Source organism: Streptomyces phaeofaciens (genome assembly GCF_014648915.1).
Classification (GTDB): domain Bacteria; phylum Actinomycetota; class Actinomycetes; order Streptomycetales; family Streptomycetaceae; genus Streptomyces; species Streptomyces phaeofaciens.
This window is the reverse complement of sequence record NZ_BMSA01000004.1, coordinates 115343-173013: the sequence shown is the minus strand read 5'-3', so window position 1 is coordinate 173013 and position 57671 is coordinate 115343. Positions and strand designations below refer to the sequence as shown.

Sequence of the window (57671 nt, the reverse complement as noted above, 5' to 3'; positions counted from 1 at the left end):
GAGGACGTAGCCGGAGGCGCCGGCCATGATCGCGTCGAGCAGGGCCTCCTCGTCGTCGAAGGAGGTCAGCATCAGGCAGGCCAGCTCCGGCATCTGGCTGCGCAGCTCCCGGCAGACCGAGATGCCGTCACCGTCCGGCAGACGGACGTCGAGGACGGCGACATCGGGGCGGAGCGCGGGGCCTCGTGCGAGGGCGTGGTCGACGGTGCCGGCGTCGCCGATCACCGAGATGTCGGGCTCGGAGTCCAGCAGGTCGGCCAGACCGCGGCGGACGACCTCGTGGTCGTCCAGCAGAAACACCCGGATCGGGTTCTGCTCGGTGAATGTGCGTGGCTCCGGCATGGTGACCCCTCGTTCCCCGGCGGAGGACAGACTGTGGGCTGTTCCTCATCTCGATCATCACTCGGCCGGGCCGAATGCACCAGGGCCGACCGGCCCTACTCTCGGCGTGCAGCGTGGAGTGTCGTCGGTCCGGGGCGATTCACCTAGACGGTGCTGCCGGCGCCGTACGGGGCGTACAGGTCCAGGAGGCGGGTCCTGGTCGAGCGGAGGCGGTGGGCGAGGATCTGGCCCACCCACTGGCTGATGTCCTGGCCCAGAGCCGGATCGTCCTGGCACATCGACCGGACGGCCGTGGCGTCGAACTCGTAGGCCCGGACCGGTGTGGTCGCCTCGGCGCCCAGGTGCCAGACGTGCGGTGTGAACAGCCAGGACCAGCCGACCATCTCGTTGTGCCCGAGGTTCTCGATGACGGCGGCCCGGCGGCCCGGGACCCGCATGTCCAGTTCGATCCTGCCGGTGTGGATGATCCAGAAGCGGTCGGCGCGTGCGCCTTCCTCGAACAGGCGGGTTCCCTGGGGGATGGACACCTCCCGCGCGACGCGCATGAGTCGCCCGCGGTGCTCCGCGGAGAGCGAGCGCAGCAGGCTGGGAGTGGGGGAAATGTTCATGGCATGTCTCCCTGGGCGGGGGTCCGAACCTTCAGGGCCAGCGTCCGCCCGGCCGGCGAGGTGGTCCATGGGCCACCCGGTCCCCGCACCGACCCGGTCGGCCCCCTGTTCGACACCGCCCCGCGGGGGACCGGTCGGGCCCGATCAGGGACCAGTGGCCCCTGCGCTACGACGCCCTCGATCGCGACGCTGGAATCGGATCCCTTGTCCCAGGAGGTGGAGACCATGCCCCGCACCGTCACCGTGGGCCTCGACGGTTCACGCGAGAGTCGGGCCGCCGCGGAATGGGCGGCTCGCGAAGCCGACCTGCGCGACCTGCCCCTGAAGATCGTCCATGTCTGGGAGCCGGTCCCGGAGCCGATGGCCCAGGCGCCGCTCCTCGGCGCCGAGACGCGGCAGCACTGGACCGAACGCCTTCCTCGTGAGGCCGCCGAGGGCATCAGCCTGCGGCACCCGCGCGTCGAGGTGATCAGCGAGCATGTGTCCGGCCACCCGGCCGACGTCCTCGCGGAGGCGGCGAAGAACGCCGAACTCCTGGTCCTCGGCTCGCGCGGTCTCGGCGGGATCGGCGGGTTCATGGTGGGCTCGGTGAGTCTGTCCGTCGTCGCGCACGCCGAGCGCCCCGTGGTGCTGGTGCGTGCGCTGGAGCAGGCCGCCGACGAGCACGAGAGGGACCCGGCGGGTGTTCCGTCCGCCGCGACTCCGTTCCGGCCCGTGGTGCTCGGCCTCGACATCGAGCGCCCCGACCCGGCACTGATCGAGTTCGCCTTCGACGCCGCCGTACGCCGGAACACGTCCCTGAGGGTCGTCCACGGCTGGAACCCGCCGCCCTACTACGCGCTCGGCATGCCGGCCGACCCCGCGTTGTACGAAGGCCTGGAACGCGGCCGGTCCGAGGCCCTGGCCGAGGTACTGCGGCCCTGGCGGCAGAAGTTCCCGGACGTGGCGGTCGTCGAGGAGTCCTGTCACGGCAGCGCGGGCGTCCATGTCGTGGACGCCGCCCGCGAGGCGTCCCTCGTCGTCGTGGGCCGGCGGATCCGCCGCAATCCGTTCGGTGCGCACATCGGCCACGTCACGCACGCCGTCGTGCATCACTCCACCGCCCCCGTCGTCGTTGTCCCTCACGGCTGAACCACTTCCGGGCCCCCGGGGTCCCGGACTCTCGAGGAGAAGAGATCCATGAAGGCAGCGGTCGTACGAGCGTTCGGGGAACCCCTGGTCATCGAGGAGCGCCCCGACCCGGAGCCCGGCCCCGGCCAGGTCCGCGTCCGGGTGGAGGCGTCCGGGCTGTGCCACACCGACATCCACGCGGCGCACGGCGACTGGCCGGTCAAGCCGAGCCCGCCGTTCGTCCCCGGGCACGAGGGCGTCGGCCTCGTCGAGAAGCTCGGTGAGGGCGTCACCCACCTGTCCGTCGGGCAGCGGGTCGCCGTGCCCTGGCTCGGCTGGGCGTGCGGGCGGTGCGAGCACTGTCTGTCCGGCTGGGAGACGCTCTGTGAGCAGCAGATCAACACCGGTTACGGCTGCGACGGCGGGTACGCCGAGAAGATGCTGGCCTGGGCCGACTTCGCCCAGCCCGTGCCCGAGGGGATCACGGCCCTGGACGCCGCCCCGCTGACCTGCGCGGGCGTGACGACGTACAAGGCGCTCAAGGTCGCCGACGTCCGGCCCAGCCAGCTCGTCGCGATCTCCGGCGTCGGTGGGCTCGGCCACCTGGCCGTGCAGTACGCGAAGATCGCCGGAGCCACCGTCGCGGCGATCGACGTCACCGACGAGAAGCTCGAACTCGCCGCGGAACTGGGCGCCGATCTCCTCGTCGACGCCCGCAAGCAGGACGTGGGCGAGGAGCTCAAGCGGCACGGCGGCGCGCACGCGGCCCTCGCGCTCGCGGTGAACGACGCGGCCTTCGAGGCCGTCAACGCAGGGCTGCGCCGGGGCGGCAAACTGGTCATGGTGGCCCTGCCGGCCCACGGCACGGTCCGGGTGCCCGTCTTCGACACCGTACTGAACGGGACGAGCGTGATCGGCTCGATCGTCGGCACCCGGCAGGACCTCGCCGAGGTCTTCCAGCTGCACGCGGCTGGGCGCACCAAGGTCGTCCACGAGGCCCGCCCCCTCGCCTCCGTCAACGACTCCATCGCCGAGGTGCTGCGCGGCGAGGTCAAGGCCCGCATCGTCTTCGACCTGAGCGGCGGCGAGGACCGGCCGGCGGGGGAGGGGGACGGTGAGGAGGGCCGTACGGCCCAAGCGGATTAGCCGATTACCGGACAAGCTGGATGTGTAGGGCAGTCTCGGCACGCGCACAGAGGGATGGTGAGGAGCGTCATGAAAGGCTTCGTCTTCCACGGCCCCGGGCAGTCCGCATGGGAAGAGGTCCCGGACCCTGCCGTCAAGGATCCCACCGACGCCATCGTGCGGGTCGACGCCGTCACCATCTGCGGCACGGACCTGCACATCCTCAAGGGCGACGTCCCCGAGGTGCGCCCGGGCACCGTTCTGGGCCACGAGGCCGTCGGCGAGATCATGGAGGTCGGCGGCGACGTCAGGACCGTACGCCCGGGGGACCGCGTGCTGGTCTCCTGCATCAGCGCCTGCGGCCGCTGCCGCTACTGCCGTGAGGCCGCCTACGGCCAGTGCCGGGGCGGCGGCGGCTGGATCCTCGGCCATCTCATCGACGGCACCCAGGCGGAGTACGTCCGTGTCCCCTACGCCGACCTGTCCGTGCACGCCCTGCCCGGCGCGGTCGAGAGCAAGGACGCCGTCCTGCTCGCGGACATCTTCCCGACCGCCTACGAGGTCGGCGTCCTCAACGGGCGCGTACGCCCCGGAGACACCGTCGCCGTCGTCGGCGCCGGCCCCATCGGCCTCGCCGCGATCGCCACGGCGCGCCTCTTCGGCCCCGAGCGGATCGTCGCCGTCGACCTGGCCGCGTCCCGGCTGGAGGCCGCCCGGCGGCTCGGCGCCGACGCCGTCGCCGACGCCCGGGAGACGCCCGAGCAACTGATCGCCGACCTCACCGACGGACTCGGCGCGGACGTCGTCATCGAGGCGGTCGGTGTGCCGGAGAGCTTCGAGCAGTGCACACGCATGGTGCGGCCCGGCGGGCATGTGGCCAACGTCGGCGTCCACGGCAAGCCGGCCACGCTGCACCTGGAAGACCTGTGGATCAAGAACGTGACCATCACCACGGGCCTCGTGGACACCCACTCCACGCCCACCCTCCTGCGGATGGCCGCGGCCGGCCGGCTGCCCACCGCGCAACTGGTCACCCACACCTTCCCGCTGGACCACATGGAGGAGGCGTACGACGTCTTCGCCCGGGCCGCCGACACCGGCGCGCTCAAGGTGGTCCTCGGCGAGCAGCCGCACGACGAGGTCGCCGTCCGGGCGACCTGACCATCCGGGCGACCTGACGAGAGGACGTGACGGGCCATGCCCGAACAGACACAGGGGAACGCGACGAAGGGCGCGCCCTCGGGCGACCTGGGCCGCCGGCTCGCCGCACGCCGCGTCCAGCTCGGGCTGACGCGGGAGGAGACGGCGGCCCGCGCGGGCATGGCCACCGGCTATCTGCGGCACCTGGAGGAGCATGCCGGCGCCGCGCCCAGCCAGGGCCCGCTGCTCAGGCTGGCGGGAGCCCTGCGGACCACCATCTCGGCGCTCACCGGCGGCGATGCCGATCTGCCTCCCGGTCCTGGAGAGGCCGGTCGTGATCCCGAGTTCACCGAACTGACCAGGACCGAGTGCGCCGACCTGCTGTCGACGCACGGTGTGGGCAGGCTCGCGGTGGGCACGGCTCTCGGACCGGTGATCGTCCCCGTCAACTACAGCGTCGTCGACGAGACGGTCGTCTTCAGGACCGCCCACGGCGCCACGCCGTCCCTGGCGTCCGGCTCCGCGGTCGCCTTCGAGGTCGACCGCATCGACGACACGTTCAGCGAGGGCTGGAGCGTGTTGCTGCGCGGACACGCCCGCACGGTGACGGACATCGGCGAGGAGCGCCGGCTCGCCGAGCAGGCCCACAGCACGCCCTGGGCCGGAGGCCGACGCGACGTGTGGGTGCGCATCGAACCGTACGCCGTCACGGGACGCCGGATCTCGGTCTGAACCGGGGTCCTGCCCGGGAGACCGTGCTCAGGGAGCCGGGTGGGAGACGAGAAGGCAGATGTACACCGACGACGGATTCCGCGAACTCGGCCGGCAGGAGTGCGCGCGCCTGCTGGCCAAGGTGCCGGTGGGGCGCATCGTGTACACACGGCAGGCGCTGCCCGCCGTGCTGCCGGTCAACTTCGCCCTGGACCAGGACGGCGCGGTCCTGGTGCGCACGTCGGCCACCTCGCAGCTGGTCAGCGCGATCGGCGGCGCGGTGGTCGCCTTCGAGGCCGACGAGGTCGACGCGGCCACGCGGTCCGGCTGGAGCGTCGTGGTCACCGGAGCGGCCACCGTGGTGACCGACCCCACCGAGCACGCACGGCTCCTGCGCACCGGGCCGCGGTCCTGGGTACCGGTACCCCAGGAGGTCTTCGTACGCATCGAGCCGGAGCTGATCACCGGACGCGAACTCGTCGGCGGACGCGCCCAGGACGGCGTGCGCTTCCGGCTCTGAACGGCTGAACGGCCCTTGCGGCAAGGGCCGTTCGGTGTCCGGTCAGGCGTTCGCCCAGGCATCCCCCAGGCGTCCCGCCGCGTGTTCGCGTGCGACCGGCCGTGAGCGGTGCTCGACGTCCCTACGCCGGCGTCCCGGCGTGCAGCACGGCGAACACCCCACGGGCACGGGTGCCGGCCGGCAGCTGCCAGGAGCCGGTGACGTGGCCGATCGCTCCCCGCGGGGAGAGCGACGCGCCGTCCGGGGCGGGCGACAGGACCCGGTGCAGCCGGAGGGTCGTGCCGTGCGGCATGGTCAGTTCGGTGCCTTCACGGTCGTCGTCGGCCGTGAAGTCCGTGGAGAGGGGGCCCTCGACGGTGCAGGAGGCGATGACCTCCCGGTCGGGGGCGTCGCTGATGTTCTGGTCCTGCGCCCGCACCCGGCCCTCGATCAGGGCCACCAACTGGGCGACCGACACGGGGTCGTGGCAGCCGTCGTAGGCCCAGCGCCGTCCCAGCACCCCGTGCTCCATGGTGCCGACGAGAGCGTGCTCCGCCCCTTCCAGCGGGGCACCGCGGTAGGTGAGGGGCAGCAGGTAGGCGATCGGGTGAGGGCCGGAGGCATCGGTGACCACCATGAACTCGATCCCGACGTCGCCGCGCGGGTCGTCCAGCCGGAAGCCGCCGGCCTTCGCCAACCGCGGTGCACCGCCGCCGCCTCGGTACCACGGCCGGGACGGCAGCCAGGAGGTGAGCAGTTCGAGCTTGGACGGCGTGAGGACGGTGCGGTGGATGACGGCCATGCCGGAGGATCTCTTTCCCTGAGCGGACGCGAGCCCGCTCACCCTCGCATCCGGGCGGCGCCGGCAGCGACGGATTTCCGGCATACAAGATCCGCGAGCCAGAAGCCACGAGCCGGGAGCCCAGCCGTGAGGCAGGAGGCAGGCTCCGGTGGTCGTCAGGCGGACAGGGAGGGATCGTGGGCCGTCAGGCGGACCCCGGTGACCAGATCGGGGTGGATGCGGACGGCGTGATCCATCCGTTGCGTGCCCCAGGGGCGCAACAGGGCCCGGTAGTCGGCCAGTTCCCGTGGATCCGTGACCAGCCGCGCATAGCCCGTGACCACCACGCTCCAGCCGAGGTGGGTGTCCGGGTCGATGTCGTCGGCCTCGTAGGCGACGACGGCTCCCTCACTCCCGGTCCGGCGCGTGTACCGGGTCAGCGCGGCGTCACCGTGGGTGCGGATGACGATGTCGCCGTCGACCAGGACATGGTTGACCGGGCGGACGGTCGGCAGCGCGTGCCGGGTGAAGACGATCCGGCCCAGGGACACGCCGCCCAGGAGCCGCAACGCCTCCGCGCCCTCCAACTCGACACTCCAGTGCGGTTCCGAAGGGTTCGACGGGTTCGACGGGTTCGACGGGTCGTCGTCGCCGGCCGTGGCGGGCGTCCGCATCGTTGAGTCACTCACCGTTCTCCGCCTCCCGCAGCCATGCCTGGGCCCGACCCGGCCATTCGAACGGCACGGGACGCCTCGGCGCCAGGGCCGCTCGGCCCCGGTCGGCGTCCGGTGGTCCCTCGCCTCACGCGGGTGACCGCGCGGCCGCACGGGCGGAGCGACACCGCGGGGGATCGGTGCCGCTCCTGGTGCCACTCTGCCCCGGACGCCGCCGTCCCGCCAGATGCCGATGGTCCCCTTCCCCGGGGCCGGAGGTCCCTCGTGCGCGGACGGCGACCCCGGCGATCCGGCCCGGCAACCCCGACGATCCGGCCCGATCCGGTCGCCCCCCGGCCGGGCCCGCCCCGGCGCGCTACCGCGTCCCCCGGCCGCGCACTACCGTGGCACATGATCGGACCGGTGGTCGTCCGTACGTCGAGGGAGCTGGAGGAGTGCGGGTGGGAAGCCGCGAGGAGGCCCGGGTACGGCTGCCTCAGCTGAGGCTGGACGAGCTGCTGGAGGAGCTTCAGGCGCGGCTGGACGCGGCCCGCGGCACCCGCGACCGGGTGCACAGCCTGCTGGAGGCGGTGCTGTCGGTCGGCCGGGAGCTGGATCTGGAGCAGGCCCTGCGCAGCATCGTGGAGGCCGCCGCGTTGCTCGTCGACGCGCAGTACGCGGCGCTGGGTGTGATCGGCCCGGACGGCAGGCGGCTGTCGGCCTTCCACACGGTCGGGGTCAGCGAGGAGGAGGTCGCCCGGATCGGTCCGTATCCGGAGGGCCACGGCATCCTGGGCGAGCTGATCCGTCATCCCGAGCCGCTGCGCCTGTCCAAGATCTCGGAGCACCCGTCCTCGTACGGCTTCCCGCCCCACCACCCGCCGATGAACACCTTCCTCGGCGTCCCGATCAGGGTGCGCGACCAGGTCTTCGGCAACCTGTACCTGACCGAGAAGCGGGGTGGCGCGCAGTTCGACGAGGAGGACGTCTCGGTCACGCTCACGCTGGCCGTGGCGGCCGGAGTCGCGATCGACAACGCCCGGCTGTACGCCGAGTCCCGGCTGCGTGAGCGCTGGCTGCGGGCGAACGCCGAGATCACCCACAGCCTGATGTCCGGCGGGGCGCGTACCGACGTCCTCGGTCTGATCGCCGAGCGGGCCGGTGAGATCACCGGCTCGGCCCTGGCGGCGGTCGCGGTGCCCATGGAGGACACGGGTTCGCTCGCCGTGGAGATCGCCGTCGGGATGGACGCCGACGCGCACCGCGGTCTCGTCCTGTCCATGGACCGGAGCCTGATGGGACTGGCCTTCTCCGGCGCGGCGCCGGTGACCAGCGAGGACGCCGCCCACGACGGAAGGATCTCGCTGGAGCCGCCGCGCTTCGGCGGGCTCGGCCCGGCCGTGGCCGTGCCCATCGGCACGGGCGAGGCGGGTCCCCGAGGCGTGGTCCTGCTGGCGCGAGAAGTCGGTCGGCCGGCGTTCTCGGCGACGGAGACCGAGACGTTGCAGGCGTTCGCCGCCCAGGCCGCCGTCGCGATGGAGCTGGCGGAACGCCGTCAGGACGCGCAGCAGATCGCGGTGCTCGAGGACCGCGACCGGATCGCCCGTGACCTGCACGATCTGGCGATCCAGCGGTTGTTCGCCACCGGGATGACCTTGCAGAGCGCGGGCCGTTTCATCGAGCACGCGGAGGCCTCCGAGCGCGTGGCGCGTGCGGTGGACGATCTCGACGAGACCATCAAGATCATCAGGTCGACGATCTTCGGCCTGCGCACCCGTGAGGGCGCCGGCGAGGCGGGGCTGCGAGCCCGCGCCGTACGCGTGGTCGGGGACGCGGCGCCCGTCCTGGGCTTCGCCCCCAGCGTGCGGATGGAAGGCCTGCTGGACACCGATGTGCCCAAGGAGACCGCCGACGACGTGGTGGCCGTGCTCTCCGAGGCCCTGACCAACATCGCCCGGCACGCCCGTGCCCGACGGGCCGAGGTGGTCCTGGCCACGGACGGACGGGAGGTACGCCTGTCGGTCACCGACGACGGCGTGGGCATTCCGGCCGGCGGCCGCCGCAGCGGGCTGCGCAACATGGCGGAACGGGCCGAGCGGTCGGGCGGCCGGCTGGAGCTGGGGGAGCCCGAGGGCGGCGGCACCACGCTGCTGTGGCGGGTGCCGTTGCGCAAGGCGTAGCGGGGGAGGCGTCCCGGGGCGGCCCCGGAGCGGCCCCGGAGCGGCGGCCCCGGGGCGTACGAGCCGCAGGCGCCGGAGGGCTGTCCGGTGGCGGTCGTCCCGGGGACGGTGTGACCGTTGTAGTCACCGGCACTCGAACGCGGTCGCCGGCAGTCACCCGCAGTCGCCCACAGCCGAATGCAGTCACCCGCACTCCGAGGAGGAGCGATGACGGCCGCCCGGTCCCGTGACGTGCTCACCCCCGCGCTCAGGGGCCTCGGCGCAGTCGTGTTCGACACCGACGGGGTGATCACCGACTCGGCGCGCGTGCACGCGGCCGCCTGGAAGACCGCCTTCGACGCGTTCCTGGCCGAGCACCCGCCCCAGCAGCCGCCCGAGCGTGCGTCCAAGGCCCCGCCCGGGGCGCCGCCCGAGGCCCCCAGCCCACCGCGGCCCTTCGACGCCGACGACTACCTGCGGTACGTGGACGGCAGGTCCCGGCTCGACGGTGCCGCCGCGTTCCTGGCATCGCGCGGGTTCGAACCGGCACCGGCGACCGTGAGCGCCGTGGCGGACCACAAGGAGCGACTGTTCACCGAGCGGCTCCGCGAGCGGGGCGTCGACGCGTATCCGGGCACGCTGCGTCTGGTGCGCGCCCTGCGCGGCGCGGGGATCGCGGTCGCGGCGGCCTCCGCGTCGCGGCACGCCGCCGAGCTGCTCACCGGGGCGGGCGCGCTGGACCTCTTCGACGCCCTGGTCGACGGCGGCGAGGCGGCCCGCCTGGGGCTCGGCGGCAAGCCGCGGCCCGACCTCTTCCTCGAAGCCGCCCGTCGGCTCGGCGTTCCGCCCGCCCGGGCCGCCGTCGTGGAGGACGCCCTGGCGGGCGTCGAAGCGGGCCGCAGCGGCGGATTCGCCCTCGTCGTCGGCGTGGACCGGACCGCTGGCCCGGACACCCGGCCGAGACTTCTCCGGCACGGCGCCGACATCGTCGTCACGGATCTCGCGGAGCTGCTCGACGACGGGACACGGCGGTGACGGGCCGGACGGACGAGAGGACACGCCGGTGACGGGCTGGACGTGGGAGTACGACGGCTACGAGCCCGCCGACGAGCGGCTGCGCGAGTCGCTGTGCACGCTGGGCAACGGCTACTTCGCCACCCGCGGGGCGTTGCCGGAGTGCGCCGCCGACGAGGTGCACTACCCCGGCACGTACGCGGCCGGCTGCTACGACCGGCTCACCACGGACGTCGCGGGGCGCCGGGTGGAGAACGAGGACCTGGTCAACCTGCCGAACTGGCTGCCGCTGCGGTTCCGTCCCGCCGACGGGCAGTGGCTGACCCCCGACACCGCGCGGGTGGCGGAACACGGCCAGGCGCTGCACCTGGACTCGGGGCTGCTGGAGCGCCGGACGCGGTACACCCTCGGCGCGGACCGGGTGCTGTCCGTGCGGCAGCAGCGCCTGGTGCACATGGCCGAACCCCATCTGGCGGCCCTGCGCACCGAGTTCACGGCCGAGGGCTTCACCGGGGACCTCGACGTCGAGGCCGCGCTGGACGGCGGGGTCACCAACGCCGGCGTACCGCGCTACCGGGACCTCGACGGCCGCCACCTCACCCGGATGCACACCGGAACGGTCGAGCCGGGCACGGTGTGGCTGCGCTGCCGGACCCGCACCTCCGACATCCGCATCGGCATGGCGGCCCGGCTGACCGCCGACGCGCCGGTCACCACCTGGCGCGAGGCGTCGCGGGCCGGCCAGCGGGTGCGCCTGCGGCTGCCGCCCGGCCGTACCGTCACCGTCGACAAGACCGTCGCCCTGCACACCTCCCGCGATCCCGCCATCAGCGACCCGCTGGACGCCGCGATCGACCGGGTCGGCGCGGCGCCCGCCTTCGACGAACTGCTCGACTCGCACCTGACGGCCTGGGACCAGCTGTGGCGGCGGGCCGAACTGGACGTCCCCGGGGAGGCGGGCCGCATCCTGCGCCTGCACCTCTTCCACGTCCTGCAGACGCTCTCCCCGCACACGGCGGACCTCGACGTCGGCGTCCCGGCCCGGGGCCTGCACGGTGAGGCGTACCGCGGCCATGTCTTCTGGGACGAGCTGTTCGTGCTGCCGTACCTCGACCTGCACTTCCCGGAGGTGTCCCGCGCGCTGCTCCGCTACCGGCACCGCCGCCTCGACCAGGCCCGTGCCACGGCCCGCGCGGTCGGCCGGCGCGGCGCGCTGTACCCGTGGCAGAGCGGCAGCGACGGACGCGAGGAGTCGCAGGAGGTGCATCTCAATCCGCGCTCGGGCCGTTGGCTGCCGGACCACTCGCGGCTCCAGCGGCACGTCGGCTCCGCGGTGGCGTACAACGTGTGGCAGTACTGCGAGGCGAGCGGGGACACCGAGTTCCTGCACACCAGGGGCGCCGAGATGCTGCTCCAGATCGCCCGCTTCTGGGCGGACTCGGCCACCTGGGACGAGGGACTGGGCCGGCACCGCATCCGGGGCGTGATGGGCCCCGACGAGTATCACGACGCGTATCCGGACGCGCCACACCCCGGACTCGACGACAACGCGTACACCAATGTCACCGCCGCCTGGGTGCTCGCCCGCGCCCTGGACGTGCTGCGGACCCTGCCGGAACCCCGGCGGCGCGAACTCGCCGAGCGCACCGGACTGGACGACGGCGAACTCGAACAGTGGGAGGACGTCTCGCGCACGCTCCACGTGCCCTTCCACGACGGCGTCATCAGCCAGTTCGAGGGCTACGGCGACCTCGCCGAGCTGGACTGGGAGGGGCACCGGCGGCAGTACGGCGACATCCGGCGGCTGGACCGGATCCTGGAGGCCGAGGGCGACACGGTCAACCGCTACAAGGCGTCCAAACAGGCCGACGTCCTGATGCTCGGCTACCTCTTCTCACCCGCCGAACTCCAGGACCTCTTCGGCAGGCTGGGCCACCGGCTCGACGACGAGCTCTGGCTGCGCACCGTCGACCACTACCTGCACCGCACCAGCCACGGCTCGACCCTCAGCGGCCTGGTCCACGGCTGGGTGCTGGCCCGGGCCCGCCGCGCCGAGGCGTGGACGTACTGCCAGGAAGCCCTGCGCGGCGACATCGCGGACCTCCAGGGCGGCACCACGGGCGAGGGCGTCCACCTGGGCGCCATGGCCGGCACACTCGACCTCGTCCAGCGCGGCCTGACGGGACTGGAGACCCGGGACGGCGCGCTGTGGCTCGATCCGGTGCCGCTGCCGGAGCTGTCGTCCTACGGCTTCTCGCTGCGCTACCAGGGGCACTGGGGTGTCCGGCTGCGGCTGGAGCCCGGACGGCTGGAGGTCACGGTGCCGCCGTCCGACCGTTCACCGATCGACATCCGGCTGCCCGACCGCGCGGTCCGCGTCGAGCCGGGCGAGACCTGCCGGCTCGTTCTCCCGGGGTGAGGAGACCGAGGTCCTCGCGCGACCGGCGACCCGACCGCCCCGGTCTGCCGCCGCGCCGTGGGCTCAGCGGTGCAGGGCGGTCTCCCGCTCCATGTGCGACAGCTTCTCGGGGTTGCGCACGGCGTAGAGCCCGGTGATGAGGCCGTCGTCGACGCGCACCGCGACGACGGTGTCGATCTCGCCGTCGACGCGGAGGACCAGCGCCGGCCACCCATTGACCTGTGCCGCTCGCAACGGTGTCTCGGCGGCCACGGCGCCCAGCCGGGAGGCGGCCAGCAGGGAGGCCACCGTGGCGGCTCCCACGACGGGCGCAGGCGTCGCTTCCACGACCCCGCCGCCGTCGCCCAGGAGGACGACGTCCGGCGCGAGGATGTCGAGCAGGGTCTGAAGATCACCCGTTTCGACCGCGCGCCGGAACGCCTCGAGCGCGGCGCGGGTCTCGGCCGGGGAGACGCCCGCGCGCGGGCGGCGGGCGGCGACGTGGGACCGTGCCCGGTGGGCGATCTGGCGGACCGCCGCCGGGCTCTTGTCGACGGCCTCGGCGATCTCGTCGTAGCCGACCTCGAAGACCTCGCGCAGGACGAACACCGCCCGCTCGGTCGGCGTGAGCGTCTCCAGCACCAGCAGCATCGCCATCGAGACGCTGTCGGCCAGCTCGACGTCCTCGGCCACGTCGGGCGCGGTCAGCAGCGGCTCCGGCAGCCACGGGCCGACGTAGGACTCCCTGCGGCGCCCGAGCGTACGCAGCCGGATCAGCGCCTGGCGGGTGGTGATCCGGATCAGGTACGCGCGCCGGTTCAGTACGGCGTCCAGGTCGACCTCCGCCCAGCGCAGCCAGGTCTCCTGGAGGACGTCCTCGGCGTCGGTGACGGACCCGAGCATCTCGTAGGCGACGGTGAACAGCAGGTTGCGGTGGGCGACGAACGCCTCGGTGGCGGGGTCCGGGCGCCTGCCCCGGCTCCTGCTCCCGCCGCGGCCCTCGGGTGCGGTGTCCGCTGCGCCGGTCATGGGTGATTCCTCCGCGCTCTCGACGGTGTCGCCCACAGGACACCGGCCGCGGACGTTCTGTGACGTCGAGTCGTTGTGCCGCTCGTCACATGGCCGGCCCTGTCACAGGGACCGGGGCGCCGGCATCTCGTGGTCGTCAGGACGCCGCACGGACGATCCGCGCGGCACACAGGACCACGAGTGAGGACGAAGACATGGAACCCCGTTTCGACCTGATCGCCAACGAGTTCGGCACCAAGATCGCCAAGCGGACCTACGCCGTCAGCCTGGTGATCGAGCAGTCGTCGCTGCCCAAGACCACCCAGGAGCTGGTCAGCCTCCGCGCCAGCCAGATCAACGGCTGCGGCTTCTGTGTCGACATCCACACCAAGGAGGCCGCGAGGGCCGGCGAGACCTCGGCCCGGCTCCACCTGGTCGCCGCCTGGCGCCATTCGACCGTGTTCACCGAGGCCGAGCGGGCCGCACTGGCGCTCACCGAGGAGGGCACCCGGCTGGCCGACGCCCACGACGGCGTGTCCGACGAGACCTGGGCCCAGGTGCGCAAGCACTACGACGACGACCAGATAGCCGCGCTGGTCTCCGTGGTCGCCATGATCAACGCGTCGAACCGGTTCGGCGTGATCCTGAACAACCCCGGAGGTGGCTACGAGCCCGGGATGTTCACCGGCATGACGGACTGACCGGCACGCGAAGCCCGGCCGGGTCGGGGCCGCTCAACCATGCCGCCCGGGTCGGTGAAGATCTGCGGGAACTCCTCGGCCGGCCGCCCGCCGGTTCGGCGCCGCCGCCCGGACCCGTCGGTCCGCCGATCCCGGGTGAGGGCACGATCGGGACGATGTTAGATAGAGGCATGGACCGGTTGCCGGGGCGTGCGCGGTCCTGGTCGGGGCTGCGCACGGTCGCCGGCCAGGTGTTCATCCTCCAGGTCTTCATCGCCCTGGTCCTCGTGGTGGCCGCGGTCGTGGCCCTGCTGCTCCAGTCCCGGACCGACGCCGACCGTGAGGCCCGCAACCGCTCACTCGCGGTGGCCACGGCCGTCGCCTCGTCGCCCTCGGTCAAGCAGGCGCTGACCGAGGCGGATCCCACCGTCGTGCTGCAGCCGCAGGCCGAGGAGACCCGGCAGCGCTCCCGGGTGGATTTCGTCGTGGTGATGAGCCCGCAGGGCATCCGCTACACCCATCCGAACCCCGCCCAGATCGGCCGGCACTACATCGGCAGCATCGCGGCGGCACAGCGCGGTGGCATCGTCACCGAGACGACCACGGGCACGCTGGGCCGCTCCGTGCGGGCCGTCGTCCCCGTCATCGGTACGGACGGCAAGGTCGTCGGGCTGGTCGCCGCGGGCATCACGGTCAAGCAGGTCAGCGTGGCGGCCGAACGGCAACTGCCGCTCGTGCTGGCGGCGGCCGGGCTGGTCCTCGCGGCCGCCACCGGGGGAACCGCCTGGATCAGCGGACGCCTGCGCCGTCAGACGCACGGCCTCGGCCCGGCGCAGATGACGCGCATGTACGAGCACCACGACGCCGTTCTGCACTCGGTGCGTGAAGGCGTGCTCGTCATCGACGCCCAGGGCCGGCTGCTCCTGGCCAACGACGAAGCACGGCGCCTGCTCCGGCTCGGGGCCGACGCGGAGGGCCGTACCGTCGGCAGTCTGGGACTCGAACCGCAGGCCGAGACGCTGCTGCTGTCCGGCACGGAGGCCACGGACCAGGTGGTCAAGGTCGGTGACCGGCTGCTGGCCGTCAGCCACCGCCCCATGACACGGCAGGCCGGACCGGGCGGCACGGTCGCCACCCTCCGCGACACCACGGAACTCAGTGTGCTCATGGGGCGCGTCGAGGTCGTCCAGGAACGCCTCAAGCTGCTGTACGACGCCGGAGTGCGCATCGGCACCACGCTCGACGTGACCCGCACGGCCGAGGAACTGGCCGAGTTCGCCGTCCCGCGGTTCGCCGACTACGTCACCGTCGACCTGGCCGACGCCGTGCTGCAAGGTGACGAACCGAACCTGCTGAGCGTGACGGAACTGCGGCGCGTCGCCCTGCACGGCGTCCGCGAGAGCCCGCTGTATCCCCCCGGTGCGCTGATCCACTTCGTCCCGTCTACTCCGCAGGCCGCCGGATTCGGAACCGGGAAGCTGGTGCTGGAATCCGACATGGCCGCGTTCTCCGGCTGGCAGGCACAGGACCCCGACCGGGCGCGCAGACTGGTGTCCTACGGCATCCACTCCATGATCGCGGCTCCGCTCCGGGCCCGCGGGGTGACGCTCGGTGTGGTGACCTTCTGGCGCTCGCGAGAGCCCGAGCCCTTCACGACGGAGGACCTCTCCGTCGCGGAGGAACTCGTCGCCCGCTCCGCCGTCAGCATCGACAACGCCCGCCGCTTCACCCGCGAGCACACCATGGCCGTGGCCCTCCAGCGCAGCCTGCTGCCACATGTGCTTCCCGGCCAGAGCGCGGTGGAGGTGGCTCACCGCTACCTGCCGGCGGAGGCGGGGCTCGGCGGTGTCGGTGGCGACTGGTTCGACGTCATCCCCCTGCCGGGCGCCCGCGTCGCCATCGTCGTCGGCGATGTCGTCGGGCACGGCCTGCGCGCGGCCGCCACCATGGGGCAGCTGCGGACCGCCGTCCACAACTTCTCCGCCCTCGACCTGCCCCCCGACGAACTGCTCTGGTACCTGGACGAACTCGTCAGCCGCATCGACCAGGACCTGGAGGACAGCGGCGAAGCCCCGACCGTCACGGGCGCCACCTGCGTCTACGCCGTCTACGACCCGGTCTCGCGCCTGTGCACCATGGCCCGGGCCGGCCACCTGGAACCCCTCGTCGTGTACCCGGACGGCCGCGCGGAGCCGGCCGGGGTACCCACCGGCCCGCCGCTGGGACTCGGGGGGCTGCCGTACGAGAAGGCGGAGCTCGTCCTGCCCGAGAACAGCAGCATCGTGCTGTACACCGACGGCCTCGTGGAGCGCCGCCGACGTGACATCGACGAGGGCATCGAGCTGCTGCGCCGCGCGGTCGCGCACGCCGGGCGGACTCCGGAGCAGATGTGCCGGGCCGTGATGGACACCCTGCTGTCGGCGCCGCCGCCCGACGACGTGGCCCTGCTGGTCGCGCGCACCCGGCTGCTCGACAGCGACCGTACGGCGTCCTGGGACGTGGCCTGCGACCCCTCGGCCGTGGCCGGCGTGCGATCCGCGGCCGGCCGGACGGTGCACGACTGGGGCCTGGAGGAGGAGGCGTTCACCCTCGAACTGATCCTCAGCGAACTGGTGACCAACGCGATCCGGTACGCGCGCGGCCCCATCGTCGTCCGCCTGATCCGCGACCGCAGCCTCATCTGCGAGGTGTCCGACGGCAGCAGCGTGGCCCCGCATCTGCGCCGGGCCACCAGCATGGACGAGGGCGGCCGTGGCCTCTTCCTGGTGGCCCAGTTCGCGGACCGCTGGGGCACCCGCTACACACCCTCAGGGAAGGTCATCTGGACCGAGCAGCACCTTCCGGCGAGCCCATGACGTGTCCCCGGCCAGGTGCGGCGGGTGTGGCTCAGGGCGCGATGCCCACGCCCGGCACCCGGCTCCACTCCCGCTCCTGCTTCGCGGTCAGCGCCGGCCAGGCCAGGCCGCCGGGACGCGACTCGACGCGCGAGGCGTAGGGCCCGGGCACGAAGGCCGGCTCGTAGAAGCAGCCGGTGCCGTACGTGGCGTCGAAGGCGGGGCAGGACGCCGCGATCGAGGCCGGGGTCGGCTTCTTCCCGCCGCGCACCCAGCGGTCCAGGGCCGCGAGGGAGTTGGCGTACTCGGCCGTGCTCAGTCCGCTGTGCTCGTGCTCGTCGGTGAAGGTCTGCACGAGGTGCTCGTCCCGCTTCGCGCCGCGCAGGGAGGCCCGGTAGGCGGCCTCGTGCTCGACGAACGCCGTCGGGTCGTCGATGGCGTGGAGGGTGAGGACGGGGAGGGAGACCTTGCCGGTCGGGTCGCTGTCGTAGGACAGGTCGCGCACGGCGGTGGGGTCGGCCGAGAAACGCTGCACGCCGGCGTTGAGGGCGGCGTCGTCATGGGATCCGGAGTAGACGACGCCCTCGTCGGAGAACGGGTTCCGCCCGTTGAGCCGGGTGTGCACGATGTCGCGGAAGGTGAAGGTGGCGAACCGCAGGTGCGACTCCAGGGTCCGCTCCGGGATCTTGGTGACGGCGAGGATGTCGTCGAGGTTGCGCTGCTGAAGTGCCGTGCGCTCCGCGGGCGGTGAGGAGAACCCGGTGCACTCCTGGAGCCGGGCGCGCAGTCCGGCCGTCGTCATCGTCGAGCCCTCGCGCAGCCCCTGCCACAGCGGGTACTGGACCTCGGTCGGCCGCGGGTGATTCCGGCAGTAGTACTGGTAGACCACGCGCAGGTCCACCCGGTAGTCGTAGCCCCGGGAGCCGCCGCCGAGCACGCCGTTGGTGAGCAGCGCGCCGTCGTACGGGCCGTGCCGGTCGGCACCGTAGACCTCCACGACCTTCGCGGCGACGTTCCCGCCCCACGACTGGCCGTGCACGTACGTCCGTTTCGGCTCACGGAACTCCCGCACGAACAGGCGGCGCAGGCTCTCCACGTCGGCGGCCGCCATCCGTGTGCCGTAACCGCCCCGTCGATAGGACGAACCGGCCCAGGCATAGCCCTGGTCCACCATGACGGACCAGCGTTCCAGGTCGCCGACACTGCGCTCGGGATCGGATTCCGCACCCAGGTCGGGGCCGCCGTGCGCGTGCATCACCAAGGAGCCGTTCCAGGTCCTGGGGACGGCGATCGCGTAGTACGCGCCGTCCGTGCTCCGCCCGGTGTAACAGGTCGCCTTGTCCACCAGGTTCGCCGGACACGGCACGGCCACCGGCGCGTCGGCAGCCTCGACGGCAGCGGTGGCGGTGGGTGTGGGCAGGGCGAGCGCGGCGGCCACGACCACACCGATCCCGCCCGCCACGGCCGCGCGCCCGCGGCCACCCGGCAGAGGCCGAAGCCGGCTGAACCATGGCGTTCTCGGCGGCATTTCCATGAGGGTTTCTCCTGATGTCCAGGCGCGCCCGTCGCGCGGAGGGCTCGATGCTAGGCAGGCCCCACCGGGTATCTGAATGCCACGGGAATTGAATTCATATTGGTCGGAACCCGGCCGGGGCCCGGCCGTTCGCGCCTCCGCACCAGGTGCCCGGACAGGGCGGCGGCCCGCCCGCACGCGGGGTCGGCCGCCGCCGGCTCATTCGCCCGGCCCCAGGCGCACCAGGTGCAGGGCGGTGCTGGTCCAGTCGCCGGCCGGCAGGTCGAGGGACAGGCCGTACGCCGTGAGGTGGGTGGCGTGGTGCACGACGCCGGTCCCTGCGTCCCGGTACCGGGCGCCGGGTGTCAGCCCGCGCAGCCGGACCGGGATCCGGGGGCTGCCGTGGCGTGGTCCGCGCCGCCAGGCGAGAACAAGGAGTTCGCCCGCGTCGGGGGCCAGATACTGCACGACCGTCGGCTCGTCGCCGAGCGGTTCGGTCAGCCGGTACAGGTCGCCGCGCTGCACGAGATGGCGCACCCGCTTGTACTCGGCCACCAGCGCGGCGCCCTCGGCGAGTTCCTCCTCGGACCAGCGGGTGAGGTCGCCGCCGATGCCCAGCAGGCCGGACATCGCCGAGTGGAACCGGAAGCGCAGGGGCACCGAGTGCCCGGTCAGCTGGTGGGGAACGTCGGTCACCCAGGCGGACATGGCCCGCGGCGGATAGATCTGGCCGAAGCCGTGCTGGATGGCGAGGCGGTCCACGGCGTCGGTGTTGTCGGACACCCATGCCTGGTCGGTGCGGGCGAGGATGCCGAGGTCGACCCGGCCGCCGCCCCCGCTGCACGTCTCGATGCGCAGCGGCGGATGGTCCGCGCGCAGCCGGTCGATGACGTCGTACAGGTTCGTCACGTACCGCGTCCACAGCCGGTCGTTGCCGTCGTGCCGGCCGGGCCAGCCGGCCTCGCCGAACGCGCGGTTCATGTCCCACTTGAGGAAGTCGATCCCGTGGTCGGCGACCAGCCGGGTGAGCCAGTCGTGGGCCCAGTCGGCGACGTCGTCGCGGGCGAAGTTGAGGACGAGTTGGTTGCGCAGCTCGGTGCGACGGCGGCCGGGCACATGCAGGACCCAGTCGGGGTGCGCGCGGTAGAGGTCGCTGTCCGGGTTGACCATCTCCGGCTCGACCCAGATGCCGAACCGCATGCCGAGCCGGTGGACGGCGTCGGCGAGTGGGCCGAGCCCCGCCGGAAAGCGTTCCGGTGCCGGGGTCCAGTCGCCGAGGCCCGCGCGGTCGCTGCGGCGGGCGCCGAACCAGCCGTCGTCCACGACGTAGAGCTCGACACCCAGGGCGGCGGCCCGCTCGGCGAGCGCCTTCTGGCTCGCCTCGTCGACGTCGAAGCCGGTGGCCTCCCAGGAGTTGTAGAGCACGGGGGCCGTCTCCCGCGCGTGCGGCATGACATGGGTCCGCGTGTAGGCGTGCCATGCCCGGCTGGCGGCGCCGAAGCCGTCGGCCGCGTACAGCCCGGCGAAGGCCGGCGTGGTGAACTCCTCGCCCGGGGCGAGCGGGACGCAGGTGCCCTCGTGGCCGACGCCCGCGGTCACGCCCGACCGTCCGTCGGGGGTGCGCTGCACGGTCAGGCGCCAGCTGCCGCTCCAGGCGAGGGCGGCACTCCACACCTGGCCGTGGTCCTCGGTGGCGTCGCCCGCGTCCAGCATGACCCACGGGTTGGCGTGGTGGCTGGTGACACCGCGTCGGCTGGTCAGCACGGTCTCACCGTACGGAAGCCGGTCGCGGCGCAGTTGGCTCTCGGCGGACCACTGGCCCGTGACATGGCTCAGCCGGTAGTCGTGCAGGGGCGGCAGGGTCCAGGCGGCGGAGTCGGCGCGCAGCAGCTCCAGTGGCTCGTCCCCGGCGTTGCGGAGCACGGTCCGGCGTTCGATCACGTCCGTGTCGTCGCGTACGAGGTAGTGCAGCGAGACGTACAGCGGGCAGAGGCTGTCCCGGAAACGCAGGACCAGTTCGTGGCCGCCGGGCGCGGGCCGCAGGACCTGATGGCCGAGGGGCTGCCAGGCGAAGCCGCGTGAGCCGTCCGCGTGGCGCACCTGGAGGGAGGGCGGGCCGTACCGCGTGCCGCCGTCGACCGGAAGCTCCTCGCCCACCGGCGGCCGTCCCTCGAAGCTGCTGGCCGGCCGCCCGGCGGGTGTCACGAGTGCCTCCGCCTCCGCCAGGGTCAACCGTGCCCCCCAGGCGAGGTGACAGGGCGCACCGGTGTCGTCGATGCGCAGGGCGTACGACGTGTGCGGGGTGGTCAGCAGCCAGAGCGCGGTGTCCGGCGAGTGCGAGATGGGCGGCATGGGGCCTCTCGTTCGGGCGTCGGCGGATGCTGAACAGAGCCAAGCGCCGCCTTTGATCGTGTGTCAAGTACCCATGTGTGGCTTGCATTTACTCGTCATCGAGGCCGTCAGGTCGAGCGTCTAGCAGATCTTGTTTTATTCATTGACAGCAGAAAATAAGGGGCATAGGTTCCCGGCCATGCCCTCGACCCACCGTGCCGAGACGTTCCCGGCGAACACGCCGGCCACCTCGCAGATCTTCACCACGGTCCTGTCCCACGGCCCCCTCACCCGCCTGGAGGTGGCCCGTCGGGCCGGACTGTCGGCGGCCGCCGTCACCAAGGCCGTTCGTCCGCTCATCGAGGCCGGATACCTGGTGGAGGACGCGGACCAGGAGGCGCCCCCCGCACTCGGGCGGCCCGCCAACCTGGTGCGGGTCGACGGGGGACGCGCACTGTTCGTCGGGGTCAAGGTCACCGGCGACGAGATCATCGGCGTGCTCACCGATCTGTGCTGCCGCATCCGTGTCGCCCGCCGGGTACCCCTGGCCCGGCGCACCCCCCCGGCCGTGCTCACGGCGATCGCCGATCTGACCCAGGAACTGCTCACCGAGGCGGACGGCTTGGGTGTGCGGGTCCAGGGTCTCGGTGTCGCGGTCTCCGGGGACGTCGACCGGGCGGAGGGATCCGTGCGCTACTCGCCCTTCCTGGACTGGCGCGATGTCCCGCTCGCCGAACTCGCCGCCACGACCACCGGGTTGCCGGTCACCGTCGACAACGACGTACGCGCGCTGACGGTGGCCGAGCAGTGGTTCGGCGACGGGGTGGGGCTGTCCGACTTCGCCGTCGTGACGGTCGGCGCGGGCATCGGGTGCGGCCTGGTGGTGCACGGCCGCGTGGTCGCCGGAGCCCATGGAGTGGCCGGCGAGATCGGCCATGTCCCGGTCGACCCGGCCGGGCCCGTCTGCCACTGCGGCAACCGGGGCTGCGTCGAGGCCATCGCCGCCGACGGGGCCATCCTCGCCCGGATCCGCGCGGCGACCGGCATCGAGGTCCCCGACAGCATCGCCGCCGTCGACCTCGCCCGCCGGGGCGACGCGGCGGCCCGCCAGGCGTACGCGGAGGCGGGCGCGGCGATCGGCCGCGGCATCGCCACCGTGGCCAACCTGCTCGGCCCCGAACGAGTGATCATCTCCGGCGAGGGCCTGGCCGCCTACGACCTGTTCGCCGAACAGATCCGCGACGCGTTCACCGCCACCGCCTTCGGCTCCGCCGCCCGCTGCGACGTGCGCACCCGCCCGCTGCCGTTCGAGGAGTGGGCCCGCGGGGCCGCCGCCACCGCCATCCAGTCCTTCATCGGATCAGACGTGCCCCCACGACCCCGCTCGGCCAGGCTTCAAGGCACCGTCGCCTCGAGCCGGCCTGATCCACAAGACACCCCCTAGCGCACGAGGAGCAGCAATGACGCAGCAGAGCCGCATCCCCCTGGCTGCGCGTGGTCCCGGCCGTCGCTCAGTCGTCGGTGGTCTCTTCGGAGCCGGGGCCGCCGCCCTGGCCGCACCGCTCCTCACCGCCTGCGGCGGGGGAGCGGCGGCCGACCCGAAGACGGTCACCTTCGGCTCCAACGGTGCCGACGCCACCCCCAAGTCCGCCTACGCGGCCGTGACCAAGAGCTTCACCCAGGACTCGGGTCTGAAGGTGAAGACCAACACCGTCGACCACGACACCTTCCAGAAGAGCATCACCAGCTACCTCCAGGGCACCCCGGACGACGTCTTCACCTGGTTCGCGGGCTACCGCATGCAGTACTTCGCCAAGAAGGGCCTGTGCGCCCCGGTCGACGACGTGTGGGACACCATCGGCGCGGGCTTCGGCGAAGCCACCAAGCAGCTCTCCCGCGGCGAGGACGGCACGTACTACTTCGTCCCGCTGTACAACTACCCATGGGCGGTCTTCCACCGCAAGAGCCTCTTCCAGGAGCGCGGCTACCAAGTCCCCAAGACCTGGGACGAGTTCACCGCCCTGGCCAAGCGGATGAAGAAGGACGGCCTGTCCCCGATCGCCTCCGGCTACGGCGGCGGCGACAGCTGGTCCGTCCTCGGCACCTTCGACTACCTCGACCTCCGCGCCAACGGCTACGACTTCCATATGCAGTTGATGCGCGGTGAGGTCTCCTGGACCGACAGGCGCACGGCCCGCGTCCTCGACCTCTGGCGGGAGGTGACCCCCTATCAGCAGAGCGGGGCCGGCGGCCGCTCCTGGCAGGACGCCGCGCAGTCACTGGTCGACAAGAAGTCCGGCATGGCCGTCATCGGCCTCTTCCTCGGCCAGCAGATCACCGACGAGAAGATACGCGCCGACATCGACTTCTTCCCCTTCCCCGAAATCGACCCGGCCCACGGACAGGACGCCGTGGAGGCGCCCACCGACGGGTTCATGCTCAGCCGAGAGCCCAGGAACGAGGACGGTGCCAGGAAGTTCCTGGAGTTCCTCGGCGGCGCCCGGGCCGAAGAGCTCTACATGGGCGTCGACCCCAGCAATCTCGCCGTCAACGCGCGGGCGGCCACCGGCTCCTACAACGCCCTGCAGAAGAAGTCCGCCGAACTCATCGGCTCCGCCCGGCACATCAGCCAGTTCGCGGACCGCGACAGCGACCCCGGCTTCATCTCCACCGTCGTCCTGCCAGGCCTCACCCAGTGGCTCGGCCACCCCGACGACGGGGCGGCGGCCCTGAAGCGGATCGAGTCGCAGCGCGCACGCTTCTTCTCGGCCTGACCCGGACCGGAAAGGCCTCACCGTGTCTTCCGAACCCTCCGCACCCCCGGCCCCCGCCGCATCCCCGGCCCCCTCCGCACTCTCCGCCCCCTCCGCGCCGTACCGCCCCGGCCGGCTGAGCACCGGCGACCGTGTCTTCCTGTCGGCGTTCATCGGCCTGCCGCTCCTGGCGCTGCTGGTCTTCGTCTGGCTCCCCGCGTTCACCTCGATCGCCCTGTCCTTCACCACCTGGGACGGCATCGATCTCGGTGACATCCACTGGACCGGCCTCGGCAACTACACCGAGATCTTCACCAACTACCCGCCCTTCTGGCCCGCGGTGCGGAACAACCTGATCTGGCTGCTGTTCACCGCCCTGCTGCCCACCCCGTTCGGCATCCTCCTCGCCTACCAGCTCGACAAGAAGATCCGCTTCACCAAGATCTACCAGACCGCGATCTTCCTGCCGATGGTCCTCTCCCTCGCCGTCGTCGGCTTCATCTGGGAGATCATCTACAACCCCGACACCGGCCTGCTCGACAGCGCGCTCCGGGCGGCCGGTTCGGCCCACCACATCGACTGGCTGGGCGACCCCGACCTCAACCTGTGGGCCGTGCTCATCGCGTCCGGCTGGCGTCACACCGGCTACATCATGATCCTCTACCTGGCCGGCCTGAAGGGCTTCGACCCGGCCCTGAAGGAGGCCGCCGCGCTCGACGGGGCCAACGGCCGCCAGACATTCCTGCGGGTCACCTTCCCGGCCCTGAAACCGGTCAACATCATCATCCTCGTCGTGACCGTCATGGAGTCGCTGCGCGCCTTCGACATCGTCTACGTCCTGGGCGGCGGCGTCGGCAGCAAGCCGGGGATGGAACTCCTCTCCCTGCTGATCACCGACAACATCATCGGCGAGTCCAGTCACATCGGCTACGGATCCGCGCTCGCCGTCGTCCTCCTCCTGGTCTCCCTGGCCGCCATCGGCACCTTCCTCGTCCAGACCTTCCGCAAGGAGGACCGGTGACCACGACCGCCGTCCGGCCGCCGTCCCGCCCGCGCACGGCTCGCCGGCCCCCGCCGCACGGCCCGTCCCGCCCGCCGCGCAACCTCGGCCGGCATCTCTTCCTCGCGGGCGTCTCCCTGCTCTGGCTCGTCCCGCTGCTCTGGGCCGTCTACACCTCGCTGCGGTCCTACGACGACACCGCGCGGCACGGATACTTCTCCTGGCCGCACAGCATCGGGCCGGAGAACTTCACCGACGCCTGGACGCAGTCGGGCATGCCGCACTTCTTCCTCAACTCGGTACTGATCACCGTCCCCGCGGTCCTGGGCACCCTCCTGTTCTCCGCGGCGGTCGCCTTCCACGTCTCCCGCTTCGACTTCCGCTTCAACCTGGCCCTGCTGATGCTGTTCACCGCGGGCAACCTGCTGCCCGCCCAGGTCCTCGTCACTCCGCTGTACCGGCTGTACCTGCTCGTCCCGCTACCGGGATGGATGAGCGACTCGTTCCTGCTGTACAACTCGGCCTGGGGCATCATCGCCATCCACATCGCCTACCAGTGCGGCTTCTGCACCTTCGTCCTCAGCAACTACATGAAGACGATCCCCAAGGAGATCTCCGAGGCCGCGGTCGTCGACGGCGCGCAGGTGTGGCGGCAGTTCTTCCAGATCATCCTCCCGCTGTGCCGCCCGGCGTTCGCCGCACTGGCCACGCTGGAGTCGATCTGGATCTACAACGACTTCTTCTGGCCCCTCACCCTGATCGAGACCGGCGACAAGCGTCCCGTCACCTCCGCGCTGGCCAACCTCCAGGGCCAGTACTTCACCAACCCCAATCTGATCGCGGCCGGCGCCCTGATGACCGCGATCCCCACGCTGCTGGTGTACTTCGCGCTCCAACGGCAGTTCATCAGCGGTCTCACCATCGGCTCCGGCAAGGGCTGAGCCGCCCCCCCGACAGCCCCCACCCCACCAAAGCCCCGGAGGTTCGACCCATGCGGTCATCCCCGTACCCCGCCCTGCCCGCTCGCGCCCTGAGAACGACGGCCGTCCTGGCCCTCGCCGCGGGCCTGCTGACGGCCGCCCCGGCCGCACAGGCGGACACCGCCCCGACTGCCGCCCCCGTCGCCGCCAAGCCCTTCATGGGCTGGTCGAGCTGGAGCATGCAGTCCTCCAAGTACCCCGGCCTCAACCCGGACGGCGACTACAGCTACCTGACCGAGGCGAACGTTCTCAAGCAGACGAACGCCCTGGCCGCCAAGCTGAAGAAGTACGGCTACGAGTACGTCAACATCGACGCCGGCTGGTGGCGCGACAAGACGTGGAAGCCGGAGTTCGACCGGTACGCGCGGCAGCAGGCCGACCCGGTCCGCTTCCCGAACGGCATGAAGTCCGTCGCCGACCGCATCCACGCCAAGGGCCTCAAGGCCGGCATCTACCTGCCCGCCGGCCTGGAGAAGGAGGCGTACAACGACGGGAAGTCGCCGATCTGGAACGCCGACGGCTGCACCACCGCCGACATCGTCCACGGCGACCTGCGCACCACCAACGGCTGGGACAGCTCGTACAAGCTCGACTTCTCCCGCCCCTGCACGCAGAAGTACATCGACTCCCAGGCCCGTTCGATCGCCGACTGGGGCTACGACTTTCTCAAGCTCGACGGTGTCGGACCGGGCTCCGGCAAGAACGGCGACCAGTACGACAACGTTGCCGACGTGGCCGCCTGGAACAAGGCGATCGCCGCCACCGGACGCCCGATCCACCTCGAGATCTCCTGGTCCCTCGACATCGGCCACGCCGCCGACTGGAAGAAGTACTCCCAGGGCTGGCGCATCGACACCGACGTCGAGTGCTACTGCAACACCCTGGTCAGCTGGGAGAACTCCGTCGACGACCGCTGGGACGACGCCCCGGCCTGGACCCGGCACGCCGGCCCCGGCGGCTGGAACGACCTCGACTCCCTCGACGTCGGGAACGGCGAGATGGACGGCCTGACCAAGGCCGAGCGGCAGAGCTACGCCACCCTGTGGGCGATCGCCAAGTCCCCGCTCTACACCGGCGACGACCTCACCCGCCTGGACTCCTACGGCCTGTCCCTGCTGACCGACCGCGAGGTCATCGCGATCAACCAGGGCGACGCCCCGCCCGCGCAGCCCGTCACCCCCGCCGACCCCCAGCAGGTGTGGGCGGCGAAGAACCCCGACGGCACCTACACCGTCGCCCTGTTCAACCTCGCCGACGCGCCCGCCGCGGTGACCGCCGACTGGGGCACGCTCGGCTTCACCGGCAAGGCCGGCGTCCGGGACGTCTGGAACCACGAGAACCTCGGCACCCGCCAGAACAGGATCACCCAGGCGCTCCCCGCCCACGGCTCCCGCCTCTTCACCGTCACCCCGCGCGGCGGCGCCGTCACCACGACGGCCTACGAGGCCGAGGCGCCCGCCAACACCCTCGCCGGCAACGCGTCCGTCGCCGGCTGCTCCGCCTGCTCGGGCGAGAAGAAGGTCGGCAACCTCTACCTCGGCGGCTCGCTGCGCTTCAACGACGTCGTCGTCGCCAAGGCCGGCACCTACCAGGTCAAGGTCACCTACGTCAGCGGCGACCCGCGCTCGCTCGACGTGTCCGCCAACGGAGGCGGCACCACCCGCCACACATTCGCGTCCACCGGTGACTGGGGCACCGCCGCCGGCGTGTACGTCCCCGTGACGCTGAAGGCCGGCGCCAACACGATCACCCTCGACAGCGGGTCCGGCTACGCACCGGACATCGACCGGATCGACGTACCGAAGTCCGCCTGATCACCCGTGGGGCCCGGCCTCCCGCCGGGCCCTCTCAGACGTCCGGAGTCGCCATGAACCCCCGCCCGGCCGATCCCAGCAGACGTACCCTCCTCTCCCTCGCCGCGACCGCCTCCGTCACCGCCGCCCTCGGCAGCCTGCCCGCCTTCACCGCCTCCGCGGCGCCGCACCGGCCCACGGCCGCGCCCGAACGAGTCACCTCCTCCCGCCACCTGTTGTGGTGGCGGGCCCCCGCCGACGAGCACTCCATGATCGAGCAGGGCCTGCCCCTCGGGAACGGCCGCCTCGGCGCCCTCGCCGGCAACGACCCCGGCCGCGAGCTCCTCCTCGTCACCGACGCCACGATGTGGACCGGCGGCGTCAACGACACGCTCGACGCCGACGGCCAGTTCCCCTACGGCCGCGACGACTTCGGCTCGTTCACCCTGCTCGCCCGGCTCACCGTCGACCTGCCCGGCCACGACCTGTCCGCCGTCAACGACTACCGCCGCACCCTCGACCTCGCCCGCGGCGTGGTGACGACGACCTACGTCCGCTCCGGCGTGACCTACCGCCGGCAGATGTTCGCGAGCCGCCCCGACGACGTGATCGTCCTGCACTTCACCCAGAACGGCCGCGGCCGTTACACCGGATCCGTCACCCTGGACGGCACGCACGGCGAAACCCCGTCCACGGCCGAGTCGTTCGCCGGCTCCTTCCCCGGCGGCCTGCGCTACGGGGCGGCCGTCACGGCGTACGGCACCGGCGGCCGGGTCCGGGTGAACGGCACGCGCATCGACTTCTCCGGCTGCACGGACCTGACCGTGGTGGTCAGCGGCGGCACCGACTACGCCCCCGACGCCGAGGCGAAGTACCGCGACCCCTCCCTCGACCCGGAGAAGCTGGCCCGCGCCAAGGTGCGCGCCGCCGCCGCCCACTCGGCGGACACCCTGCTGCGCACCCATGCCGCCGACCACGGTGACCTGTTCGGGCGGCTGGACCTCTCCCTCGGCACCTCCACGGAGGCCCAACGCTCCCTGGACACCTGGGAGCGGCTGAACGCGCGGGCGCACGGCGGAGCGCCCGACCCCGAACTCGAGGCCGCCTACCTCCAGTACGGCCGCTACCTGATGATCGCCGGATCCCGCGGCAGCCTCCCGCTGAACCTCCAGGGTCTGTGGCTCGACGGCAACGATCCCGAGTGGATGGGCGACTACCACACCGACATCAACCTCCAGATGAACTACTGGATGGCCGACCGCGCCGGCCTGTCGCCGTGCTTCGACGCCCTGACCGACTACTGCCTCGCCCAGCTCCCGTCCTGGACGTCCCTCACCCGCGAGCTGTTCAACGACCCGCGCAACCGCTACCGCAACTCCAGCGGCAAGAACGCCGGATGGACCGTCGCGATCTCCACCAACCCCCATGGCGGCAACGGCTGGTGGTGGCACCCCGCGGGGAGCGCCTGGCTGTGCAACACCCTCTTCGAGCACTACGAGTACACCGTCTCCCGCTCCCACCTGGAGCGCATCTACCCGCTGTTGAAGGGTGCCTGCGAGTTCTGGGAGGCGAGGCTCCTCACCACGACCCTGCCGGGCGGCTCGCGGGAGGTCCTCATCGCCGACAGCGACTGGTCGCCCGAGCACGGACCGCTCGACGCCAAGGGCATCACCTACGCCCAGGAACTCGTGTGGGCGCTCTTCGGCAACTACGCCGCGGCGTCCGCGCGGCTCAGGAAGGACACCGGGTACGCCGCCACCATCGCGGGCCTGCGCGAGAAGCTCCACCTGCCCCGGGTGAGCCCCACGACGGGCTGGCTGGAGGAGTGGATGTCCCCGGACAACCTCGGGGAGACCACCCACCGGCATCTGTCCCCGCTCGTCGGCCTCTTCCCCGGGGACCGCATCCGGCCCGACGCCTCCACCCCCGCCGACCTCATCGACGGCGTCACCGCCCTGCTGACCGCGCGCGGCACGGAGAGCTTCGGCTGGGCGAACGCCTGGCGCGGCCTGTGCTGGGCCCGGCTCAAGAACGCCGAGAACGCCTACCGGCTCGTCGTCAACAACCTCCGCCCCTCGGTGAACGGCGGCAACGGCACGGCGTTCAACCTCTTCGACATCTACGAGATGGCACCGGGCCGGGGCATCTTCCAGATCGACGCCAACTTCGGTACCCCGGCGGCGATGATGGAGATGCTGGTGTACTCCCGCCCCGGTTCGGTGGAAGTGCTGCCGGCGCTCCCCGACGCGTGGGCCGAGGCGGGCTCGGTCACCGGAGTTCCCGTACGCGGCGGGTTTGTCGTGGACCTGGCGTGGCGATACGGCAAGCCGACCGAGGTACGGCTGCGGAGCACCGGAGGCCGCACCACGAAGGTGGCCCACGGCGAGGTCTCCCGCACGGTCACCCTGGAGGCGGGCGGCTCCGTCACGCTGAAGGACCTTGCTCGATGAGGGCCCGGCGGACCGCACCGAGGCTGCTCGCCGCCGTCCTGTTCCTGGCCCTGGCCGTGCAGGGCACTCCCGCCACCGCCGGGGCCGCCGAGCGGCGGCACGACGTCGTCACCTGGGCGGCGAGCGCCGACCGGACGGGCGACGCGGTCGCGGGCCGCGGCTACCGGCTCGCCGTGCGCACCAGTGTGGGCGGGGACGACCTGCGCATCCGGCTCTCCAACGCCTTCGGGGACCGGCCGGTGACCTTCGACAGCGTGTACGTCGGCATCCGCGAGCAGGGCGCCGCACTGGTCCGCGGCAGCAACCGCCGGCTGACCTTCGCCGGCGGGCGGTCCGTCACCGTCCCCGCCGGTGCCACGGTCCGCAGCGATCCGCTGCCGGGCCGGCTGGCCGCCGCGAGCGACCTGCTGATCAGCATCCACTCGCCCGACGCGGCGGGTCCGGCGACCGGTCACGGCATGGCCATGCAGACGTCGTACCTGACGCAGGGCGACCACACCGGCGAGGAGGACGCCGTCAACTGGAAGGACACCACCGGCTCCTGGTTCTACCTCGACGCCGTGAGTGTCCGTACGTCCGCCACGACCGGCGCGGTGGTGACGCTGGGCGACTCCGTCACGGACGGCTGGCAGTCCTCCTCGGACCTGAACCGCCGGTGGCCCGACTATCTGGCCCGACGGCTCCGGAAGTCCTCGCTCACCACGGTGAAGGGGGTGGCCAACGAGGGGATCTCCGGCAACAAGGTGCTCGCGGACGGCGCGGGGCCCAGCGCCCTCCACCGGCTGGACCGGGACGTGCTGTCCCAGCCGGGCGTACGGACCGTGTTCCTCTTCGAGGGCGTCAACGACATCAAGGCCCACTCCGGCGTCACCGCCCAGGACATGATCTCCGGCTACCGGGAGATCATCGAGCGGGTGCACGCGGCCGGCAAGTGCGTCGTCGGTGCGACGGTGGCGCCGTTCAAGGGCTGGCCGGAATGGGATCCGGCCGCCGAGTCGGTCCGCCGGGACGTCAACGCCTTCATCAGGGACAGTGGCGAGTTCGACGCCGTCACCGACTTCGACCGCATCCTGCGCAGCCCCTACGACCCCCAGCGCATCCTGCCCGTCTTCGACGGCGGCGATCATCTGCACCCCGACGACAAGGGCATGCAGGCGATGGCCGACGCCGTGGACCTCGCCACCCTGGACTGCGAGCACGCCGACGGCTGAACCCGCTGTCCCGTCCGACGGCCCGCCGACACGGCGGGTCGGGATGCCCGCGCGATGACGACACGCCGGGGCTCGTGGGCCCGGGCGCTACGGGCCGAGGACGTCCCGGGCCGCCGTGAACAGGCGGGTGCAGCGCTCGGTCATGGCGTCCGCGGACTCGTCGGGGTGGTGGATCCACCAGCGGACCAGGGCGGTGGCCAGGCCGCGCCAGGCGTGACTGAGGGCGTCGGCGTCCAGGGAGTCGAAGGAGCCCGCCGCGAGCAGCACGTCGGCGGTGCCCGCGGCCGCGCAGGCGTCGATGGCGGCCCGGTACTCCCGGGCGCGGCGGGCGGCCTCGCTGTCGGGCGGGAGAGTGGTGTCGTAGAGGACGAACCATGCCTCTCGCTGTGCCTCCAGCGCGGTGAAGAGGGCGTGCATCACCCGCAGTGGTGTGGACGGCGGGGGCGTTCGCGTCGGCCTGTCCCCGCCGGCGGACCGCGCCGCGGGGGTGCCGGCGCCCTCGGTGTCCGCCATGGCGGACCGGACGGCCGACACGAGCCGGTCGCCGACCGGGACCAGGCAGGCGAGGTAGAGATCCTGCTTCGCGCCGAAGTACTGGTGCAGCAGCGTCTTGGTGACACCGACCCGGTCGGCGACGCTCGCGAGCGAGGTGCCCTCGTAGCCGCGGCGGCCGAACTCCTCCGTGGCCGCGGCGAGGATCTGCTGTTCGCGCTGGGCTCGCGGGACGCCTTTGGTGCCCGCTCGGGCGGAGGGGATTGCCATCCCTCGAATTTACCATAGGGTAATTTACCGATTGGTAAATTCGTGTGCGACGACGGAGTCAAGGAGTCCTCCCATGCCCGACCAGACCCTGCCGCGAACGCTCCGCACCCGCTCCTGGTGGGGGTGGGGATGGGCCGACGCCCACCCCGACGACGCCGAATGCGTGGCGCTCGGCGCCCTGGTTCCCGGAACCCTGGCCCGTCCGCTGCCCGTGCCGCGGGTGGCCGACCTGCGCATCGGCGGCCCCGCCGTCGAAGCGCCGTCCAGCCTCGGGCACTTGGTGACGTACGACCCCGCACCCCGGGCCGCTCACGCCATGGGCAAGGCGTTCCGCGACGTCGCGCGCGCCCTGCGCGGCCGGCCGGGCCGGATTCCCGACCTGGTCGCCCACCCGGTGACCGACCAGGATGTGGCCGACCTGCTCGAATGGGCCGGCGAGCGACAGGTCGCCGTCATCCCCTACGGCGGCGGCTCCTCGGTCGTCGGCGGGGTGGAGTACCGGGGCGAGGCCCATCGCGCCGTGCTGTCCCTGGACCTGAGCGCCATGGACCAGGTTCTGGAGATCGACACCGTCGGCCGCGCCGCCCGTATCCGGGCGGGCATCCTCGGCCCCGCGCTGGAAGACCGGCTCCGCCCGCACGGGCTGACGCTGCGGCACTTTCCGCAGAGCTTCGAGTTCTCCACCCTCGGTGGCTGGCTGGCCACCCGGGCGGGTGGGCACTACGCCACCACGCGCACCCACATCGACGACTTCACCCAGTCCCTCGGCGTGGTCACGCCCGCCGGCACCACCACCTCCTGGCGGCTTCCCGCCTCCGGTGCGGGCCCCTCGCCCGACCGCCTCTTCCTCGGCTCGGAGGGCGCCCTGGGTGTCATCACCGAGGCGTGGATGCGCCTTCAGGACCGTCCGGACCACAAGGCCTCCGCCTCGGTGTCCTTCACCGACTTCCACGCCGCGCTGCCCGCGGTGCGTGCCCTCGCCCAGTCCGACCTCGCGCCCGCCAACTGCCGTCTGCTGGACTCCGGCGAGGCCGCCCTCTCCGGCGCCGCCACGGACGGCCGTGCCGTCCTCGTCCTCGGTTTCGAGTCCTCGACGGCGCCCGTGGACGACCGCCTCGCCCAAGCGGTCGAGCTGGCCCGCGCACACGGCGGCCGGACCACGAGCGGCCCCGCCGACCCGTCCGCACCCGCCGACTCGGCCGTCGGCGCATGGCGCTCCGCCTTTCTGCGCATGCCCTATCTGCGTGACGGCCTCGTCCGGATGGGAGCCGTCGCCGAGACCTTCGAGACGGCCACCACCTGGGACCGGCTGCCCGCCCTGATCGACGCCGTCCGCACGGAGGTCGGCGCCGCCGCGCACCGGGCCACCGGCCGTCCCGCGCTCGTCAACTGCCGTCTGACCCACGTCTATCCCGACGGCGCGGCACCCTACTTCACCGTGATCGCCGGCGGGCGCCCCGGCGATGAGGTGGCGGTCTGGGACGACCTCAAGGCCGTCGCCGGTGATGTCCTGCACCGCCACCGCGCCACCATCACCCATCACCACGCCGTCGGCCGCGACCACCGCCCCCAGTACGACCTCCAGCGCCCGGAACCCTTCGCCCGGGCCCTGCGTGCCGCGAAGCACGCCCTGGACCCCTGCGGGGTTCTCAACCCCGGGGTGCTCGTGGACGGTTGACCGCGCCGCGGGCCGGATCCGGTGCGACGGCGGCCGGACCGCCCACGGTGTTGCCGCCGGCCGGGTCCCGGGTGGGCCGTGGCCGTCGCAGAAGAGGGCGCTGTGCGGTCTCAGCGCGCGAACTCGGGGTCGTGCGCGGTGGGGAACCCGCGCACGGACCGGAGCGGGGACAGGGCGTTCGGGACGACGCTCAGCGTCATCCCGGCCGCACCGATCCACAGGGTGGTGGTCGCACCGAACGCGGAGCCGCAGGCCCCGCCGAGCAGTCCGCCCAGGGGGATACCGCCCCAGGACACGAACCGGGCGGTCGCGGTCGTCCGGCCCAGGAGCCGGTCCGGTGCGAGGGCCTGCTGGAAGCTCGACTGGGCCACCACGCGGACGACTCCGCCCAGCGAGAGGGCCGCGAGTCCGGCCGCGGCCACGTACACGCTCCAGCCCGGTCGCGACAACGGCATGAGCGCGGTCGGCGGACACGTGAGCAGGGGCGCGAGCCAGATGATCCGGCCGTGGCCGATCCAGGTCGAGACCCTGGTCGCGCACAACGCGCCCAGCAGGGCGCCACAGCCCATTCCCGACAGGACCAGGCCGATGCCGAACGATCCGAGGCCGATCCCGCGTTCCAGGAAGACCAGCAGCATGGTCTGGTACATGACCAGGAAGAGGTTGAACAGCGCGTCGCTCAGGATGATCGCGCGCAGGGCGGGCCGCCGGAGAACGAACGTCAGGCCCTCCTTGATCTCGCGCCCCAGGCGCCGGCGTTCGCTCGGCTCGGGACGAGGTTCGCGGGTGCGGATACCGGACGCGAGCAGACCCGACACGGCCATCCCGAACGAGCCCGCCAACAGTGTCGCGGGGGCTCCGGCCCAGCCGACCAGCGTTCCCGCCACCGCCGGCCCGCCGATACCGGTCGCGGCCCGGACGGCCGAGAGGGCGGCGTTCCCTTCGAGGAGACGGTCGCGTCCCACCAGGTGCGGCAGACAGCCGGCGTACGCCACATCGAAGAAGACGGTCAGCACCCCGTGGACCAGGGCGACGGCGTAGAGCCGGCGCATGGTGAGCAGGCCCGCCCACGACGCCATCGGTATCGTCAGCAGGACCAGCGCCCTGGCGAGATCGGTGCCGATCAGTACCGACCGCTTCCGCAGCCGGTCCACCCACGCGCCCGCCGGCAGTCCGACCAGGAGGGAGCCCGCCGTCGTCGTCGCGGTCAGCAGTCCGACCTGGAACTCGTCGGCGTGCAACGCGACGATGGCGACCAGGGGCAGTGCCAGGAAGACGACGCGGTCGCCCAGCTGGCCGAGCGCGGTGGCGGCGAACAGGCGCGCGAAGTCCGGTTCGCGCAGGAGTCCGGGCCTGGAGGGTGAGGGCATGCGATCCGCCTGTTGTGGGTTCTGGATTCCGCTCCGCCGGCTGCGACGGCTACGGACGGTCGACTCCGAACTCGTAGACCACTTCCCGCCGTACGTCCGGAACGACGATGTCGGCGGTCTCCACGGGACGTCCCGCGGTGTCGTAGATGATCCGCTCGATCCGCAGGACGAGGTCCCCGAGGCCGATCCCGAGGAGCTTCGCCTGCGCCTGGGTGGCACGTGCCGGACGCGGCAGCTCGACCACGGTCTCGACGGCCACGCCGATGGACCGCATCCGCTCGACCACTCCCTTGCCCGCGAGGAGGCCCTTCTCGGGCAGGACGACCGGCGTTCCGCCCGTGATGGCCATCGGCTCCCACGACGCGGAGAGCTGGACGGGCTGCCCGTCGGCGAGGAACTCGTAGTGCGTGGCGACGCAGAGGTCCCCGGGGCGGATGGCGAGCCGCTCGGCGATCGCCTCGGGGGCGGGCACACGCACCTGGCTGTGCGCGTCCCAGGAGCCCGCCCTGCCGCGCTCCCGCAGGCCCGCGAGCGTGGGGGAGCCCCGGTGTCCGCGGTGCCGGGAACGGATCATCCGCAGGCGCTCACGCGGCACGCGGACGTAGGTGCCCGAGCCGGCGCGCCCTTCGAGGAGGCCCTCGACGATCAAACGGTCCACGGCCCTCTGCATCACATTGCGCCCGACCCCGTACTCCTGGGCGAGCCGGGCGCGGGACGGCAGGCGCTCCCCGATCTCCCACTCTCCCGCGAGAACGCGGGCGCGCAGCGTGTCGGCCACTGCGAGGTAGGGCGCCTCTCGGGGCATCGGTGACTCTCCGGGTGCTCTGCCGCGCGGCAGCTGGTGATCTGGGACGGAGTTCGCAAGCTACTGGGCCCCGGGAGAGCTACTGGAGTAGCGCTACGCTCCGTGCTCGAACGGACCCGGCGGGCGGACAGGTGGGTGGCAGGGTTCGGTCAAGTCTGTGGGATCGATCGAGAACTCTCGTATAGTGACGGCCAGTTGATCACCAGCTACGGACTTCTGCGCAATATCTGCCCCTAGGACGACACAAAAAGGTCGTGTTTCGCCGCGGCCGCCCGAGGACCCGAGTGATGACCGCGCCCGCCGCTTCCGGCGACCGATCCACCATCCGTTCGCTGCTTCCGCTGCCCCTGCTGACCGCCGCCCTGTCCGCGCTCGCCGTCGGACGGGCCGTCACGTCCGTACCCGCGTCGGCACAGGGCGTCGTGGGCTGGGGCGGCGCCGCCGGCGCGGTCCTGCTGGTCGTGGCCGTCACCGTCGCCGTGCACGCGCGACGCACCGGGCGGGAGGTTCGGGCCGCACTGCGCACGGCGGTCGCCGACGCCGAACGGGCGGTCCAGGAGCGTGACCTCCAGGCCGAGCGGGCGCGCCACGAACACCAGCGGCACACCGACGCCGCCGCGGACGAACGAGCCCGGCTCGCCGAGGAGTTCACCAGGAAGGCGGCCCGGCGCGCCCAGGAGGCCGAGGCCGAGCGGGCCCGGCTCACGGCCGAGGCGCGCGGCCTCGCCGAGAAGCTCGCCCGCGCCGTCGGCGAACGGGACGCCGCGGTCTCCGCGACCGCCAATGCCGCGGCCCGTATGCAGGCGCTGGCCACCGGCACCCTCGCGGACCTGCGTGACATGGAGGAACGGCACAGCGACGAAGACGTCCTGGCCGACCTGCTGCATCTCGACCACCGCACGGCACAGGCCGGCCGCCTCGCCGACTCCGTCGCCGTACTCACCGGGGCACGTTCGGGACGCCGCTGGGCGCGCCCCATCTCCATGGAGTCCATCCTGCGCGGTGCCATGGGCCGGATCAGCGGCTACCAGCGCATCCGTCTGCACTCCGTGAGCGACAGCGCCGTGGCCGGGCACGCGGCCGAGGGCGTGATGCACGCGCTGGCCGAACTGCTCGACAACGCCGCCAACTTCTCGCCCCCCAACGCCGAAGTCCACGTCTACGTCGAGGAAGTGCCCGCCGGCGTCATCGTCTCCGTGGAGGACAGCGGACTCGTCATGGGCGAGGTGCAGCTGCGCCGCGCCGAGCGGGCCGTGGCCGGCGACGCGACCGAACTCGGGGGACTCACCGGGACCCGGCTCGGTCTCGCCGTGGTCGGACGGCTCTCGCGCAAGCACGGCATGAAGGTGTCCTTCCGGCCCTCCGCCCGGGGCGGCACCGGTGTGCTCATGCTCGTCCCCCAGGACATCCTCTCCGCGGCGGCCTCCCCGGCGCACCCCGCGGCGGACCCGCAGCCGCCCGCCGTCCCCACGCGGGCCGCCGCACGGCGGAACCTCACCGAGCCCGTCCCGGCCGAACCCCACCAGGACCCGGACGAAGCCCGGACCCACCAGGAGACGGACGGCGCCGCCCCGCCCGCCGACACCGGGCTGCCCAAGCGCCGCCGGGGCCGCACCCTGGCCGCCGCCGAGAACGCACGGGCCGCCGTCGAGGAGGCCCGGCACCGCCCGGACACGCCCGAGGACATCCGCACCCGTGCCACCCGCTTCGGCGCCTTCCGCCAGGCGGTACGCGCGGCCGGCGCGGGAGAGCGCACCGGCGGGCACCCGATCCCGCCCGACCCCGACGACCCGCACACGACGTCGTCCCCGCACACGACGTCGTCCCCGCACAGCGCGGCGGCCGACGACGGTCCCACCCCCTCGCACCCGGAAGGCGACACCACCTCATGACCGGCACGACCACCGCCGACGAGAAGCTCACCTGGCTCATCGAAGGGCTCCTGGAGCGCACCCCCGGCGCACGCCACGCCCTCGTGCTCTCCCGCGACGGGCTGAAGCTGTGCCGCACCCCGGAACTGACGGTCGACCAGGCCGACCAGCTCGCCGCCATCGCCGCCGGCATCCAGTCGCTGTCGCACGGCGCCTCCGTCGAGTTCGGCGACGGCAGCGGAGGCGTGCGCTCCTCCATGACCGAGTTCTACGGCGGAACACTGTTCATCGTGGAGGCCGGCGAAGGCGCCCACCTGGCCGTCGTCACCACCGAGGAGGCCGAACCCGGACTCGTCGGGCACAACATGAGCGAGCTGGTGGAACAACTGGGCGAGCATCTGACGGCCCAGCCCCGCTCGGCATGAGGCGCCCCGGCAGGGACGACGCCCCCGACCGGCTCTACACCCTCACCGGGGGCCGCAGCCGGTCCGGGCCCGACAGCCCCTTCGACCTGGTGACGCTGGTGGTGGCCGAGAGCGACGCCACCCCCGGCATGCAGTCGGAGCACGCGGCGATCCTCAGGCTGGCGCAGGCCCCCACCGCCGTGGTGGAGGTCGCCGCCGAACTGGGACTCCCCGTGAGCATCACCAAGATCCTGCTGTCCGACCTGCTCGCCACCGGCCGGGTCAGCGCCCGTCACCCGCGCAACTCCGTACTCCCCGACCCCGACATCCTGGAGCAGGTGCTCGTTGGACTCCGCAATCTCTGACGTACGCACCCCCCTGGGTGCCACCGCCGACAACGGTCTCAAGATCGTCGTCGTGGGCGGGTTCGGCGTCGGAAAGACGACCATGGTCCGATCGGTGAGCGAGATCCGGCCGCTCAACACCGAGGAGACGATGACGCGGGCCGGCGAGACCGTCGACGACATCAGCGAGATCCGGGGGAAGACCGCGACCACCGTGGCCTTCGACTTCGGCCGGATCACCCTGGACGCGCGCAACGTGCTCTACCTCTTCGGCGCGCCCGGCCAGGAACGCTTCTGGTTCCTGTGGGACCGGCTGTTCTCCGGCACCCTGGGCGCGGTCGTCCTGGTCGACACCCGCCGCATCGACGACTCCTGGTACGCCATCGACCGGCTGGAACGCCACGGCACGCCCTTCATCGTGGCCTGCAACGACTTCGGCGGCGCCCGCCACGCGCACAGGGACGTCCGCGAGGCCCTCGACCTCGATCCGCAGGTGCCCCTGCTCGACTGCGACGCCCGCTCCCGGGAGTCCAGCAAGCAGGTCCTCATCACCCTCGTCCAGCACATCAAGAACCGGTACGCCGGGCAGACCGCCCCGGCCGTCGCGTCACCACGGGAGTTCGTGTGAGCACCGACGCCGTTGCGCTCAGCGGCCCCCGCTTCCAGACCGAACCCGCCCGCCTGTACCGGGAGATGCGCGCCGAGCACGGTGCGGTCACCCCCGTCCTGCTGGACGGCGACGTCCCGGCCTGGCTCGTCCTCGGCTACCGCGAACTGCACCAGGTCACCGGCGACCCCGTCCTCTTCAGCCGCGACTCGGACCTGTGGAACCAGTGGGACATGATCCCCGGCGACTGGCCCCTGCTGCCCATGATCGGCCGCAAACAGCCGTCGATCCTCTACACCGTCGGTGAGCGGCACCGCGAGCGGGCCGCCATGATCAGCAATGCGCTGGAGGCGAGCGACCCGGGCCAACTGCGCCGCCACGCCGAGCGGTTCGCCGACGAACTGATCGACACGGTCAGCGCCACGGGCACCGCCGACCTCATCGGCCAGTACGCCATGCTGCTGCCCGTCCGCGTGCTGGCCCGGCTGTACGGCTTCTCCGACGAGGACGGGCCGGGCCTGGTCACCGCGCTGAACGACATGATCGACGGCCGGGAGCGCGCCCTCGCCGGGCAGAGCCATCTGGCCCTCTCCATGGGGGAGTTGCTCGCCGCCCGCCGGGCCGCACCGGCCGACGACGTGGTCTCCCGCATGCTGGCCGACCCCAGTGGCTTCACCGACGAGGAGATCGCCCAGGACCTCATGGTGATGATGGCGGCCGGACACCAGCCCACCGCCGACTGGATCGGCAACTCGCTGCGCCTGATGCTCACCGACGGCCGGTTCGCCGCCTCCCTCTTCGGAGGCCGCAACAGTGTCGCCGAGGCGATGAACGAGGTGCTCTGGGAGGACACCCCCACCCAGAACGTCGCCGGGCGCTGGGCGTCGCGCGACACCCACCTCGGCGGACACCACATCCGGGCCGGCGACCTGCTTCTCCTCGGCCTCCAGGCGGCCAACTCCGACCCTCAGGTCCGTCCCGTCGGCGCGGACCTCACCGGCGGCAACAACGCCCACTTCTCCTTCGGTCACGGCGAGCACCGCTGCCCGTTCCCGGCGCAGGAGATCGCCGAGGTGATCGCCCGGACCGGCATCGAGGTCGTCCTGGACCGGCTGCCCGACATCGACCTCGACGTCCCGGCCGAATCCCTGGCCCGCCGTCCCTCACCTTGGCTGCGCGGGCTGACCGAACTGCCCGTGCGGTTCACACCGACCCCTGCCCTGGGAGGCAACCGATCATGACGTCCGGCACCGAAGAGCTGCGGATTCCACTGGATCCGTTCGTCTCCGACCTCGACGGCGAGAGTGCCGAGCTGCGCGCGGCGGGACCGCTGGCGGCGGTCGAGCTGCCCGGTGGTGTCCCCGTATGGGCCGTCACCCGGCACGCCGAGGCCAAAGCGCTGCTGACGGACCCGCGCCTGGTCAAGGACATCAACGTGTGGGGCGCCTGGCAGCGCGGCGAGATCCCGCCCGACTGGCCCCTGATCGGCCTGGCCAACCCCGGCCGGTCCATGCTGACCGTGGACGGCGCCGACCACCGCCGGATGCGCACCCTCGTCGCGCAGGCCCTCACCCCGCGCCGGGTGGAGGCGATGCGGGCGCGGATCACCGAACTCACCGACCGGCTGCTGGACCGGCTGCCCGCCGGCGCCGACGTCGTCGACCTCAAGGCGGAGTTCGCCTACCCGCTGCCGATGTACGTCGTCGCCGACCTCATGGGCATCGAGGAGAGCCGCCTGCCGCGGCTGAAGGAGCTGTTCGAGAAGTTCTTCTCCACCCAGACCCCGCCGCAGGAGGTCGTCGCCACCCTCGTCGAGCTGGCGGGGATCATGGCCGAGACGGTCGCCGCCAAACGCGCCGCGCCCGGTGACGACCTGACCAGCGCACTCGTCCAGGCCTCGGAGGACGGCGACCGCCTCACCGACGAGGAGATCGTCTCCACGCTCCAGCTCATGGTCGCCGCCGGCCACGAGACGACCATCTCGCTCATCGTCAACGCCGTGGTGAACCTCTCCGCCCACCCCGACCAGCGGGCCCTGGTCCTGTCCGGCGCGGCGGACTGGTCGGCGGTGATCGAGGAGACCCTGCGCTGGTCGACCCCGACCTCGCACGTCCTGATCCGGTTCGCGACCGAGGACGTACCGGTCGGCGACCGGGTCCTCCCGGCGGGCGACGCGCTCATCGTCAGCTACGGGGCGATAGGCCGCGACGAGGAGGCGCACGGCCCCACGGCGGGCGACTTCGACATCACCCGCGAGACCGGCACCCGGCACATCTCCTTCGGCCACGGTCCGCACGTCTGCCCCGGCGCGGCCCTGTCCCGCCTCGAGGCGGGCGTGGCGCTGCCCGCGCTGTACGCCCGCTTCCCCGGCCTGGACCTGGCGGTGGCGCCGTCCGCCCTGCGCAACAAGCCGGTGGTGACCCAGAACGACCTCTTCGAGCTGCCCGTCAGACTCACCGCCTCGACCGACTGACGGTCGCGAACGACGTCGGACACGGAAGGGCCCGCCAGGGGCCCACCCGGGGCCCGCCCTGGCCCGGTCGCGTCACGGTCCTCGCGGCGGTCGTCCGCCGGAGGAGACGCGCCGGGTCCTCGGGTCCTCGGGCCCTTACGGGTCCTCGGGCTTTTACGGGTCCTCGGGCCCTCACGGGCTCTCGGGAGCCCCTGCGGGCTCTCCGTCAGCCGGGCCCCAGGGCCCCGGCCGGCAGTCCGAGTTCGGCCTCCGCCACGGTGCGCGGCATCGTGGCGATCGGCTCCGCGCGGTGCTCGGCGCTGGTGTTGATGTACGTGCTGGCCCCGTCGATCGCCACGAGCACGCGCGCGGCGGCGGCCCAGGGGTTGGGGCACGAGAACTCCCCGGCCGCGGTGCCGTCGGTGATGACCCCCGCGAAGCGGCGGCACCACAGGAGTTCCTGGGCGACGACGTGTTCGCGCAGCACCGGCCGGTAGCGGGAGAGGTGACGGGCGTTCAGCCACAGCCGGCTGACGTCGTCGAACTCGGTGCCGGAGATCAGGGTGAAGAAGCGCCGCAGGACACCGGCCGGGGTCGGCCCGTCGCCCTCGGCGGGCGGCTCCGGCAACAGGCCGTCCAGCTCGGCCATCGTGGCGCCGGTGAACGCCTCGGCGACCAATGCGTCGGCCGCCGGGAAGTAGTGGCCGACCAGCCCCGGCCGGACCCCCAGCTCGTCGGCGACCCGGCGCAGCGTCACGCACTCCAGGCCCTCGGTGAGCCCCACCCGCGCCGCCGTGGCGACGATCTCGTGGCGGCGCTCGGCCGGTGCCTTGCGGACGCGCTTCCCGGGCCCTCTTGACGTCATGCGGTGAATGTTATTGAGTACGTGACCAATAAATCAATTGGTCACACGCCCAATAAGAGACTCGGCCGGAACCCCACCGGTCACGGACGTGACACCGGCGGGGGAGACGACAGGTCCGGACCGGCGAGCCGTCCCCCACCCGCCGCCCGAGACCCTGGAGACCCCATGTACGCCGTCACCGACCCGACCACCGGCGAGGTCGCCGAGACCTACCCGACCGCCACCGACGCCGAGATCGCGGCGGCGGTCGACGCCGCCCACGCCGCCACCGCCTGGGGCCGCACCGGCTCCGTGGCCGAACGCGCCGCGCTGCTGCGCCGCCTGGGCGACCTGCACGAACTGCACCGCGCCGAACTCGCCGCGAGCATCGTGCGGGAGATGGGCAAACCCCTCGCGGAGGCGGAGGGCGAGATCGGCTTCTGCGTCGACATCTACCACTACTACGCCGACCACGCCGAGGAGTTCCTCGCCGACGAGCCGCTCAAGGTCACCTCAGGACCCGGCACCGCCGTCGTCCGGCGCGGCCCGCTGGGTGTCCTGCTCGGCATCATGCCGTGGAACTTCCCCGCCTACCAGGTCGCCCGCTTCGCCGCCCCCAACCTCGCCGTCGGCAACACCCTCGTCCTCAAGCACGCCCCCCAGTGTCCGGCCACGGCCGCGCTGCTGGAACGGCTCTTCACCGAGGCCGGCTTCCCGGCCGGGGCGTACGTCAACGTGTACGCCAGCAACGAGCAGATCGCCGACGTGATCGCCGACCCGAGGGTGCAAGGGGTGTCGCTCACCGGTTCGGAGCGGGCCGGCGCCGCCGTGGCCGAGATCGCCGGACGGCACCTGAAGAAGGTCGTCCTCGAACTGGGCGGGTCCGACCCGTTCGTCGTGCTGTCCACCGACGACCTGGACGCCGTCGTCGAGGCGGCCGTCGCCGCCCGCCTCGACAACACCGGCCAGGCGTGCAACGCGGCCAAGCGGTTCGTGGTCGCGGACGAGCTGCACGACGCGTTCGTCGAGAAGTTCACCGCCCGGCTGCTCGCCGCTGCCACCGGGGCCCCGCTGTCCTCGGCCGCCGCCGCCGAGGCCCTCGCCCGCCAGGTCGACGCGGCCGTGGCGGAGGGCGCCACCCTGCACAGCGACGGCGAGCGGCACGGTGCCTTCTTCCCGGCGGGCGTCCTCACCGGGCTGAGCACCCGGCACGCCGCCGCCCGCCAGGAGCTCTTCGGCCCCGTCGCGATGGTCTTCCCGGCCGCCGACGAGGAGGACGCCCTGCGGATCGCCAACGACACCCCGTACGGCCTCGGGTCCTACGTCTTCACCACCGACCCCGAGCAGGCCGCGCGCGTCGCCGACCGCATCGAGGCCGGCATGGTCTTCGTGAACGGCGTGGGCGCGGAGGGGGCCGAACTGCCCTTCGGCGGTGTCAAGCGCTCCGGCTTCGGCCGCGAACTCGGCCGCCTCGGCATGGAGGAGTTCGTCAACAAGAAGCTGATCCGCACGGTGGCGTGACAGACGCCGGGGCCGCGTCGGAGGACGCCGACGCGGCCCCGGCGACTCCACGACCGGTGTCCGTCCGCCGGCCCCTCAGGCCTCGCCGGTGAGCCGGCGGACCTCGGTGACCAGCGATGTGAGGGCCCTGCGCTCCGGAACGGTGGTCTCGGGATGCCAGAGGTCGACCAGCAGGCAGGTGCGGGGACGGTCGCCGTGGTTCCAGGCCTCGTGCTCGAAGGAGTAGTCGAAGAGCAGGCACTCTCCCTCGGTCCACCGGCGGGACTCCCCGGCCACGCTGATGCCGCACCCCTCGGGGATGTCGACGGCGAGATGCAGGTTGATGCTGAAGTTCCACAGGTCGCAGTGCGGCGCGATGGCCGCACCCGGCAGCAGCGTGGAGAAATGACTCTCCAGCAGCGGGCAGATCCGTTCGGTGTCGACGGCCGTCTCCTGGAGGATGCGGAACGCCGTCGGTACGAGCGGCTCGGATTCCAGGACCGGCTTCCCCGCCCGGTAGAGGTACAGCGCCTGCCAGTCCTCCTGCCGGACCAGGTAGTGCTCGTAGTCGGAGAAGCGGCCGCGCCGCTCGGCCCAGGCCTCGGCCAGTTCCTCCCGGATCGCCGCGTGCCCGGCCTCGAAGGCCCGCACCACGGGGGCGATCTCGGGGTGCTCGTACCGGTCGTGCCACGGCTTCCGGGAGATGCCCGGCATGATCCACTTGGCCTGCTTCTGCAGGGGATCCCGGTCCCGCGGGTTCGCGTCCAGCATCCGTTCGACCCGGTCGATCGACCCCGGGCCGTACTCGTCTCTGATCGCCGCGAACGCGGCTTCGATCTCCGGTGTCATCCCGACGCCTTCCTTCCCTGAACGACCTCTTTGCCGAGGAGCAGCGTCACCGGAAATGGCAGGCGCCGAAAGTCGCTGATTCACGGGACCGGAATTCTTCGGCCGGTATTTCTAGGGCAGCCGGCATTCGGTGGTCAAGAGCCTTTTTCCCGTGACTTTCCGGCCACGGATCCGGCTCGCACAGTGGACGCGAACATGACGTCGTCCGTCGCCAAGCCGAGTGAGATGAGACAGCCGGATGTCCGCTGAGGAGCGCGTTCGTCTTCCCCTGACGGCCCCGCAGGCCGGCATATGGGTTGCCCAGCAGCTCGATCCAGAAAGCTGCGACTACCACATTGCCGAATACCTGGAGATTCATGGCGCGGTCGACGCCGGTCTGTTCCAGGAAGCCCTGCGCACCATGATCGCCGAGACCGATTTCCTGAACGTGCGTTTCGAGGAGGAGGACGGCCGGGTCTGGCAGGTCCCCGTGGAGAGGCCACCACTGGAGCTGGAGACGGTGGACGTCAGCGGGCACCCGGACCCGCGTGCCGCGGCGGAGGAACACATGCGGGCGACGCTCGCCCGGCCCACCGACCTCACCCGGGGCCCCTTCACCCGCTACCTGCTCTTCCGCGCCGGACCCGAGCGCTTCTTCTGGTTCCACGCCGCGCACCACATCGTCGCCGACGGCGTCGCCGGCGCCCGGATGAACCGCCGGGTCGCCGAGGCGTACACCGCCCTGGTGGACGGCTCCCCGCTCACGCCCACCGACGCCGCGCCCCTGCGCGAGATCGTGGACGAGGACCGCGCCTACCGTGAGTCCGAGCAGGGTGCGCGGGACCGCGCCTACTGGCTGGAGCGGATGACGGACCTGCCGGAGACCGTCGCCTTCGGCGGCCGGACCGGCCTGCCCCCCTCCGGCCGGGTGCTGCGCCTGCGCACCGACCTCGGACCCGAGACCGCCGAGGCCCTGCGGAGCACCGCCCGCCGCGCCCGCACCCGCTGGACCGTCGTCGTCCTTGCGGCGGCCGCCGCCTATCTGCACCGGATCGCCGGCGCCGAGGACGTGGTCCTCGGCATGCCCGTGACCGGGCGCGCCACCCCGGCCGCGCGCGGCACCTGCGGGGCGCTGTCCAACATCCTCCCGCTGCGGCTGACGGTCACCCCCGCCACCCGGTTCGACGACCTCGTACGACAGGCCTCGCAGGCCGTGCGGGAAGGGCTGCGGCACCAGCGCCACCCCGTCGACGAACTGAAGCGGGAACTCGCCCTCGGCGACACGGGCCGCAGACTGTGGGACGCGGCCGTCAACATCATGTCCTTCGACTACGACGTCACCTTCGCGGGAGCGCCCGCCACCGCCCACAACCTCGCCGTCGGACCGGTCGACTACCTCTCCCTCAATGTCTACGAGCGCGGCGACGGCACGATCGGCCTCCAGTTCGAGGTGGACTCCGCCCGCTGCGACCTCGACGAACTCGCCGCCCACCAGGACCGCTTCGTGGACTTCGTCACCCGCGTGGCCCGGGCCGACGAGGACACCACGGTCGGCGGGATCGACATCCTGTCCCCGTCCGACCTCCGCCTGCTGCTCGAGTACGGCGACGGCGGCACCGCACCCGTCGCCGAGGACCGTTGCCTGCACGAGCTGTTCGAGGAGCAGGCCCGGCGCACCCCGGACGCGGTCGCCGTCGTCTGCGCCGGCGAACAGGTCACCTACCGCGAGCTGGCGGCCCGGTCCGACGAGACCGCCCGGCGGCTGCGCCCGTTCGTCGCACCCGACCGGCCGGTCGGCGTCTGCGTCGACCGCTCCCCGGGGATGGTCACCGCGGTGCTGGCGGTCCTCAAGGCGGGCGGGTGCTACGTCCCCCTCGACCCCGGGCTGCCCCCGCGCCGACTGGAGTACCTCGTCCGGGACGCCGGAATCGACACCGTCGTGAGCGGTCCGGGACCGGCCGGCCGGCTGCCCGCCGCCGTGCGGAACGTGGTCCCCGTCGAACCCCCGTGCGACGGCGAGCCGGCGGACACGGTCGCGCACTCCGGGCACACCCCGTCCGCCGACGCCGCCGTCGGGCCCGGCAACGCCGCCTACACGCTCTACACCTCGGGCAGCACCGGACAGCCCAAGGGCGTGATCGCCAGCCATGGCGCCGCCGTCGCCTTCACCCTCCAGAACCTCGCCGCCTGCCGGGTCGGACCCGACGCGCGCTTCCTCGGCTTCGCCGCGCTCACCTTCGACGTGTCGGTGCTGGAGATCTTCGGCGCGCTGCTCAGCGGCGGCACCCTGGTGCTGGCCACCGACGAGGAGCGGCTGGACATCGACCGGCTCCAGGCCCTGATGGCCGATCAGGCGGTCACCGTCGCCGACCTGCCCACCGCACTGATGCCCCTGCTCGACCCCACGGCCCTGCCCGCGCTCACCTTCGTCTCCACCGGCGGCGAGGCCCCCTCCGGTGACGTCGTCGATCGCTGGGCGGCCCCCGGGCGCGAGGTCTGGAACACCTACGGCCCCACCGAGACCACGGTCGTGGTGGCCATGCACCGCTGCACCGCCCCCTCGGGAGGCACCGCCCCGCCGATCGGCCGGCCCACGGTCAACCACCGGCTCCACGTGGTCGACGCCCAGCTGCGTCCGGTGCCGCCCGGCACCCCCGGCGAACTGTGCGTCTCCGGCGCCGGTCTCGCGCGCGGCTACCTCGGCCGGCCCGGCCTGACGGCGGACCGGTTCGTCCCCGACCCCTGGTCCGCCGCACCCGGAACCCGCATGTACCGCACCGGCGACCTGGTCCGCTGGAACGACCGGGGGGAGCTGGAGTTCCTGGGCCGGATCGACCAGCAGGTGAAGATCAACGGCCACCGGATCGAACTGGGCGAGATCGAGGCCGAGTTGATCAGACACCCGTCCGTGGCGCAGGCCGCCGTCCTGGTCCAGGAGACGGCGGCCGGTGTGAAACGGCTCGTCGCCCATGTGGTCGGTGGCACCGGCACCGAGCCCGTACCCGCCGTGCTCCAGGCCCATCTCGCCGAGGCGTTGCCCCGGTACATGGTTCCGCACAGCTATGTGGTCCGGGCGAGCCTGCCCCTGACCACCAGCGGGAAGCTGGACCGCAGGGCGCTCGCCGAGACGGCCGCGGCACCCACGCCGGACACCACCTCCTCCACCGCCCCCGCCCAGGCCCCCCGCTCCGCCGCGGAGGAGGCGCTGTGCGCCCTGTTCGCCCAGGTACTGGGCCGGGAGTCCGTCGGCGCCGACGAGGCGTTCTTCGAACTCGGCGGTGACAGCATCACCGCGCTGACCCTGGTGAGCCGGGCGCGGGCGGCCGGTCTGACGTTGACCCTGCGCGACGTCTTCAGCCATCGCACGCCTGCCGCCCTGGCCCGGGAGACCGCCCGGACGCCGACTCCCGCACCTCCGCCCCCCGCCTTCGGCGACCCCGTCGCCCGCGACGCCGCTCCTGCCGCTCCCGCCTCCGTCGGACCCGAGGTCCCCCTCACCCCGATCATGCGCTGGCTCCTGGACGGCCCCGGTCCGGTCGACCGGTTCAGCCAGTCGGTGCTGCTCCAGACCCCCGCCGACGCCGACCCGGAGCGCCTCGCGACCGTCCTGCGGGCGCTGGTCGACCACCACGACATGCTGCGCCTGCGCACCGGGCCGACCCCGGATTCCCGTCCCGCCTGCCGTATCGCGCCCGCGCCTTCGGCGGCGGCCCACCTCACCCGCGTCGACCTGTCCGGCCTCGACGACGACGCCCGCCGCGCGGCCGTCGCCCGGGAGACCGAGGCCGCCCCCGGACGCCTGGACCCGGCCGCCGGCACCGTGCTCCAGGCGGTCTGGTTCGACCACGGCCGCGACCGGCCGGGCCGCCTCCTGCTCTGCCTGCACCACCTGGTCGTCGACGGCGTCTCCTGGCGGGTCCTGCTCGCCGACCTGGCCGAGGCATGGTCCGCGGTGTCCGCCGGCGAGCCGGTCCGCCTCCAGCCGGTCGGGACCTCCTTCCCCGACTGGGCCCGGCAGCTGTCCGCACGGGCCCAGGACCCGTCCGTCACCGCCGACCTGCCGCGCTGGCGCGACATCCTCGCCCCCACGGAGGCCACGGCCCCCGTGGCACCCGGTCCGGCCCCCGTCCCCCTCACCGACCGCGTCCCCGACCCCGCACGCGACACGGCGGCCACCGCGCGCAGCCTGACCGTGACTCTCCCCACCGACGTGGTCCGCCCCCTGCTGACCACCGTCCCCGCCGCCCTGAGCACCCGCCCCGACACGTTGATGCTCGCCGCTCTCGCCCTGGCCGCCCACCGCCGGCAGCACGACGCCGACGGCACGGCACCCGCCTCCCTCCTGGTGGACCTCGAGGGCCACGGCCGCGACGCGGACCCCACCGGCGCGCTCGACGTCTCCCGCACCGTCGGCTGGTTCACCACCCAGTACCCGGCCCGGATCGGCCTGCGGGGACTCGACCTGGCCGCCGCCTGGCGGGGCGGCCGGGCCGCGCTGACGGACCTGGCCCGGCGGGTGCGCGACGACCTCGCGTCCCTCCCGGAACCCGCCGGCTACGGCCTGCTGCGCCATCTGAACCCGGACGCCCGCGCCGAACTCGCCGCCCTGCCGCAGCCGTCCGTCCTCTTCAACTACCTCGGCCGGTTCCCCGCCGCCGAAGCGGGTCCGTGGACCCCGGCGCCCGAGAGCGGTGCCCTGCGGGCCGACACCTCGCCGGAGATGCCGGCCGAACACTGCCTCCAGATCGACGTCCTGGTGCGCGAGGACTCCGGCTCCGCCGAACTGACCGCTGTCTGGACCTGGCCGGGGGCGCTGCTCTCCGAGGTGGAGGCGGCCGCCCTCGCCGACGACTGGGCCCACGCCCTGCGCCTGCTGGCAGCCCAGGACCCGGCCCAGCCTCAAGCGGAGCCCCAAGCCCCCGCCCACGCGGCCCCGGCGCCCCGGCTCACCCCGGACGCCTGCCCCCTCGTCCGGCTCGACCGGATCCGGCTGGACCGGCTCATGGACGCCCACCCCGGACTGACCGAGGTACTGCCGCTCTCGCCGCTCCAGGAAGGCCTGTTCTTCCACGCCTCCTACGACGAGCGGAGCGTCGACGCCTACACGGGCCAGCTCGTCCTGGATCTGCGGGGCCCGCTGGACCTCCCGGCTCTGCGGGAGTCACTGCGCACCCTGCTGCGCCGCCACGACGCCCTGCGGGCGGGATTCACCGATCACGGTCTGACCGAGCCCGTGCAGATCGTGCTGGCCGAGGCGGACGCCCCGCTGGACCTGACGGACCTCTCCGGTCTCGGCGACGACGCACGCCGCGAGGCCCTGGAACGGCTGCTGGCCGAGGACCGGCTGCGCCGCTTCGACCTCGCCCGGCCGCCCCTGGTGCGCTTCACTCTCGTACGGCTCGGCGAGACGGAACACCGGCTGGTGATGACCAACCACCACATCCTCTGGGACGGCTGGTCGGCCGCGGTGCTGCTGAAGGAACTCCTCGCCGGATACGCCTCGCGAGCCGGGCACGCGCCGTGGACGCCGGAGCCGGCCGCGCCCTTCCGCTCGTACCTGGACTGGCATGCCCGCCAGGACCGCGCCGCCGCGGCCACCGCCTGGCGGCGAGCCCTGGCCGGCCTGGAGGAGCCCACCCTGCTCGGCGGCACCGGACTCCACCGGGTCGACGCCCTGCCAGAACGTACCGTCGTCGAACTGGGCAGCGACCTGACCGCGCGCCTGACCGCCCGCGCCCGGTCCGCCGGAGTGACCCTCAGCAGCGTGGTCCAGGGCTGCTGGGCGATCCTGCTCGGCCGGTTCACCGGCCGCGACGACGTGGTCTTCGGCGGAACGGTCTCCGGACGCACCCCCGAACTCCCGGGCATCGAGAACATGGTCGGCCTGCTGATCAACACCCTCCCGGTCCGGTTCCGGATCCGGGAGGACGAGCCGCTGATCGATGCCCTGGCACGGTTCCAGGACGACCAGATCCCGCTGCTCGACCACCAGCACCTCGGCCTCGCCGAGATCCAGCGCGACAGCGGACTCGGCACCCTCTTCGACACGGCCGTGGCCTTCGAGAACTACCCGGTCGACGAGGAGACGCTCAGCGCAGCGGCCGCCGGGCTCCGGCTCGCCGGAGTCCTCGGCACGGACGCCACGCACTACACCGTCAACCTCGTCGTCCTCCCGGGCGAACGGCTGTGCCTCAACCTCGACCACCGGCCCGACATGCTCGACCGGGCCACCGCCCGCGGCATGGCCGACGCCCTGCGACGCCTGCTCACCGCGGCCGCCGAGCAGCCGACGCTCCCGGTGGGGGAGGTGGAGCTGCTGTCCGACGAGGAGCGGCACCGCGTCCTCGAGGAGTGGAACGACACCGCCCACCCCGTGCCCGAGGGCACCCTGGTGGACCTCTTCGAGCGGCAGGCGGCCAGGGGCCCGCACCGTGCCGCCACCGTCTTCGAGGAGGAGACCCTCACCTACCGGGAGCTGGACGCCCGCGCGGACCGGCTGGCCGAGCGCCTGCGGGCCCGGGGCGCCGGACCGGAGGGCGTCGTCGCCGTGGCCCTGCACCGGTCGACCGAGATGGTCGTCGCGCTGCTGGCCGTCCTGAAGTCGGGCGCCGCCTATCTCCCGGTGGACCCGGGCCTGCCCGCCGACCGCGTGGCGTACATCCTGGGCGATGCCGCCCCCGCCCTGGTGATCACCACGGCCGCCACGGCCGCCGTACTGCCGGACGATCCGGCGGTGCCCCGCCTGTTGCTCGACGCCGTGGACCCCATGGAACCCTCGGGCACCACGGACACCACGGACACCACGGACACCACGGACGACCCGGCGGCGACGCCGGCCGGCCCCGCCCGCCCGACCGGCTCCAGTCCTGCCTACGTCATCTACACCTCGGGCTCCACCGGCCGCCCCAAGGGGGTCGTGGTGGCGCACGACGCCATCGTCAACCGCCTGGCCTGGATGCAGGCCGCGTACCGGCTGGACGAAACCGACCGGGTGCTCCAGAAGACGCCCTTCGGCTTCGACGTCTCCGTCTGGGAGTTCTTCTGGCCGCTGCTGGAGGGCGCCACACTCGTGATGGCCCGGCCGGACGGGCACAAGGACCCCGTCTACCTGGCGCGCACCATCCAGGAACGGCGGATCACCACCGTCCACTTCGTGCCGTCGATGCTCGCGGCCTTCCTGGAGGAGCCGGCGGCGGCCGGCTGCCGTTCGCTGCGCCGGGTGGTGTGCAGCGGCGAGGCGCTGTCCGAGCAGGTGCAGAACCGCTTCCACGACGTGCTCGGCGTACCGCTGCACAACCTCTACGGCCCGACCGAGGCCGCCGTCGACGTGACCTTCTGGGAGTGCCGTCCCGGCCCCGGCCCCGTCCCCATCGGCCGGCCCATCTGGAACACCCGTCTGTACGTCCTCGACGCGGCGCTGCGGCCCGTGCCGGTGGGGGTCCCCGGCGAGCTGTATCTCGCCGGGGCGGGTCTGGCCCGCGGGTATCTGGGCCGTCCCGCGCTCACCGCGGAACGCTTCCCGGCCGACCCGTTCGGCACGCCCGGCGCCCGGATGTACCGCACCGGGGACCTCGCCCGATGGCGTCCCGACGGTGCGGTGGAGTACCTGGGCCGCACCGACGACCAGGTCAAGATCCACGGGTTCCGCATCGAACTCGGCGAGATCGACGCCGTCCTGGCGCGGGTGCCCGGGATCGCCCGCAGCGCGGTGATCGTCCGGGAGGACGGTCCGGGGGAGCGGAGGCTGGTCGGCTACGCCGTACCCGAACCCGGTGCCCCGTGCGATCCGGACGACGTACGCGCGGCCCTGGCCCGCACGCTGCCCGAGTACATGGTCCCGGCCGTGGTCGTCGTCGACGATCTGCCGCTCACGCCCAACGGCAAACTCGACCGCCGGGCGCTGCCCGCCCCCGCCGCCCCCGCAGGCCGGTACGCGCCGCCCGAGAACGAGACCGAGGAACTCGTCGCGGACGTCTGGGCCGAGGTCCTGGACGTCCCCCTGATCGGACGCCACGACAGCTTCTTCGACCTGGGCGGTCACTCGCTCGGCGCCACCCGGGTGATGGCCAGGCTCCGGCACTCCCTGGGCCTGGAACTGCCCCTGCACACCCTGTTCGACCACCCCACCGTCGCCGGGCTGGCCGGTGCCGTGGAGGAGGCGCTGCTGGCGGAACTCATCGAGGCCGGCAGCGAGCGCCCGCACACCCACCAGGGAGGGATCGCGTGACCATCGAGGACAGCAGAGCGGTCGGCACGACCACGGACGCACACCGTGTCACGGCCCCCCGCGACACGGCCCCCGGCCCCCGGCCCGCGGACCCCCGCGAGACGGCCACGGATTCCTACCGGCCCGCGGACGCCCGCGACACGGCCACGGACCCTCGCACCGAGGCCTCCCACGACACGGCCACGAGCAGTACCCGGCCCGCGGCCCCGCGTGACACGGTCACGGACCCGCGGCTCACCGCCGCCCGTGACCTGCTGCGGCGCCGCGTCCGTGCCGCCCGCGACCGGGGGACCACCGGACCGGCCGCCGCCATCCCCCCGGCCACGGGCGACCCCGTCGCCTCCTTCGCCCAGGAACGCCTCTGGCTGAGCGACCGCATCCTCGGCGACACGGCGGGCTATGTGGTGCCCGAACTGCTGCGGCTGCGCGGCCCGTTGGACACCGACCGGCTGCGGCACGCGCTGACCGCCGTGGTCCGGCGCCACGAGCCGCTGCGCACGGTCTTCGAGGAGCACGACGGCACACCCCGCCCCGTGGTCCTGCCACCCGGCGAGGTGCCCCTGCCCGTCCGCGACCTGACCGGCGCGGACGCAGGCGACCGTGAAGGACAGGCCCTCGAACTGGCCGTGGCCGAGGCCCGCAGGCCCTTCGACCTGGCGACCGGCCCGCTGGTGCGGGCACTGCTCGTGCGGCTCGCCGACGACGACCATCTCTTCCTGCTGGCGGTCCATCACATCGCCACCGACGGATGGTCGATGGCCCTGCTGTGGAAGGAACTCGGCGCCGCCTACCGGGACTCGACGTCCGGTACCGGGGAACGGCAGGCCGGACCGCCGGTGGCCTACCAGGACTGGGCCCACTGGCAGCGCCGGCGCTTCGAGCACGGCGAGCTGGACGGCTCCCTGCGGCACTGGGAGGAACGGCTGAGCGGTCTCACCCCGCTGGAGCTGCCCACCGACCGGCCGCGCCCGGCCGCCCGCAGCGGCCGGGGACAGGCCGTGGAGTTCACCCTTCCGGCCGCGCTCACCGACCGGCTGCGGAGCCTGGCGCGCGCCGGGGACGCCACGGTCTTCATGGCGCTGGTGGCCGGATTCAAGGCGCTGCTGGCCCGCTGGAGCGGCGGAACCGACGTGGCTCTCGGCACACCGGTGGCCGGCCGGGACCGGATGGAACTGGAGCCGCTGATCGGCTTCTTCGTCAACACCGTGGTGCTGCGCACCGAGATCCCCGCCGATCTGACGTTCCGGGCCCTCCTGGAACGGGTACGCCGGATCACCGTCGAGGCCTACGACCACCAGGAGGTGCCGTTCGACCGGCTCGTGCGGCGGCTCAGCCCCGAGCGGGTGCTCGATCGCAACCCGCTGGTCCAGGTCATGTTCGCCGCGGCCCAGGACGAGACCGGCGGATTCGAGCTGCCCGGCGTCCGGGCGGAGGCGGTCCGCGCCGACTTCGGCGGGGCCCAGTTCGACCTGAACATGTTCGTCACCGAGCGCCCGGACCACTGCGCGGGCACGCTGGTCTTCGACACCGACCTGTTCGACCCCGCGACCGCGCGGCGTCTGGTCGCCCACTACCGGCGGCTGCTGGAGAGCGCCACGCGGGACCCCGACCGGCCGTTGGGCGAACTGGAGCTGCTCGGCCCCGACGAACGGCGGGAACTGGAGCGGTGGCAGGGCCCCGAGCGGGAGCTGCCCGCGCGGACCCTGCCCGAACTCTTCGCCCGCCAGGCTGGGCGGACCCCCGACGCGGTGGCCGTGGCCTGCGGTGACACCACCCTCACCTACGCCGAACTCGACGCGCGCGCCGACCGGCTCGCGCGCCGGCTCACGGCGGCCGGAGTGGGCCCGGAGAGCCCCGTCGGCCTGCTGATGGAACGCTCCGCCGATCTGGTGACGGCCGTCCTCGCCGTGCTGAAGGCGGGCGGCTGCTATGTGCCGCTGAACGACCGCCACCCGGCGGAACGCTCGCACGGGATGCTGGAGCGGGCCGGTGCCGTCCTCCTGCTCGCCGACCCGGCCACACTGGCCCGTCCCGCCGTCACCGAGGCCCCCGTACCGGTGCTGGACGCCACCGAGAACCCCCCGGTGGCCGCCGGCGCCGACCCCCGGCCCCCGCGAAGCCCCGACCAGGCCGCCTACATCATGTACACCTCCGGTTCCACCGGCGAGCCGAAGGGCATCGTCGTGACCCACGGCAGTGTCGCGGCCCTCGCCCTGGACCAGGGATGGGGAGACGCCCACCGGCGGGTGCTGGCGCACTCACCGCACTCCTTCGACGCCTCCACCTACGAGCTGTGGGTACCGCTGCTGTCCGGCGGCCGGATCGTGATGGCCCCGCCCGGACAGCTCGACACCGCGACCCTCGGACGCCTCGTCACCGAACACGGGGTGACGGCCCTGTTCCTGACCACCGCGCTGTTCAACCTGGTGGCCGAGGAGTGCCCGGAGATCCTGTCCGGGGTGCGCGAGGTGTGGACCGGCGGCGAGGCCGCCTCGGCCACCGCCTTCCGGCGGGCCCGCGCCGCCGCCCCGGACACCGTCCTCACCAATGCCTACGGCCCCACCGAGACCACCACCTTCGCCACCCGCCACCGGTATGCCCCGGCGGCCCCGGACGAGCCCCGGATACCGATCGGCACCCCGCTGGACAACACCCGCCTGTACGTCCTGGACGACGGGCTGCGCCAGGTGCCGGTCGGTGTCCCCGGGGAGCTGTTCATCGGCGGCAGCGGCCTCGCTCGCGGCTACCTGGGCCGGCCCGCGCACACCGCCGAACGGTTCCTCCCCGACCCGTTCGGCGCGCCCGGCACCCGGATGTACCGCACCGGGGACCTCGCGCGATGGCGCGCCGACGGCACCGTCGAGTACCTCGGACGGGCCGACACCCAGGTGAAGGTCCGGGGGTTCCGCATCGAACCCGGCGAGATCGAGGCCGCCCTGGAACGCTGCCCCGGCGTCGACCGGGCCGCGGTGGTCCTGCGCGAGGACCCGCCAGGACAGCGTCGCCTCGTCGCCTACGCCGTCCCCGCGCCCGGCGCCGCCCCGCCGCCCCCCGGCGACCTGCGCCGCGCCCTCGCCGCCCGGCTGCCCGACTACATGCTGCCCGCCGCCTTCGTGGTCCTGCCCGAGCTGCCCCTCACCGTCAACGGAAAGCTCGACCGGCGTGCGCTCCCGGCGCCGCCGGACGACACACCGGGCCCGCACACCGCCCCGGCCACGGACACCGAGCGGGCCGCCGCCGCCGTCTGGACGGAGGTGCTCGGCACCGGCCGTGTCGGCCGCGACGACGACTTCTTCGCCCTCGGCGGCCACTCCCTGCGGGCCACCCGCGTGGTGTCCCGGCTCGGCGGGCGACTGGGCACCGAGATCCCCCTGCGGACCCTGTTCGAACACCCCGTCCTGCGCGCGTTCGCCGCCGCCGTCGACACCCTCGCGGCACCCGCTGCCCAGGACACCGTCGCCCGCCGCCCCCATAGCCCGACCGCGCCGCTGTCGTACGCCCAGCGGCGGCTGTGGTTCCTCGACCAGCTGGAGCCGGGGCGGCCCGACTACAACATCCCCGTCGTGGTCCGACTCGACGGCCCGCTGGACGCGGCGGCCCTCGCCGACGCCCTCGGCGGGGTGGCCGACCGCCACGAGGTGCTGCGGTCGCGCATCCGCGTCGACGGCGGACGCCCGGTCCAGATCGCCGAACCCGGGGAGGTCCTCACCACCGAGCTGACCGACCTCTCCGCGCTCCCCGCGGACCGGGCCGAGGCACAGGCGCTCGACCTGGCCCGCGCCGACGCGACCACTCCCTTCACACTCGACCGCGCACCCCTGCTACGGGCCCGGATCGTCCGGATCACCGAGGACGCGCATCTGCTGGTCCTGGTGCTCCACCACACGGTCGGCGACGGCTGGTCGCTGCCCGTCCTGTGGCGGGAACTGTCCGCCGGCTACGCGGCCCGGCTCCGCGGCACCACCCCCGACCTGCCCGAACTCCCCATCCAGTACGCCGACTTCGCCCACTGGCAGCAGCAGCGGATGGACGCGGACGGCTTCGCCGGAGAACTGGCGCACTGGGGCACGGCGCTCGCCGGGACCACCCCGCTGGAGCTGCCGACCGACCGGCCCCGCCCACGCGTGCGCTCCGGTGCCGGCGACACGCTCACCTTCCACCTGCCCGCCGACCTGCGCGACCGGCTCACCGCACTCGGACAGGAGCACGGCGGCACCCTCTTCATGGTGCTGCTGACCGGCTTCAAGGCGCTGCTGGCCCGCTGGAGCGGCCAGACCGACGTCGCGGTGGGGACCCCCATCGCGGGCCGTGGCCGGGTCGAACTGGAGCCGCTGATCGGCTTCTTCGTCAACACCCTCGTCCTGCGCTCCGACCTCACCGGCGACCCCGCCTTCCAGGACCTGCTGGCCCGGGTCAGGGACACCGCCCTGGCCGCCTACGACCACCAGGAACTCCCCTTCGACCGGCTGGTCGAGGAGCTGCGCCCGGACCGCGACCCCGGCCGCAACCCGCTCTTCGACGTCCTCTTCCAGCTCCACCCGGAGCAACTGGACTCGCTGCCCCTGGACGGCGTGTCGGTGCGGGTCGTGGACGTGGACAACGGCACCGCCAAATTCGACCTCAGCCTCGCCGTCACCGAACTGCCGGACGGACTGCTCGGCACCCTCCAGTACGCCACCGACCTCTTCGACCGCGCCACCGTGGAGCGTTTCGCCGAGCACTACGTACGACTGCTGCGCAGCGCCCTGGCCGATCCCGCACGCCCGCTGTCCCGCCTGGAACTGCTCACCGAGGGGGAGCGGCGGGAGCTGTACGCCCGGCCCGCGGCTCCCGCGCCGGCCGTGCCGTGTCTGCACCGGCTGGTCGAGGAGCAGGCGCGTCGCACT

The 57671-nt window shown here is 72.9% G+C and carries 39 protein-coding genes (2 of these 39 running past the window's edge); 27 read left to right on the top strand and 12 right to left on the bottom strand.

The window, feature by feature from the left end; all coding sequences use genetic code 11:
• Positions 1–342, bottom strand: partial view of a response regulator gene (locus IE275_RS10475; protein ID WP_189710107.1) — the beginning only. Its footprint begins 360 nt before the window's first position; the window shows 342 of its 702 coding nt (coding positions 1–342); it begins with the start codon at positions 340–342; its stop codon lies off the left edge, out of view.
• A gap of 143 nt (positions 343–485) precedes the next feature.
• The gene (locus tag IE275_RS10470) at positions 486–950 is read right to left on the bottom strand and encodes a cyclic nucleotide-binding domain-containing protein (protein WP_189710105.1); all 465 of its coding nucleotides are present in this window, start codon (positions 948–950) and stop codon (positions 486–488) included.
• Positions 951–1175: 225 nt separating this feature from the next.
• On the opposite strand from IE275_RS10470, the gene IE275_RS10465 reads away from it, so the two are divergent.
• The 5 genes from IE275_RS10465 (at position 1176) to IE275_RS10445 (ending at position 5556) form a co-directional block, all read left to right on the top strand.
• Positions 1176–2081 (top strand): universal stress protein, encoded by a 906-nt coding sequence (locus IE275_RS10465; protein ID WP_189710103.1) that lies wholly within the window; start codon positions 1176–1178, stop codon positions 2079–2081.
• Positions 2082–2129: 48 nt separating this feature from the next.
• The gene (locus tag IE275_RS10460; protein ID WP_189710101.1) at positions 2130–3206 is read left to right on the top strand and encodes a zinc-dependent alcohol dehydrogenase; all 1077 of its coding nucleotides are present in this window, start codon (positions 2130–2132) and stop codon (positions 3204–3206) included.
• A 69-nt stretch (positions 3207–3275) separates the two neighbouring features.
• Complete coding sequence (locus tag IE275_RS10455; protein WP_189710099.1) at positions 3276–4346, top strand: zinc-dependent alcohol dehydrogenase family protein; 1071 nt, start codon at positions 3276–3278, stop codon at positions 4344–4346.
• Between the two features lie 36 nt (positions 4347–4382).
• Complete coding sequence (locus tag IE275_RS10450; protein WP_189710097.1) at positions 4383–5057, top strand: helix-turn-helix domain-containing protein; 675 nt, start codon at positions 4383–4385, stop codon at positions 5055–5057.
• A 58-nt stretch (positions 5058–5115) separates the two neighbouring features.
• A complete protein-coding gene (locus tag IE275_RS10445) occupies positions 5116–5556 on the top strand; it encodes a pyridoxamine 5'-phosphate oxidase family protein (RefSeq protein ID WP_189710095.1) in 441 nt (146 codons plus the stop codon).
• 121 nt (positions 5557–5677) lie between these two features.
• Here IE275_RS10445 and IE275_RS10440 read toward each other — a convergent pair whose 3' ends face one another.
• Together IE275_RS10440 and IE275_RS10435 are read right to left on the bottom strand one after the other, a co-directional pair.
• Complete coding sequence (locus tag IE275_RS10440; protein ID WP_189710093.1) at positions 5678–6337, bottom strand: maltokinase N-terminal cap-like domain-containing protein; 660 nt, start codon at positions 6335–6337, stop codon at positions 5678–5680.
• A gap of 155 nt (positions 6338–6492) precedes the next feature.
• Positions 6493–6990, bottom strand: coding sequence for a pyridoxamine 5'-phosphate oxidase family protein (locus IE275_RS10435; protein WP_189710500.1), 498 nt, complete (start codon positions 6988–6990; stop codon positions 6493–6495).
• Positions 6991–7430: 440 nt separating this feature from the next.
• Between IE275_RS10435 and IE275_RS10430 the strand changes: the two genes are divergently transcribed.
• From IE275_RS10430 to IE275_RS10420, 3 genes are all read left to right on the top strand, one after another.
• Positions 7431–9149: a GAF domain-containing sensor histidine kinase gene (locus IE275_RS10430; protein ID WP_189710091.1), complete on the top strand. Its 1719-nt coding sequence runs from the start codon at positions 7431–7433 to the stop codon at positions 9147–9149.
• Between the two features lie 207 nt (positions 9150–9356).
• The gene (locus IE275_RS10425) at positions 9357–10163 is read left to right on the top strand and encodes an HAD family hydrolase (protein ID WP_189710089.1); all 807 of its coding nucleotides are present in this window, start codon (positions 9357–9359) and stop codon (positions 10161–10163) included.
• Between the two features lie 28 nt (positions 10164–10191).
• Positions 10192–12561, top strand: a complete 2370-nt coding sequence (locus IE275_RS10420; protein ID WP_189710087.1) for a glycoside hydrolase family 65 protein — start codon at positions 10192–10194, stop codon at positions 12559–12561.
• 63 nt (positions 12562–12624) lie between these two features.
• On the opposite strand, the gene IE275_RS10415 is transcribed toward IE275_RS10420, so the two are convergent.
• Positions 12625–13569, bottom strand: coding sequence for an RNA polymerase sigma-70 factor (locus IE275_RS10415; protein WP_189710085.1), 945 nt, complete (start codon positions 13567–13569; stop codon positions 12625–12627).
• Between the two features lie 194 nt (positions 13570–13763).
• Here IE275_RS10415 and IE275_RS10410 point away from each other — a divergent pair, with 194 nt between their 5' ends.
• Positions 13764–14249, top strand: a complete 486-nt coding sequence (locus IE275_RS10410) for a carboxymuconolactone decarboxylase family protein (RefSeq protein WP_189710083.1) — start codon at positions 13764–13766, stop codon at positions 14247–14249.
• Positions 14250–14419: 170 nt separating this feature from the next.
• Complete coding sequence (locus IE275_RS10405) at positions 14420–17083, top strand: SpoIIE family protein phosphatase (RefSeq protein ID WP_189710081.1); 2664 nt, start codon at positions 14420–14422, stop codon at positions 17081–17083.
• Between the two features lie 31 nt (positions 17084–17114).
• Here IE275_RS10405 and IE275_RS10400 read toward each other — a convergent pair whose 3' ends face one another.
• A complete protein-coding gene (locus tag IE275_RS10400; protein ID WP_373299196.1) occupies positions 17115–18596 on the bottom strand; it encodes a hypothetical protein in 1482 nt (493 codons plus the stop codon).
• Positions 18597–18794: 198 nt separating this feature from the next.
• Entirely contained in the window at positions 18795–20927 is a 2133-nt protein-coding gene (locus IE275_RS10395; RefSeq protein WP_189710079.1) for an alpha-galactosidase, read from the bottom strand.
• A 178-nt stretch (positions 20928–21105) separates the two neighbouring features.
• Between IE275_RS10395 and IE275_RS10390 the strand changes: the two genes are divergently transcribed.
• Genes IE275_RS10390 through IE275_RS10360 form a run of 7 tightly spaced genes read left to right on the top strand, consistent with a single transcriptional unit; the run spans position 21106 to position 31093 of the window.
• Positions 21106–22350 carry an ROK family transcriptional regulator gene (locus IE275_RS10390; protein ID WP_189710077.1) on the top strand — a complete coding sequence of 415 codons (1245 nt, stop codon included), beginning with the start codon at positions 21106–21108 and terminating at the stop codon, positions 22348–22350.
• A gap of 16 nt (positions 22351–22366) precedes the next feature.
• A complete protein-coding gene (locus tag IE275_RS10385; RefSeq protein ID WP_189710075.1) occupies positions 22367–23680 on the top strand; it encodes an ABC transporter substrate-binding protein in 1314 nt (437 codons plus the stop codon).
• 22 nt (positions 23681–23702) lie between these two features.
• A complete protein-coding gene (locus IE275_RS10380; protein ID WP_189710073.1) occupies positions 23703–24680 on the top strand; it encodes a carbohydrate ABC transporter permease in 978 nt (325 codons plus the stop codon).
• Positions 24677–25600 carry a carbohydrate ABC transporter permease gene (locus IE275_RS10375; protein WP_189710071.1) on the top strand — a complete coding sequence of 308 codons (924 nt, stop codon included), beginning with the start codon at positions 24677–24679 and terminating at the stop codon, positions 25598–25600. The genes IE275_RS10380 and IE275_RS10375 overlap by 4 nt, the downstream gene beginning before the upstream one ends.
• 50 nt (positions 25601–25650) lie before the next feature.
• The gene (locus IE275_RS10370; RefSeq protein ID WP_189710069.1) at positions 25651–27453 is read left to right on the top strand and encodes an alpha-galactosidase D; all 1803 of its coding nucleotides are present in this window, start codon (positions 25651–25653) and stop codon (positions 27451–27453) included.
• Positions 27454–27506: 53 nt separating this feature from the next.
• The gene (locus tag IE275_RS10365) at positions 27507–29882 is read left to right on the top strand and encodes a glycosyl hydrolase family 95 catalytic domain-containing protein (protein WP_189710067.1); all 2376 of its coding nucleotides are present in this window, start codon (positions 27507–27509) and stop codon (positions 29880–29882) included.
• The gene (locus IE275_RS10360) at positions 29879–31093 is read left to right on the top strand and encodes an SGNH/GDSL hydrolase family protein (protein ID WP_189710065.1); all 1215 of its coding nucleotides are present in this window, start codon (positions 29879–29881) and stop codon (positions 31091–31093) included. The genes IE275_RS10365 and IE275_RS10360 overlap by 4 nt, the downstream gene beginning before the upstream one ends.
• Before the next feature lie 87 nt (positions 31094–31180).
• Here the strand turns inward: IE275_RS10360 and IE275_RS10355 are convergent, their stop codons facing one another.
• Positions 31181–31855 (bottom strand): TetR/AcrR family transcriptional regulator, encoded by a 675-nt coding sequence (locus IE275_RS10355; protein WP_189710063.1) that lies wholly within the window; start codon positions 31853–31855, stop codon positions 31181–31183.
• A 73-nt stretch (positions 31856–31928) separates the two neighbouring features.
• On the opposite strand from IE275_RS10355, the gene IE275_RS10350 reads away from it, so the two are divergent.
• Positions 31929–33533: an FAD-binding oxidoreductase gene (locus IE275_RS10350; protein ID WP_189710061.1), complete on the top strand. Its 1605-nt coding sequence runs from the start codon at positions 31929–31931 to the stop codon at positions 33531–33533.
• Positions 33534–33643: 110 nt separating this feature from the next.
• Here IE275_RS10350 and IE275_RS10345 read toward each other — a convergent pair whose 3' ends face one another.
• Both IE275_RS10345 and IE275_RS10340 read right to left on the bottom strand, forming a co-directional pair.
• Positions 33644–34903 carry an MFS transporter gene (locus IE275_RS10345; protein ID WP_189710059.1) on the bottom strand — a complete coding sequence of 420 codons (1260 nt, stop codon included), beginning with the start codon at positions 34901–34903 and terminating at the stop codon, positions 33644–33646.
• Between the two features lie 49 nt (positions 34904–34952).
• The gene (locus tag IE275_RS10340; protein ID WP_189710057.1) at positions 34953–35708 is read right to left on the bottom strand and encodes a GntR family transcriptional regulator; all 756 of its coding nucleotides are present in this window, start codon (positions 35706–35708) and stop codon (positions 34953–34955) included.
• A gap of 287 nt (positions 35709–35995) precedes the next feature.
• On the opposite strand from IE275_RS10340, the gene IE275_RS10335 reads away from it, so the two are divergent.
• From IE275_RS10335 to IE275_RS10310, 6 genes are read left to right on the top strand one after another with little or no spacing between them, the layout of a single operon-like run.
• Positions 35996–37600, top strand: coding sequence for a sensor histidine kinase (locus IE275_RS10335; protein WP_189710056.1), 1605 nt, complete (start codon positions 35996–35998; stop codon positions 37598–37600).
• On the top strand, positions 37597–38004 hold the full coding sequence (locus tag IE275_RS10330) for a roadblock/LC7 domain-containing protein (protein ID WP_189710054.1): 408 nt from the start codon (positions 37597–37599) through the stop codon (positions 38002–38004). The genes IE275_RS10335 and IE275_RS10330 overlap by 4 nt, the downstream gene beginning before the upstream one ends.
• Positions 38001–38348: a DUF742 domain-containing protein gene (locus IE275_RS10325; RefSeq protein ID WP_189710052.1), complete on the top strand. Its 348-nt coding sequence runs from the start codon at positions 38001–38003 to the stop codon at positions 38346–38348. The genes IE275_RS10330 and IE275_RS10325 overlap by 4 nt, the downstream gene beginning before the upstream one ends.
• On the top strand, positions 38329–38955 hold the full coding sequence (locus tag IE275_RS10320) for a GTP-binding protein (protein ID WP_373299195.1): 627 nt from the start codon (positions 38329–38331) through the stop codon (positions 38953–38955). The genes IE275_RS10325 and IE275_RS10320 overlap by 20 nt, the downstream gene beginning before the upstream one ends.
• The gene (locus IE275_RS10315) at positions 38952–40175 is read left to right on the top strand and encodes a cytochrome P450 (RefSeq protein WP_189710050.1); all 1224 of its coding nucleotides are present in this window, start codon (positions 38952–38954) and stop codon (positions 40173–40175) included. Before IE275_RS10320 ends, IE275_RS10315 begins: the two co-directional genes overlap by 4 nt.
• Positions 40172–41407 carry a cytochrome P450 family protein gene (locus IE275_RS10310; protein ID WP_189710048.1) on the top strand — a complete coding sequence of 412 codons (1236 nt, stop codon included), beginning with the start codon at positions 40172–40174 and terminating at the stop codon, positions 41405–41407. The genes IE275_RS10315 and IE275_RS10310 overlap by 4 nt, the downstream gene beginning before the upstream one ends.
• A 205-nt stretch (positions 41408–41612) precedes the next feature.
• Here the strand turns inward: IE275_RS10310 and IE275_RS10305 are convergent, their stop codons facing one another.
• Complete coding sequence (locus tag IE275_RS10305; protein WP_189710046.1) at positions 41613–42251, bottom strand: TetR/AcrR family transcriptional regulator; 639 nt, start codon at positions 42249–42251, stop codon at positions 41613–41615.
• A gap of 165 nt (positions 42252–42416) precedes the next feature.
• Between IE275_RS10305 and IE275_RS10300 the strand changes: the two genes are divergently transcribed.
• Positions 42417–43751 carry an aldehyde dehydrogenase family protein gene (locus IE275_RS10300; RefSeq protein WP_189710044.1) on the top strand — a complete coding sequence of 445 codons (1335 nt, stop codon included), beginning with the start codon at positions 42417–42419 and terminating at the stop codon, positions 43749–43751.
• 75 nt (positions 43752–43826) lie between these two features.
• Here IE275_RS10300 and IE275_RS10295 read toward each other — a convergent pair whose 3' ends face one another.
• Entirely contained in the window at positions 43827–44579 is a 753-nt protein-coding gene (locus IE275_RS10295) for an aspartyl/asparaginyl beta-hydroxylase domain-containing protein (RefSeq protein ID WP_189710042.1), read from the bottom strand.
• Positions 44580–44817: 238 nt separating this feature from the next.
• Here IE275_RS10295 and IE275_RS10290 point away from each other — a divergent pair, with 238 nt between their 5' ends.
• Both IE275_RS10290 and IE275_RS10285 read left to right on the top strand, forming a co-directional pair.
• Positions 44818–52785, top strand: a complete 7968-nt coding sequence (locus tag IE275_RS10290) for a non-ribosomal peptide synthetase (RefSeq protein ID WP_189710040.1) — start codon at positions 44818–44820, stop codon at positions 52783–52785.
• On the top strand, positions 52782–57671 hold the 5' end (the start) of the coding sequence (locus IE275_RS10285; protein ID WP_189710038.1) for a non-ribosomal peptide synthetase. It continues 5688 nt past the right edge of the window; only the first 4890 of its 10578 coding nucleotides appear in the window; the start codon lies at positions 52782–52784; the stop codon falls past the right edge of the window. Before IE275_RS10290 ends, IE275_RS10285 begins: the two co-directional genes overlap by 4 nt.

Coding starts and splice junctions, on each gene's coding strand:
- IE275_RS10305 (WP_189710046.1), bottom strand. CDS start 42,251: ATGACGTCAAGAGGGCCCGGGAAGCGCGTCCGCAAGGCACCGGCCGAG.
- IE275_RS10425 (WP_189710089.1), top strand. CDS start 9,357: ATGACGGCCGCCCGGTCCCGTGACGTGCTCACCCCCGCGCTCAGGGGC.
- IE275_RS10410 (WP_189710083.1), top strand. CDS start 13,764: ATGGAACCCCGTTTCGACCTGATCGCCAACGAGTTCGGCACCAAGATC.
- IE275_RS10465 (WP_189710103.1), top strand. CDS start 1,176: ATGCCCCGCACCGTCACCGTGGGCCTCGACGGTTCACGCGAGAGTCGG.
- IE275_RS10365 (WP_189710067.1), top strand. CDS start 27,507: ATGAACCCCCGCCCGGCCGATCCCAGCAGACGTACCCTCCTCTCCCTC.
- IE275_RS10350 (WP_189710061.1), top strand. CDS start 31,929: ATGCCCGACCAGACCCTGCCGCGAACGCTCCGCACCCGCTCCTGGTGG.
- IE275_RS10335 (WP_189710056.1), top strand. CDS start 35,996: ATGACCGCGCCCGCCGCTTCCGGCGACCGATCCACCATCCGTTCGCTG.
- IE275_RS10295 (WP_189710042.1), bottom strand. CDS start 44,579: ATGACACCGGAGATCGAAGCCGCGTTCGCGGCGATCAGAGACGAGTAC.
- IE275_RS10290 (WP_189710040.1), top strand. CDS start 44,818: ATGTCCGCTGAGGAGCGCGTTCGTCTTCCCCTGACGGCCCCGCAGGCC.
- IE275_RS10400 (WP_373299196.1), bottom strand. CDS start 18,596: ATGGAAATGCCGCCGAGAACGCCATGGTTCAGCCGGCTTCGGCCTCTG.
- IE275_RS10325 (WP_189710052.1), top strand. CDS start 38,001: ATGAGGCGCCCCGGCAGGGACGACGCCCCCGACCGGCTCTACACCCTC.
- IE275_RS10310 (WP_189710048.1), top strand. CDS start 40,172: ATGACGTCCGGCACCGAAGAGCTGCGGATTCCACTGGATCCGTTCGTC.
- IE275_RS10395 (WP_189710079.1), bottom strand. CDS start 20,927: ATGCCGCCCATCTCGCACTCGCCGGACACCGCGCTCTGGCTGCTGACC.
- IE275_RS10440 (WP_189710093.1), bottom strand. CDS start 6,337: ATGGCCGTCATCCACCGCACCGTCCTCACGCCGTCCAAGCTCGAACTG.
- IE275_RS10415 (WP_189710085.1), bottom strand. CDS start 13,569: ATGACCGGCGCAGCGGACACCGCACCCGAGGGCCGCGGCGGGAGCAGG.
- IE275_RS10460 (WP_189710101.1), top strand. CDS start 2,130: ATGAAGGCAGCGGTCGTACGAGCGTTCGGGGAACCCCTGGTCATCGAG.
- IE275_RS10445 (WP_189710095.1), top strand. CDS start 5,116: ATGTACACCGACGACGGATTCCGCGAACTCGGCCGGCAGGAGTGCGCG.
- IE275_RS10385 (WP_189710075.1), top strand. CDS start 22,367: ATGACGCAGCAGAGCCGCATCCCCCTGGCTGCGCGTGGTCCCGGCCGT.
- IE275_RS10360 (WP_189710065.1), top strand. CDS start 29,879: ATGAGGGCCCGGCGGACCGCACCGAGGCTGCTCGCCGCCGTCCTGTTC.
- IE275_RS10435 (WP_189710500.1), bottom strand. CDS start 6,990: ATGCGGACGCCCGCCACGGCCGGCGACGACGACCCGTCGAACCCGTCG.
- IE275_RS10345 (WP_189710059.1), bottom strand. CDS start 34,903: ATGCCCTCACCCTCCAGGCCCGGACTCCTGCGCGAACCGGACTTCGCG.
- IE275_RS10330 (WP_189710054.1), top strand. CDS start 37,597: ATGACCGGCACGACCACCGCCGACGAGAAGCTCACCTGGCTCATCGAA.
- IE275_RS10450 (WP_189710097.1), top strand. CDS start 4,383: ATGCCCGAACAGACACAGGGGAACGCGACGAAGGGCGCGCCCTCGGGC.
- IE275_RS10370 (WP_189710069.1), top strand. CDS start 25,651: ATGCGGTCATCCCCGTACCCCGCCCTGCCCGCTCGCGCCCTGAGAACG.
- IE275_RS10455 (WP_189710099.1), top strand. CDS start 3,276: ATGAAAGGCTTCGTCTTCCACGGCCCCGGGCAGTCCGCATGGGAAGAG.
- IE275_RS10405 (WP_189710081.1), top strand. CDS start 14,420: ATGGACCGGTTGCCGGGGCGTGCGCGGTCCTGGTCGGGGCTGCGCACG.
- IE275_RS10300 (WP_189710044.1), top strand. CDS start 42,417: ATGTACGCCGTCACCGACCCGACCACCGGCGAGGTCGCCGAGACCTAC.
- IE275_RS10340 (WP_189710057.1), bottom strand. CDS start 35,708: ATGCCCCGAGAGGCGCCCTACCTCGCAGTGGCCGACACGCTGCGCGCC.
- IE275_RS10470 (WP_189710105.1), bottom strand. CDS start 950: ATGAACATTTCCCCCACTCCCAGCCTGCTGCGCTCGCTCTCCGCGGAG.
- IE275_RS10390 (WP_189710077.1), top strand. CDS start 21,106: ATGCCCTCGACCCACCGTGCCGAGACGTTCCCGGCGAACACGCCGGCC.
- IE275_RS10355 (WP_189710063.1), bottom strand. CDS start 31,855: ATGGCAATCCCCTCCGCCCGAGCGGGCACCAAAGGCGTCCCGCGAGCC.